The organism is Plantactinospora sp. ZYX-F-223, from assembly GCF_039649625.1.
In the GTDB taxonomy this organism is placed as follows: domain Bacteria; phylum Actinomycetota; class Actinomycetes; order Mycobacteriales; family Micromonosporaceae; genus Plantactinospora.
Genome location: NZ_JBDJAV010000003.1, coordinates 172,294 through 229,964 on the forward strand (window position 1 = coordinate 172,294; position 57,671 = coordinate 229,964).

42 protein-coding genes, 1 CRISPR repeat array and 2 riboswitches (1 of these 45 running past the window's edge) are annotated in these 57,671 nt (G+C 73.1%); of the genes, 27 read left to right on the forward strand and 15 right to left on the reverse strand.

Going from position 1 to position 57,671, the window contains the following annotated elements; translation table 11 throughout:
- The 3 genes from AAH979_RS04525 to AAH979_RS04535 form a co-directional block, all read left to right on the forward strand.
- Nucleotides 1-1,835, forward strand: the 3' portion of a protein-coding gene (locus AAH979_RS04525) for an ATP-binding cassette domain-containing protein (RefSeq protein WP_346256729.1). It extends 376 nt beyond the left edge of the window; the window shows 1,835 of its 2,211 coding nt (coding positions 377-2,211); its start codon lies beyond the left edge, outside the window; it ends in the stop codon at nt 1,833-1,835.
- Nucleotides 1,828-2,544: an ABC transporter ATP-binding protein gene (locus AAH979_RS04530; protein ID WP_346256730.1), complete on the forward strand. Its 717-nt coding sequence runs from the start codon at nt 1,828-1,830 to the stop codon at nt 2,542-2,544. Before AAH979_RS04525 ends, AAH979_RS04530 begins: the two co-directional genes overlap by 8 nt.
- A 234-nt stretch (nt 2,545-2,778) precedes the next feature.
- A CRISPR array of direct repeats spans nt 2,779-3,418; the repeat unit is 28 nt; unit sequence CTGCTCCCCGCGCACGCGGGGGTGATCC.
- Nucleotides 3,419-3,508: 90 nt separating this feature from the next.
- The gene (locus AAH979_RS04535) at nt 3,509-4,282 is read left to right on the forward strand and encodes a phosphotransferase (protein ID WP_346256731.1); all 774 of its coding nucleotides are present in this window, start codon (nt 3,509-3,511) and stop codon (nt 4,280-4,282) included.
- A 195-nt stretch (nt 4,283-4,477) separates the two neighbouring features.
- On the opposite strand, the gene cobF is transcribed toward AAH979_RS04535, so the two are convergent.
- The 3 genes from cobF to cbiE are packed head-to-tail and all read right to left on the reverse strand — an operon-like array spanning nt 4,478 to nt 7,226.
- The gene (gene cobF / locus AAH979_RS04540; RefSeq protein WP_346256732.1) at nt 4,478-5,239 is read right to left on the reverse strand and encodes a precorrin-6A synthase (deacetylating); all 762 of its coding nucleotides are present in this window, start codon (nt 5,237-5,239) and stop codon (nt 4,478-4,480) included.
- Between the two features lie 11 nt (nt 5,240-5,250).
- Entirely contained in the window at nt 5,251-6,003 is a 753-nt protein-coding gene (cobM, locus tag AAH979_RS04545) for a precorrin-4 C(11)-methyltransferase (RefSeq protein ID WP_346256733.1), read from the reverse strand.
- Complete coding sequence (gene cbiE / locus AAH979_RS04550) at nt 5,994-7,226, reverse strand: precorrin-6y C5,15-methyltransferase (decarboxylating) subunit CbiE (RefSeq protein WP_346256734.1); 1,233 nt, start codon at nt 7,224-7,226, stop codon at nt 5,994-5,996. Before cbiE ends, cobM begins: the two co-directional genes overlap by 10 nt.
- Nucleotides 7,227-7,732: 506 nt before the next feature.
- Here cbiE and AAH979_RS04555 point away from each other — a divergent pair.
- The 4 genes from AAH979_RS04555 to AAH979_RS04570 all read left to right on the forward strand — a co-directional run bounded on the left by AAH979_RS04555 (nt 7,733) and on the right by AAH979_RS04570 (nt 13,246).
- A complete protein-coding gene (locus AAH979_RS04555) occupies nt 7,733-9,991 on the forward strand; it encodes a magnesium chelatase subunit D family protein (protein WP_346256853.1) in 2,259 nt (752 codons plus the stop codon).
- A complete protein-coding gene (gene cobO, locus AAH979_RS04560; protein WP_346256735.1) occupies nt 9,991-10,605 on the forward strand; it encodes a cob(I)yrinic acid a,c-diamide adenosyltransferase in 615 nt (204 codons plus the stop codon). Before AAH979_RS04555 ends, cobO begins: the two co-directional genes overlap by 1 nt.
- Nucleotides 10,599-12,020, forward strand: a complete 1,422-nt coding sequence (locus AAH979_RS04565; RefSeq protein WP_346256736.1) for a cobyrinate a,c-diamide synthase — start codon at nt 10,599-10,601, stop codon at nt 12,018-12,020. The genes cobO and AAH979_RS04565 overlap by 7 nt, the downstream gene beginning before the upstream one ends.
- Nucleotides 12,021-12,145: 125 nt before the next feature.
- Complete coding sequence (locus AAH979_RS04570) at nt 12,146-13,246, forward strand: HEAT repeat domain-containing protein (protein ID WP_346256854.1); 1,101 nt, start codon at nt 12,146-12,148, stop codon at nt 13,244-13,246.
- Between the two features lie 78 nt (nt 13,247-13,324).
- On the opposite strand, the gene AAH979_RS04575 is transcribed toward AAH979_RS04570, so the two are convergent.
- Nucleotides 13,325-13,960, reverse strand: coding sequence for a response regulator transcription factor (locus tag AAH979_RS04575; protein ID WP_346256737.1), 636 nt, complete (start codon nt 13,958-13,960; stop codon nt 13,325-13,327).
- Nucleotides 13,912-15,159 (reverse strand): sensor domain-containing protein, encoded by a 1,248-nt coding sequence (locus AAH979_RS04580; protein ID WP_346256738.1) that lies wholly within the window; start codon nt 15,157-15,159, stop codon nt 13,912-13,914. The genes AAH979_RS04575 and AAH979_RS04580 overlap by 49 nt, the downstream gene beginning before the upstream one ends.
- A gap of 168 nt (nt 15,160-15,327) precedes the next feature.
- On the opposite strand from AAH979_RS04580, the gene AAH979_RS04585 reads away from it, so the two are divergent.
- Nucleotides 15,328-16,359: an acyl-CoA desaturase gene (locus AAH979_RS04585; RefSeq protein ID WP_346256739.1), complete on the forward strand. Its 1,032-nt coding sequence runs from the start codon at nt 15,328-15,330 to the stop codon at nt 16,357-16,359.
- Between the two features lie 188 nt (nt 16,360-16,547).
- Nucleotides 16,548-16,976 (forward strand): STAS domain-containing protein, encoded by a 429-nt coding sequence (locus tag AAH979_RS04590; protein ID WP_346256740.1) that lies wholly within the window; start codon nt 16,548-16,550, stop codon nt 16,974-16,976.
- Between the two features lie 70 nt (nt 16,977-17,046).
- On the opposite strand, the gene cobN is transcribed toward AAH979_RS04590, so the two are convergent.
- Nucleotides 17,047-20,715, reverse strand: a complete 3,669-nt coding sequence (gene cobN, locus AAH979_RS04595; protein WP_346256741.1) for a cobaltochelatase subunit CobN — start codon at nt 20,713-20,715, stop codon at nt 17,047-17,049.
- Nucleotides 20,716-20,771: 56 nt separating this feature from the next.
- Nucleotides 20,772-20,845, reverse strand: a riboswitch (cobalamin riboswitch).
- Nucleotides 20,846-20,913: 68 nt separating this feature from the next.
- Between cobN and AAH979_RS04600 the strand changes: the two genes are divergently transcribed.
- The 3 genes from AAH979_RS04600 to AAH979_RS04610 are packed head-to-tail and all read left to right on the forward strand — an operon-like array spanning nt 20,914 to nt 24,562.
- Nucleotides 20,914-22,206, forward strand: coding sequence for a precorrin-3B synthase (locus AAH979_RS04600; protein ID WP_346256742.1), 1,293 nt, complete (start codon nt 20,914-20,916; stop codon nt 22,204-22,206).
- Nucleotides 22,203-22,832: a precorrin-8X methylmutase gene (locus AAH979_RS04605; RefSeq protein ID WP_346256743.1), complete on the forward strand. Its 630-nt coding sequence runs from the start codon at nt 22,203-22,205 to the stop codon at nt 22,830-22,832. The genes AAH979_RS04600 and AAH979_RS04605 overlap by 4 nt, the downstream gene beginning before the upstream one ends.
- A complete protein-coding gene (locus tag AAH979_RS04610; RefSeq protein ID WP_346256744.1) occupies nt 22,829-24,562 on the forward strand; it encodes a precorrin-2 C(20)-methyltransferase in 1,734 nt (577 codons plus the stop codon). The genes AAH979_RS04605 and AAH979_RS04610 overlap by 4 nt, the downstream gene beginning before the upstream one ends.
- A gap of 54 nt (nt 24,563-24,616) precedes the next feature.
- On the opposite strand, the gene AAH979_RS04615 is transcribed toward AAH979_RS04610, so the two are convergent.
- Nucleotides 24,617-25,363, reverse strand: a complete 747-nt coding sequence (locus AAH979_RS04615; protein WP_346256745.1) for a cobalt-precorrin-6A reductase — start codon at nt 25,361-25,363, stop codon at nt 24,617-24,619.
- A gap of 266 nt (nt 25,364-25,629) precedes the next feature.
- Nucleotides 25,630-25,707, forward strand: a riboswitch (cobalamin riboswitch).
- A 56-nt stretch (nt 25,708-25,763) separates the two neighbouring features.
- Between AAH979_RS04615 and AAH979_RS04620 the strand changes: the two genes are divergently transcribed.
- Genes AAH979_RS04620 through AAH979_RS04630 form a run of 3 tightly spaced genes read left to right on the forward strand, consistent with a single transcriptional unit; the run spans nt 25,764 to nt 27,398 of the window.
- Nucleotides 25,764-25,967, forward strand: a complete 204-nt coding sequence (locus tag AAH979_RS04620) for a CbtB domain-containing protein (protein WP_346256746.1) — start codon at nt 25,764-25,766, stop codon at nt 25,965-25,967.
- A gap of 13 nt (nt 25,968-25,980) precedes the next feature.
- Complete coding sequence (locus AAH979_RS04625) at nt 25,981-26,778, forward strand: CbtA family protein (RefSeq protein ID WP_346256747.1); 798 nt, start codon at nt 25,981-25,983, stop codon at nt 26,776-26,778.
- Entirely contained in the window at nt 26,775-27,398 is a 624-nt protein-coding gene (locus AAH979_RS04630) for a histidine phosphatase family protein (protein WP_346256748.1), read from the forward strand. The genes AAH979_RS04625 and AAH979_RS04630 overlap by 4 nt, the downstream gene beginning before the upstream one ends.
- 39 nt (nt 27,399-27,437) lie before the next feature.
- On the opposite strand, the gene AAH979_RS04635 is transcribed toward AAH979_RS04630, so the two are convergent.
- The gene (locus AAH979_RS04635; protein WP_346256749.1) at nt 27,438-28,388 is read right to left on the reverse strand and encodes a sigma-70 family RNA polymerase sigma factor; all 951 of its coding nucleotides are present in this window, start codon (nt 28,386-28,388) and stop codon (nt 27,438-27,440) included.
- Between the two features lie 142 nt (nt 28,389-28,530).
- Here AAH979_RS04635 and AAH979_RS04640 point away from each other — a divergent pair, with 142 nt between their 5' ends.
- Together AAH979_RS04640 and AAH979_RS04645 are read left to right on the forward strand one after the other, a co-directional pair.
- Nucleotides 28,531-28,887: a DoxX family protein gene (locus AAH979_RS04640; RefSeq protein WP_346256750.1), complete on the forward strand. Its 357-nt coding sequence runs from the start codon at nt 28,531-28,533 to the stop codon at nt 28,885-28,887.
- Nucleotides 28,888-29,024: 137 nt separating this feature from the next.
- On the forward strand, nt 29,025-31,346 hold the full coding sequence (locus AAH979_RS04645; protein WP_346256751.1) for a rhamnogalacturonan lyase: 2,322 nt from the start codon (nt 29,025-29,027) through the stop codon (nt 31,344-31,346).
- A 254-nt stretch (nt 31,347-31,600) separates the two neighbouring features.
- Here AAH979_RS04645 and AAH979_RS04650 read toward each other — a convergent pair whose 3' ends face one another.
- Nucleotides 31,601-31,747, reverse strand: a complete 147-nt coding sequence (locus tag AAH979_RS04650) for a hypothetical protein (RefSeq protein WP_346256752.1) — start codon at nt 31,745-31,747, stop codon at nt 31,601-31,603.
- A gap of 52 nt (nt 31,748-31,799) precedes the next feature.
- Nucleotides 31,800-32,810 (reverse strand): DUF5954 family protein, encoded by a 1,011-nt coding sequence (locus AAH979_RS04655; protein WP_346256753.1) that lies wholly within the window; start codon nt 32,808-32,810, stop codon nt 31,800-31,802.
- Nucleotides 32,811-33,181: 371 nt separating this feature from the next.
- Between AAH979_RS04655 and AAH979_RS04660 the strand changes: the two genes are divergently transcribed.
- From AAH979_RS04660 to AAH979_RS04675, 4 genes are all read left to right on the forward strand, one after another.
- The gene (locus AAH979_RS04660; RefSeq protein WP_346256754.1) at nt 33,182-34,366 is read left to right on the forward strand and encodes a serine hydrolase domain-containing protein; all 1,185 of its coding nucleotides are present in this window, start codon (nt 33,182-33,184) and stop codon (nt 34,364-34,366) included.
- Between the two features lie 411 nt (nt 34,367-34,777).
- The gene (locus AAH979_RS04665; protein ID WP_346256755.1) at nt 34,778-38,542 is read left to right on the forward strand and encodes a CARDB domain-containing protein; all 3,765 of its coding nucleotides are present in this window, start codon (nt 34,778-34,780) and stop codon (nt 38,540-38,542) included.
- A gap of 173 nt (nt 38,543-38,715) precedes the next feature.
- A complete protein-coding gene (locus AAH979_RS04670; RefSeq protein WP_346256756.1) occupies nt 38,716-39,882 on the forward strand; it encodes an AAA family ATPase in 1,167 nt (388 codons plus the stop codon).
- Nucleotides 39,883-40,149: 267 nt separating this feature from the next.
- On the forward strand, nt 40,150-41,370 hold the full coding sequence (locus tag AAH979_RS04675) for an ROK family protein (RefSeq protein WP_346256757.1): 1,221 nt from the start codon (nt 40,150-40,152) through the stop codon (nt 41,368-41,370).
- 92 nt (nt 41,371-41,462) lie between these two features.
- Here the strand turns inward: AAH979_RS04675 and AAH979_RS04680 are convergent, their stop codons facing one another.
- Complete coding sequence (locus AAH979_RS04680; RefSeq protein ID WP_346256758.1) at nt 41,463-43,454, reverse strand: beta-galactosidase; 1,992 nt, start codon at nt 43,452-43,454, stop codon at nt 41,463-41,465.
- 170 nt (nt 43,455-43,624) lie between these two features.
- Here AAH979_RS04680 and AAH979_RS04685 point away from each other — a divergent pair, with 170 nt between their 5' ends.
- The 4 genes from AAH979_RS04685 (at nt 43,625) to AAH979_RS04700 (ending at nt 48,136) form a co-directional block, all read left to right on the forward strand.
- Nucleotides 43,625-44,902: an extracellular solute-binding protein gene (locus AAH979_RS04685; protein ID WP_346256759.1), complete on the forward strand. Its 1,278-nt coding sequence runs from the start codon at nt 43,625-43,627 to the stop codon at nt 44,900-44,902.
- A 7-nt stretch (nt 44,903-44,909) separates the two neighbouring features.
- A complete protein-coding gene (locus tag AAH979_RS04690) occupies nt 44,910-45,893 on the forward strand; it encodes a sugar ABC transporter permease (protein WP_346256760.1) in 984 nt (327 codons plus the stop codon).
- Entirely contained in the window at nt 45,890-46,753 is an 864-nt protein-coding gene (locus tag AAH979_RS04695; protein WP_346256761.1) for a carbohydrate ABC transporter permease, read from the forward strand. Before AAH979_RS04690 ends, AAH979_RS04695 begins: the two co-directional genes overlap by 4 nt.
- Before the next feature lie 183 nt (nt 46,754-46,936).
- Nucleotides 46,937-48,136 carry a PHB depolymerase family esterase gene (locus tag AAH979_RS04700; protein WP_346256762.1) on the forward strand — a complete coding sequence of 400 codons (1,200 nt, stop codon included), beginning with the start codon at nt 46,937-46,939 and terminating at the stop codon, nt 48,134-48,136.
- Nucleotides 48,137-48,221: 85 nt separating this feature from the next.
- Here the strand turns inward: AAH979_RS04700 and AAH979_RS04705 are convergent, their stop codons facing one another.
- A complete protein-coding gene (locus tag AAH979_RS04705; RefSeq protein WP_346256763.1) occupies nt 48,222-48,350 on the reverse strand; it encodes a hypothetical protein in 129 nt (42 codons plus the stop codon).
- Between the two features lie 62 nt (nt 48,351-48,412).
- On the reverse strand, nt 48,413-49,411 hold the full coding sequence (locus tag AAH979_RS04710; protein ID WP_346256764.1) for a sigma-70 family RNA polymerase sigma factor: 999 nt from the start codon (nt 49,409-49,411) through the stop codon (nt 48,413-48,415).
- Nucleotides 49,412-49,549: 138 nt separating this feature from the next.
- On the opposite strand from AAH979_RS04710, the gene AAH979_RS04715 reads away from it, so the two are divergent.
- Nucleotides 49,550-50,188 carry a maleylpyruvate isomerase family mycothiol-dependent enzyme gene (locus AAH979_RS04715; protein WP_346256765.1) on the forward strand — a complete coding sequence of 213 codons (639 nt, stop codon included), beginning with the start codon at nt 49,550-49,552 and terminating at the stop codon, nt 50,186-50,188.
- 397 nt (nt 50,189-50,585) lie between these two features.
- On the forward strand, nt 50,586-51,782 hold the full coding sequence (locus AAH979_RS04720; protein ID WP_346256766.1) for a cation diffusion facilitator family transporter: 1,197 nt from the start codon (nt 50,586-50,588) through the stop codon (nt 51,780-51,782).
- Nucleotides 51,783-51,947: 165 nt separating this feature from the next.
- Here AAH979_RS04720 and AAH979_RS04725 read toward each other — a convergent pair whose 3' ends face one another.
- Nucleotides 51,948-55,103, reverse strand: coding sequence for a tetratricopeptide repeat protein (locus tag AAH979_RS04725; protein WP_346256767.1), 3,156 nt, complete (start codon nt 55,101-55,103; stop codon nt 51,948-51,950).
- Between the two features lie 165 nt (nt 55,104-55,268).
- Entirely contained in the window at nt 55,269-57,440 is a 2,172-nt protein-coding gene (locus AAH979_RS04730) for a discoidin domain-containing protein (protein ID WP_346256768.1), read from the reverse strand.
- Nucleotides 57,441-57,671: the final 231 nt, after the last annotated feature.

A 57,671-nucleotide genomic window follows, 5' to 3' on the forward strand; every position in this document is an offset into this window, starting at 1 on the left:
CGTTCATCCTGGCCGCGTTTGCCCGGATCAACCGGTCGATCGACGGGGGACAGGGGGCGAGTGTCCCGGTCCCCGAGCTACCGGGGCTGGTCAGCTCGTTCCAGCAGTTCCAGTTCCTGCTGGCGCTGCTGATCGCGACCATCGCGGTGGCGGTCGCGTACGTCGTCCAGCACACCCGGTCCGGTTCCGCGCTCGCGGCGATCCGGGACGCCGAGGACGTCGCCGAGGTGACCGGGGTGGCGACGTTCCGCTACAAGATGCTGGCGATGCTGCTCAGCGGCGTACTCGGCGGGGTGGCGGGCAGCGTCTACGCGCTACAGATCGGCTTCGTCACCGTGGAGAGCGTCTTCGGGCTGACCATCCCGCTCTTCGTGATCGTGATGGGGGTGCTGGGCGGCCGGAGTCACTGGCTCGGTCCGGTGATCGGCGCGGTGCTGATCGTCACCCTCCAGGACCGGCTCTCCTCGTACGGCCTGGACGCGTACAACATGATCATTCTCGGTGGCATCCTCGCCCTGCTGGTCGCGCTCGCCCCCGACGGCCTGTACGCGCGGCTGCGGGCCCGCCCGCTGGTCGCGCTCGGCACCCTGGTCGGGGTGAGTGGCGCCCTCGCGGTGCTCCGGGTCTGGGGCGAACTGCTGGACTGGCTGGTCGTCGGGATGCTCGCCGCCAGCCTGGTCGCCATCGTGCTCGGCTCGCCCCGGGTCTCCGCCCGACTGGGACTGCGCCCACCCGGCCACCGGACCCGGACGGCAACCCCGTCCGCTGCGACCGATGCCGCTGCGGCCGACACTGCCGTGACCGGTGCGGCTGCGGCGGGCGCCGTTCCGGCCGATGCGACTGCGGCCGAGACTGCGTCGAGCGACGACGCCGCGTCGGATGGGGCTCGGATCGACGACGTCTCGCCGCACGGGACTCGGATCGACGACGCCGCGCCGGACGGGGCTCGGAGCGACGACGTCTCGCCGGATGCCGGCGCGACCTCGCCGGATGCCGGCGCGCCGGAGACCGCGCCGGGCCACGCCGCCGCGACCCGCCTTCCCACTGTCCTTCAGACCCGTACGGCCCCGATCCGGGTCACCGGCCCGCGAGGGGGCGGGCCCGGTGCGGTGCTGGTCGAATGCCGCGGGGTGGCCAGGTACTTCGGCGGGGTGCACGCGCTGGAGGAGGTGACCCTGGACATCCGGGAGGGCGAACTGGTCGGTCTCGTCGGCCCCAACGGCTCCGGCAAGACCACGCTGGTCAACCTGCTCTCCGGCACGATCCGGCCGACCCGGGGCACGATCCGGATCGGCGGGCAGGACATCACCCGACTGGCGCCGCACCGGATCGCCCACGTCGGGATGGCCCGGACTTACCAGATCCCCCGCCCGTTCGACTCGATGACCGTCCGGGACAACGTGGCGATGGCCATCATGTTCGGGCGTACGCCGATGTCGCTGCGCCGGGCCCGGCCGATCGCCGAGCGGCACCTCGGCACGGTCGCGCTCGGGCACCTGGCCGACGCGTACCCGAGCAGCCTCAACCTGCACCAGCGGCAACTGCTGGAGATGGCCCGGGCCGTCGCCGCCAACCCCCGGGTGCTGTTGCTGGACGAGGCGCTGGCCGGACTCAACCCGGCCGAGGTGGACAACGCGGTGCGGGTGGTCCGGCGCATCCACGACAGCGGCATCACGATCGTGATCGTCGAGCACCTGCTACGGGTACTCAACCAGCTCGCGACCCGGCTCGTGGTACTCGATCGCGGTAGCTGCCTGGCCGACGGCGATCCGCAGACCGTGCTGAACGATCCGGCCGTGGTCCGCGCCTACCTGGGGAGGCAAGCCCATGTCTGAGCCGTTGTTGCGGGTGCGGAACCTCGACGTGCGGTACGGCGACGCGCAGGCGCTCTGGGACGTCGCCGTCGAGGTGCGCGCGGGGGAGACGGTCTGTGTCGTCGGCCCGAACGGCGCCGGAAAGTCCACTCTGGTCAACGCGGTCGCCGGGATCCATCCGGCGCACCGGGGGGAGATCAGCGTCGGCGGTACCGACATCACCCGGCTGCGCGGCCACCGGGTCTGCACGCACGGGGTGGCGGTCGTCCCGGAGGGACGGCGGATCTTTCCCCGGATGTCCGTGCTGGACAACCTCATGCTCGGCGCGTACCGGCGAGGTGCCCGCCGGGAGTACCGGGTCACCCTGGCCGAGGTCTACGAGATCTTTCCCCGGCTCGCCGAACGCGCCGGCCAGCTCGCCGGCAGCCTGAGCGGGGGAGAGCAGCAGATGCTCGCGATCGGCCGGGCGCTGATGGCCCGGCCGCGCCTGCTGCTGCTCGACGAGCCGTCGCTGGGGCTCGCGCCGGTGCGAGTTGACGAGGTGTACGACGCCATCGTCCGGATCAACGCGGGCGGGGTGAGTGTGCTCGTGGTGGAGCAGGACGTGCAGCGGGCCCTCGACGTGGCCAGCCGGGCGTACCTGCTTGGCGAGGGGCGGGTGGTGCTGAGCGGCCCGGCCGACGAGTTGCGGGATAGTACCGAGGTACGGCGCAGCGTACTCGGCTTGTGAGCGGGACGGGCTACGGCGCGACAGGACCGGATCGAACAGGCCGGTGATCGCAGGTGCGGCAATGGCGAGACACACTCGACCAGCAAGCTCGCACGGTGCTCGCCATGTACGCTGCTCCCAGCCCTCGAACCAGCCGCGTACCACCTCTCGGCACACCACTGCGGAGGCATGATCTTGCGGATGAAAGTGAAGGAAATCGGCGTACTTGATCTTTAGGACCACAGGTCAAGAAGCCTGCTCCCCGCGCACGCGGGGGTGATCCTGGACGCATATGTTGAAGGTGGCCCCGAAGCGGCTGCTCCCCGCGCACGCGGGGGTGATCCGGCGTACTTCGGGCACAGTGCATGGACCTGTAACTGCTCCCCGCGCACGCGGGGGTGATCCCGCGGGTCAGGCCGCGGCCTGCTCCTGGTCCTGCCTGCTCCCCGCGCACGCGGGGGTGATCCGTGCCCGAGCTTCCTCGCGTGTGGCTCCCAGGAACTGCTCCCCGCGCACGCGGGGGTGATCCCGGCTCACCGAGAACGTCCCTGGCGAAGTCAATCTGCTCCCCGCGCACGCGGGGGTGATCCGCTGGTCCGCCGGTTGGACCGGAGAGTGGTCCGCTGCTCCCCGCGCACGCGGGGGTGATCCGTCGTCCGTCCGGGGTCGGTGGCAAATCGTCGTCTGCTCCCCGCGCACGCGGGGGTGATCCGCTCCGTCCGGTACGCGGCCGAGCCGATCGGCACTGCTCCCCGCGCACGCGGGGGTGATCCCGACGCCCCCAAGAGCGAACCCAGGTCCGAACCCTGCTCCCCGCGCACGCGGGGTTGGCTCCGAGACGCACCACTGGGTGGCCGGCAACGAGGGCTGCTCCCCGCGCGCAAGCGGGGGTGATCACCGGCCGAACTCGCCCAGACCGGGCTGCCCGGCTCGGAGTGCCGGAAACCCGGTATCGGGACCGGTCGGAGTCCGGTACACATGGAGGATGGCCGAGGTGGCGCTGCCCGGCGGTCACACCACGGGTGCCGTACTGATCGATGACGTCGTACACAAGCCGGCCTCGACCTGGACGTCGACGGTGCATGCGTTGTTGCGGTACCTGGAGGATGCCGGTTTCGACGGCGCTCCACGGGCGCTCGGCTTCGACGACCAGGGTCGCGAGATGCTCAGCTACCTGCGCGGTGACACCGTCGGCGACCGGACGCCCTGGCCCGACTGGGTGTTCGCGGAGTCGACCCTGGTCCAGGTCGGCCAATGGCTGCGACGGCTTCACGACGTGACGGTGGGTTTCGGTCCACCGGCGGACGAGAGGTGGTTCATCGGCGACGCGGTGCGGCCGGGGCTGGTGGTGGGGCATCAGGATGCGGCGCCGTACAACGCGGTGGTGGACGGCGGCCGGCTGGTCGGTTTCTGCGACTGGGGTGCGGCCGGTCCGTCGACGCGGGAGTTCGACCTGGCGCTGTCGGCGCTCTGGTGGGTGCCGTTCTGCCCGCCGAACGCGGTTGCGCCGTTGGGCTTCGATCCCTCCGAGGACCGGTCCCGCCGCCTCCACCTCCTGCTCGACGCCTACGGCTACGACGCGGACCGGCGGGAGTTCGGCGCCGTGGTCGTGCACCGCGCCCGGCGGCAGGCTGCCGCCATCCGCCGGATGGCCGACGGCGGGGATCCGGCCGCGACCCGGTTGCTGTTCGTCGCGGACTACTTCGAGTCGGCCGCCGCCGACGTCGAGGCGCTTCCGAACGAGTTCTGGGCGTACTGACCCGGAGCGGCATCCGCCGTGCCGAGCCTTATGCACCAACCGAGTCTCCCCAGCGATGGTGTTTGTCCGGCCTCTTCGTCGACTGGAGGTACACCCTTTCAATCACCCGCCGTCCTGCCCGGTCATCCTGCTTCGTCGGCGGGCGGCGGCTTCGCGACCACGTCGGGGACCGTCGACCCCAGGCGCAGGCCGTGGTCAGTGCGTCCGGCGGCGCAGCAGGTACGTGTCCATGATCCAGCCCTTGCGCTCCCGCGCGGCCCGGCGTACCTCGACGATCCGTGGCCCGGCCTCGGCGAGCGGGCCGGCGACCAGGATCTCGTCCGGGGTACCGAGGTAGGCACCCCAGTAGATCTCCACGTCCGGCTCGGTGACCCGGGTGAACGTGCAGTGCGCGTCGAGCATCACCACCAGGTCGTCCACTCCGGACGGCCAGCCCTGGGCCAGCAGCCGGCCGGTGGTGACCTGGAACGGCCGGCCGACCCGGTTCAGCCCGATCCGGTGCCGGGCGGCCAGCGTGGCGACGCTGCTCACCCCGGGGATCACCGTGTAGTCGAACTCGACCGTCCCGTCGGCCAGCATCTCCTCGATGACGCCGAGCGTGCTGTCGTAGAGCGCGGGATCCCCCCAGACCAGGAAGGCGGCGCAGCCGTCGACCGGTACCTCGTCGCGGACCAGCTCTCGCAGCAGTTCGGCCCGGCGGCGGCGCCACGCGTCCACCGCGTCCACGTAGGCCGGTGCGGTGCGGTCCCGGTCCGGGTCCCGCAGCTCCACCACCCGGTGGCCGGGCTTCGTCGGGTGCCGGCGCAGGATCTCCTGGCGCAGTCCGAGCAGGTCCTGCTTCGCGGCGCCCTTGTCCAGCACGAAGAAGACGTCGACCTCGGCGATCGCCCGGACCGCCTCCAGGGTCAACTGGTCGGGGTCACCCGCCCCGATGCCGATGACCAGGATCTTCCGCATGACCGCCGTCCCTAGCGCTTCGCCGACCGGTCCCGGCCGGCCGAGTAGAGGTAGCTGTCCGGGAAACCCTCGGCCGCCAGTACCCGGCCGACGACGATCACGGCGGTCCGGCGTACCCGGGCCTGTTCGACCTGGTCGGCGATGTCGGCCAGGGTGCCGCGCAGCACCAGCTCGTCGGGGCGGCTGGCCCGGGCGACGACCGCGACCGGGCAGTCCGCGCCGTAGTGCGGTACGAGCTGCTCGACCAGCTCCCGGGTCCGGCCGACGGCCAGGTGCAGTACCAGGGTTGCCCGGCTGGCGCCGAGTACCGCGAGGTCCTCGCTGTCCGGCATCGCCGTCGACCGGGCGCGGGCCCGGGTCAGGATGACCGTCTGCCCGACCGTCGGCACGGTCAGCTCCCGGCCCAGCGTCGCGGCGGCGGCCGCGAAGGCCGGTACGCCGGGCACGATCTCGTACGGCACGCCCGCCTCGTCGAGCCGGCGCAACTGCTCGGCCACCGCGCTGTAGATCGACGGGTCGCCGGAGCAGAGCCGGGCCACCTCCCGGCCGGCCCGGTGCGCGTCGACCATCCGGGCCACGATCTCGTCCAGGGTGAGGTCGGCGGTGTCCACCAGTTCCGTATCCGCTGCGCACGATTCGAGCAGCTCCGCCGGGACCAGGCTGCCGGCGTAGAGGCAGAGCTGGGCGCGGGCCAGCACCCGCTGCCCGCGTACCGTGATCAGGTCGGCGGCGCCCGGTCCGGCGCCGATGAAGGTCACCGGCACGGCTTGACCACCGCCCACTGCACCAGGGCCCGGGCCGGCTTCCACGCCGTGAAGCCGCCGAGCGGTGCGGCCCGCTCCACGCCGAGCCGGGTCAGGTCGCCGCCGAGTCGCTCGGCACGGATGGTCAACTCGCGTTCCCCCTCGATCGTCACCGCGTGCGCGACCAGCCGGCCGCCCGGGGCGAGCGCCGCCCAGCACGCGTCCAGGACACCCTCGGCGGCCAGCCCGCCGCCGACGAAGACGGCGTCCGGGGTCGGCAGCCCGGCCAGTACCGCCGGTGCCCGGCCGACCACCACCTCCAGCTCCGGCACCCCGAGCGCCGACGCGTTGCCGGCGATCCGCTCGGCCCGGTCCGCCCTCGCCTCGACCGCCACCGCTCGGCAGGTCGGCTCGGTTCGCAGCCATTCGATGCCGATGCTGCCCGAACCCGCGCCGACGTCCCAGAGCAACTCGTCGGGTGCCGGGGCGAGCCGGGCCAGCGCCAGCGCCCTCGCCTCCCGTTTGGTCAACGCCCCGTCGTGGGCGTACGCCTCGTCCGGCAGGCCCGGCAGCGTCGACCGGAGTACGGCGTCCGGTCCGGCCGTGGCGTGCACCGCGACGACGTTCAACGGGTCGACCGGCAGATGCGGCCAGTCCTGGGCGGTCCCGTCGCGGCGGCGCTCCTGCCCGGTGCCGAGCTGCTCCAGTACGGTCAGCGGGCTTGCCCCGTAGCCGGCGTCGGTGAGCAGGCCGGCCAGGGCCGACGGTGTCGACCCGTCCGCGCTGAGCAGCAGGATCCGCCGGCCGGGGGCGAGCACCCGGCGTACCCGGGCCAGGTCGCGGCCGACCGCGCTGACGGCGCTGACCCGTTCGACCGGCCAGCCGAGCCGGGCGCAGGCCAGGCTGATCGAGGACGGGTGCGGGAGTACCTCCACCCGGTCGGGGCCGACCAGTTCGACGATCCGCGCCCCGATCCCGAACCACATCGGATCGCCGCTGGCCAGGACGGCGACCCGGCAGTCGGCGTACGCGTCGAGCAGGCCGGGCAGCGCCGGCAGCAGCGGGCTCGGCCAGCTCACCCGCTGCGCCGGCAGTTCCGCAGGGAGCAGGTCGAGCTGCCGTCCGCCGCCGAGCACGACCTCGGCCGCCCGTAACGCCCGCCGGCCGGCCTCGCCGAGCCCGACCCAACCGTCCGCGCCGATGCCGACCACGGTCAGCCCAGGTCTGGCACTCGTCGCGGTCACGAGCCGGAACGTTAGCCGACCCGCCGGCGCCGGCGCCCCGCCGGGTGAGCCGCGTCATCGTCAGGACGTGCCGTGCGCTCTGCTGCCGCCGATGCCCCCCGGGTGAGCCGCGTCATCGCAGGTCGACCAGGTCGGTACCCGATTGCCACGATCCGGGTCGAGCCGGTCGGCGTGCCCTGTGCCCCGCTGCCGCCGATGCGCGTTCGGGCGGGCAACGTCGTCGCGGAGCTGCCTGCACCGCACCGCCGCCGATGCCCGGTCGGCCGGGTTGTGCCATCATCGGCGGCGACGGTGCGGCGAGGAACGCCGGTGGGTCGGTCCAGCAGGGCCGGCGACTCCGGGGCGGTCCCGCCACTGTGACCGGCCGACGGCCGGGAGCCAGACACTCGCCCCCGTCCTGGGCCGGCCCTCCGGGCGGCCCGGTACCGGACCGGTCGCGGGCGTGGACACCCGCGAGGCAGGAGGTTGGCCCCGTGCGGTCGTACCCGTTCTCCGCCGTCGTCGGAATGGACGACATGGCACTCGCGCTCACCCTCAGCGCCGTCTCGCCGGCCATCGGCGGAGTGCTGATCCGGGGCGAGAAGGGGACCGCGAAGTCCACCGTGGTCCGGGCGCTGACCGCACTGCTGCCACCGGTGACCGTCGTCACCGGCTGCCGGTTCTCCTGCGACCCGGCCACACCCGACCCGGACTGCCCGGACGGGCCGCACGATCCGGCGGCGCCGTCGGCGACCCGGCCGGCCCGGCTCGTCGAGCTGCCGGTCGGCGCGACCGAGGACCGGGTACTCGGCGCCCTGCACCTGGAACGGGCACTGCGCGACGGCGTAACCGCGTACGAGCCGGGGCTGCTCGCCTCGGCACACCGTGGGCTGCTCTACGTCGACGAGGTCAACCTGCTGCACGACCACCTGGTCGACGTGCTGCTGGACGCAGCGGCGATGGGCCGGGCCACCGTGGAACGGGAGGGCGTCTCGATCGCGCACGCCGCCCGGTTCGTCCTGGTCGGCACGATGAACCCGGAGGAGGGCGAACTCCGCCCGCAACTGCTGGACCGGTTCGGCCTGACCGTCGAGGTGGCGGCCAGCCGTGACCCGGCGGTACGCGCCGAGGTGACCCGGCGGCGGCTCGGCTACGAGGCCGACCCGGACGGGTTCGCCGGCCGGTACGCGGCGGCGGACGCCGAGCGCGCCGCCCGGATCGCGCAGGCCCGCCGACTGCTCCCCGAGGTACGGCTCGACGACGACACCCTGCACCGGATCGCCATCGTCTGCGCCTCGTTCGAGGTCGACGGCATGCGCGCCGACCTGGTGACCGCGCGTACCGCGATGGCGCACGCCGCCTGGTGCGGGCGTACCACGGTCAGCGGAGTGGACGTACGCGTCGCCGCCCGGCTGGCGCTGCCGCACCGGCGTCGGCGCGACCCGTTCGACCCGCCCGGCATCGAGCAGGAGCGGCTCGACCAGGCGCTCGCCGAGGCCGGTCTCGACCAGCCCGCCGAGCCGCCCCCGGACGGTGGCCCGCCGCCGCAGGGGCCCGGCCCGGACGAGCCCGACCCGGGTGGCCCGGGCGGTGCGCCGCCACCCGACGACACCGGCCCGGCACCCGGGACCCCGCCGGCCACCGGTCCCGCCGCCGAACCCGACGCCCCGCCGGACGGCGCGGCGAACGGGGCCGGAGACGGCACCGGACCGGAGCAGCCGGACCGGGTCGGGGTGCCGGCCGCGCCGCTCGGCTCGGCGGAACCGGACGGGTCGGGTACCAGCGCGGCCGGCGGGAGCCGGACGCTCGCCGCCGAGCGGCCGTACCGGGCCCGGCTGCTGGTCGTACCGGGGGTCGGGGCGGGGGTCGCCGGGCGCAGGTCACCGGCGGTCACCACCGTCGGGCAGACGATCCGGACCAGGCAGTCCGGGGGCGCCGCGGGCAACCGGCCGCACCTGGTCGCCACGCTCTGGGCGGCCGCACCGCACCAGCGGGCGCGCGGCCGGCGCGGCACCGGGCTGGAGTTGCGGCCGCAGGACGTCCGGGTGCCGGTCCGGCAGGGCCGGGAGGGCAACCTGATCCTGTTCTGCGTCGACGCCTCCGGCTCGATGGCGGCGCGGCAGCGGATGCGGGAGGTGAAGACCGCCGTACTGTCGCTGCTGCTCGACGCCTACCAGCGGCGCGACAAGGTCGGTCTGGTCACCTTCCGGGGCGGCGGCGCCGAACTCGCGCTGCCACCGACGTCCAGTGTGGACATCGCCGCCACCCGGCTCGCCGAGCTGCCGACCGGGGGCCGTACCCCGCTGGCCGAGGGACTGCTCCGGGCCGGTGCCGTGCTCCGGGTGGAACGGATCCGGGACCCACGCCGCCGCCCGCTGCTGGTGGTACTGACCGACGGCCGGGCCACCGCCGGCCCGGACGCGGTGCCCCGCTCCCGGTACGCCGCCCGGCTGCTCGCCGGCAACGGCGTCCGCTCGGTGGTGGTCGACTGCGAGGCGGGACGGATCCGGCTCGGCCTCGCCGCCGAACTGGCCGGGGCACTCGGTGCCGAACACCTGCCGCTGGAGCAGGTCGCCGCCGGCACCCTGACCGGCGCGGTGCGGCTCCGCACCGGCGTGCGTACCCGCAGCGGCGGCGGCGCGGAGGCCACCGCCGGCAGCGGCGGGATCGGCCGGAGTGGCTCCGGACCGCGCGCCGGATCGGCCCGGGAAAGTGCCGGAGTGGGCCGGGAAAGTGCCGGAGTGGGCCGGGGGAGGGCCGGAGTGGGCCGGGGGAGGGCCGACTGATGCCGCAGGGACAGCCGGAGACGGTACCCGCCGACGGGCTGACCACCCGGCAGCGCCGCAACCGGCCGCTGCTGATGGTGCACACCGGCGCGATGAAGGGCAAGTCGACGGCGGCGTTCGGGCTGGCCATGCGGGGCTGGCACCAGGGCTGGTCGATCGCGGTCTTCCAGTTCGTCAAGTCGGCCCGCTGGCGGGTCGGCGAGGAGTCCGCGCTGCTCGCGCTCGGCCGGCTGCACGAGCAGACCGGCGAGGGGGGCCCGGTGCAGTGGCACAAGATGGGCGCCGGCTGGAGCTGGAGCCGCCGGTCCGGCACCGAGGCCGACCACGCCGCCGACGCCCTGGAAGGCTGGCGCGAGATCCGGCGCCGGATCGCCGAGCAGCGGCACCGGCTCTACGTGCTCGACGAGTTCACGTACCCGATGAAGTGGGGCTGGGTGGACGTCGATGAGGTGGTCGACACCCTGCGGAACCGGCCCGGCCACCAGCACGTGGTCATCACTGGCCGGGACGCCGACGCCCGGCTGGTCGAGGCCGCCGACCTGGTGGTCGAGATGACCAAGGTGAAGCACCCGATGGACGCCGGCCAGAAGGGACAGCGGGGGATCGAGTGGTAACCCGGCTGCCCCGGGTGGTGATCGCGGCGCCCGCCTCCGGGCAGGGCAAGACCACGGTGGCGACCGGGCTGATGGCGGCACTGCGCGACCGGGGCCTGGCGGTCAGCGGCCACAAGGTCGGCCCCGACTACATCGACCCCGGGTACCACGCGGTGGCGACCGGCCGGCCGGGCCGCAACCTCGACCCGCACCTGCAGGGCGAGGAGCGGATCGTCCCGCTACTACGCCACGGCGCGACGGTGCCGGTGCCGGCCGACGTCGCGGTGATCGAAGGCGTGATGGGGCTGCACGACGGCGCCATCGGCCGGGAGGGGTTCGCCTCCACCGCGCATGTCGCCCGGTTGACCCGCAGTCCGGTGCTGCTGGTGGTCGACGTTTCCGGCGCCTCCCGCAGCATCGGCGCGCTGGTGCACGGCTTCGCCGGCTACGACCCGGAGCTGACCATCGCCGGGGTGATCCTGAACAAGGTCGGCTCACCGACCCACGAGGCGGAGGTGCGGCAGGCGGTCGCTCGGACCGGAGTACCGGTGCTCGGGGCGCTGCGCCGGGACGCGTCCCTGGACACCCCGAGCCGGCACCTCGGGCTCGTGCCGGCCGCCGAGCGTGCGGCCGAGGCCCGGCGTACCGTCGACGCGCTCGCCGGGCAGCTCGGCCGGGCGGTGGACCTGGACGCGGTGCTCGCCGTCGCCCGCCAGGCACCGGAACTGCCCACCGGGTGCTGGCGACCGGACGAGGAACTGCCCCGGCTGGCCCCGGTGACGGTCGCGGTCGCCGGTGGTGCGGCGTTCACCTTCCGGTACGCCGAGACCGACGAACTCCTCGCGGCTGCCGGCGTCCGGGTCGTACCCGTCGATCCGCTGCGCGACGAGGAGTTGCCGCCGGACTGCGCGGGGCTCTACCTCGGCGGCGGCTTCCCCGAGGTCTACGCGGCCGAACTCTCCGCCAACGCCCGACTGCGTGGCGCGGTCGCCCGGGCGGCCCGGGCCGGGATGCCGGTGGTGGCCGAGTGCGCCGGGCTGCTCTACCTGTGCCGGGACCTCGACGAGCACCCGATGACCGGAGTGCTGGCCGCCTCGGCCCGGATGACCGGCCGGCTCACCCTCGGCTACCGGGAGGCGGTCGCGACCGGCACCAGCCTGCTGACCGACCCGGGAACGGCGGTGACCGGGCACGAGTTCCACCGCACCCAGGTCGAGTACGGTGCCGGCCGGGTGCCGGCGTGGCGGTTCCGGCCCCGGCCGTCCCGCCCGCACGGGCTCGACGCGGCGGTCGAGGAGGGCGTGGTCGACCGCAACCTGCACGCCTCCTACCTGCACGTGCACTGGGCCGGGCATCCGGCGCTGGCCGCCCGGTTCGGCACGGCGGCGGCCCGGTACGCCGGAGCGCCGGCCCCGGTGTGGCCGGCGGCCCGGTAGGCCCAGAGCACGCCCCGACCCACCCCCGGCTGATCTGCTCAGCAGGATTGTTGATCAGCGCACCGCCCCGACTGATAACGCCTATCGTTCGTGCCCTTTCCGAATGCCAACGTGTGGTGCGACAGATGGCTGGCGATGAATTCCAGCGGGAATCTCCCTCGCCTATCGACCTATTCGGCGGACGGCTCGACGTGACGGCCGCCCTAACCGTGGTACGCGACCCATCGCCGACGCGGAGTATGGTCGTAGATGTGGCGAAGTCGGGTGGTTGGTGGTCGTCCATGAGGCGGCGCCCGATCCGAAACCTCGTCTGGGCGGTCTCCGGGTTCGGCCAGCGTCCTGAACACCCGGCCCAGCGGTCCGCGCGAGCACTCCTGGCGGACCAGGGTGACATGACGCCAACCCAGACCGCTCGTCATTTGCGCGAGGTGGCGCGGTGGATGGAGCAGGCGGCCGAGACGACGGCCACGAGAGCACGCGCGATCGAGGCCAAGTACGGCGAGGTGTTCCGGACCGCCTACACGATCTCCGGTGAGTACTACCAGCCGTACCTGGACTACCGGGCCGCGCCCGAGGAGGTCGCCACCGCCCTCCGGCTGCGCAGCCGGGCCCTTGCCCTGGCCCGTACCTACGACCGCCGGGCCAGGAGGCAGGCGCGGTTGGGTGCCCGGGCCGACCTGGCGGTGCTGCACGAGCGCGGCGACACCGCCGGCCTGCTGAAGGCGCTGGGCCACCGCAACCAGGACACCCGGCTGCGCGCCCTCTGGTTTCTGGCCGACCTGCGCCATGACGCTGCCGTGCAGCCGTTGATCGGCCTGCTCGACGATCCCGCGCTGACCGAGCAGGCGGCCAGGGCGCTCGGCCACATCGGCGACCCACGCGCCGTGGAACCGCTGATGTCCCTTGCCCAGCAGACGGGCGGTGCCGGCGATACCGCCGTCATCGCGCTCGGGAACATCGGTGATCCGCGAGCGACCGACGTCCTGCTCAACCGCCTGGCCAACCCCGCCGACCTCACCCTCAACACCGTAGCCAGAGCGCTTGGAAAGCTCGGCGACCCGCGGGCGGTGGAACCCATGCGCGCCGTCCTGAGCCGCCTCCGAGCCACCAGGCCGGAGAACGAGGTAGGCAAACGCCTCCAGGCACTCTTCTGCAAATCCATCGAGGACGCGATCGATGAGATCGTCCGCGCGAACGGCCCCCGAGTCGGTGACGATCCTTCCTGAGAAGATCCCTACCGGAGCCTGCCGCGACGCCCGCCGGGCCGGAGTCGTGCTGGGTGCCTGGTGTCCCTTCCCCTGAGTTCAGGCATTGAGGTATGCGAGGACGGCGAGGACTCGGCGGTTGTCGTCGTCGGAGGGCGGCATATCTAGTTTGGTGAGGATGTTGTTGATGTGCTTGCTCACGGCTTTCTCGGTGATGCGGAGCTTGGCCGCGATCGCGGCGTTGGAGCGGCCTTCGGCCATCACGCCGAGCACCTCGCGTTCTCGGGCGGTGAGTACCGCGAGTGGCTCCCGGCGGGCGAGCAGTTGCGAGATCACTTCAGGGTCCATGGCGGTGCCGCCGTCGGCGACCCGGCGGACGGCGGCGACGAACTCGCCGACGTCCGACACGCGATCCTTGAGCAGGTAGCCGACACCGCCGTGCGGAGTGCTGAGCAGTTCGCGGGCATAGAGGGGCTCGACGTGCTGGGAGAGCATGAGGACCGACAGGCCGGGGATCTGGGCGCGGGCCGCGATCGCGGCTTGCAGACCTTCGTCGGTGAATGTCGGGGGAAGGCGGACGTCGATGACCGCCACTTGCGGCTTGTGTGTGATCAGGGCGGGCAGCAGCGCTGGGCCGCTGTCGACCGCTGCGACGACGTCGAAGTCGAAGGCCTGCAGGAGGCGGGTCAGTCCGTCACGGAGGAGGGCATGGTCCTCGGCGATGACAATGCGCACGGCAGCTCCATGGTGATGACGGTGGGTCCCCCGGGCGGGCTCGACAGCGTGATCGTGCCATCGAACGCGGCGAGGCGGCGTTCGATGCCGCGCAGACCGGTGCCGGAGGCGGGGTCTGCACCTCCTGTGCCGTCGTCCGTGACGACCATCGTCAGTACTCCGTCGGTATGCCGTAACGACACCGATCCGGTGCGCGCGCGGCTGTGCCGGATCATGTTGGTCAGCGTCTCGGCGACGGCGAAGTACGCCGCGGACTCCACGGGTGTGTCGGGCCGGCCAGAAAGGGCGGCGTCGACCGTGATCGGGATCGGCAGGCTGAGCGCCAACGCCCGGACCGCGCCGTCGAGGCCGCGTTCGGCGAGTACCGGCGGGTGAATGCCGCGGACCAGGTGCCGCAGCTCGACGAGCGCTGTTCCGCTGGACTCACGCGCTTCGGCGAGCAGTTCGTGGGCCGCCACCGGGTTCCGGTCGATCAGTTCGTCGGCCAGACCGATCATCATGCCCAGCGAGACGAGGCGGGCCTGGACGCCGTCGTGCAGGTCGCGTTCGATGCGGCGCAGCTCCGCCGCCTGGGCATCCACGGTGTCAGCACGCGTCACCGTCAGCTGGGTGACGCGCAGCCGGAGTTCAGCAGCCCTGGTCGGCGCGAGGAAGAGCCGGGCGAAGTATGCGTCGACGCGACCCAGCCACGGCGCGGCCCACAGGCCGCCGGCGAGGATGACGGCGCCCTGCGGCAGACAGAGCAGTCCCTCACCGAACGTGTCGATGGACCAGATGGCGCCGTAGCCGTACCAGCCGGTGCCGAGCCAGACCCACAACGGTGTCAGGGCCAGACCCGCGAGCCCGTACAACGGCACGACCACACAGATCGTCCCGAGCGTGAACCCGACGATCGCGCCGGGCACGAGCCAGGCAAGATCGCGCCAGGTGGCCGGGTCGGTCACGATCCACCGGAAGCGCTGCCAGCCACCGGCCACGGCCCCATCGGGGGGCGGGTGGTACGGGCGTGTCACAAGGACACCGGTCCGTGAGGCACGTCTGCGTTCGAGATCAGCACGCATCCGGACCAGCGTCATCGTCCAGGGCACCAGCGCCAGACCGAGGAACGGCACCGGCGTCAGGGCCAACACGACAACGGACACGGCGAGCAGCGGTAGGTTGGTGAACGCCAGACCGATCCCGGCCATGCCGGACAGCACGGAGCGCGTACCGCTCCGGGCCCACCGGCCCAACCCTTCGCCAGTCCCGGCCGCGTTCACAGGTCATATTGTGCCCGCGGACTCATGGCTCAATCGTGGTGCTAGCACCTCCGCGATGGAGGACGTAGCGCTCCTGACGACGCGGCATCGAGCGGGTTTGATAGAAACATGACGATCACCATGACGCCGTCGCGGACGACGACCGGCAGCGACTTCGCCGTCCTGTCCCGGCGGATCAGCGGCGAAGGACTGATGCAGCGCCGACCCGCCTACTACGTTGTCCGACTGACTGTCGTCACGCTCATGTTCATCGGCGGTTGGACCGCGTTCTTCATCATCGGCTCATCCTGGTGGCAGTTGGTGACGGCCGCGTTCCTCGCCGTCACGTTCACCCAGGTCGCGCTCGTGGCGCATGATCTGGCGCACCGCCAGGTGTTCCGTACCAAACGTCCCGGGGAATTCGCCGGACGGCTGGCCGGGAACCTCGGGGTCGGGATGAGCTACGGCTGGTGGATGGAGAAGCACACCCGTCACCACAACAATCCCAACCATGACGACCTCGACCCGGACGTCGCGCCCGAGGTGCTCATCTGGGCCACGAAGTCGGCCCTCGGCCGGCGCGGGCTGAAGGGTTTCATCACCCGGCATCAGGCTGCGCTGTTCTTCCCGCTCCTCACCCTGCTCGCCGCCGACCTGAAGGTGTCCAGCATCAAGGCGTTGCGCAACGGCACCGTGAAGCGCCCCGGCCTGGAAACCACGCTGCTGATCCTGCACGCCGTCGGCTACCTCTCGGCACTGCTGATCGTTCTCTCGCCGCTGCAGGCCCTTGCCTTCCTGCTGGTACACCAAGCGCTGTTCGGCGTCTACCTCGGCATGACATTCGCACCGAACCACAAGGGCATGCCGCATCCGACCGGCGACGAGGACTACCTTCGTAAGCAGGTACTGACCTCCCGCAACGTCCGCGGCGGCTGGCTGACCGACACGGCGCTGGGCGGCCTGAACTACCAGATCGAGCACCACCTCTTCCCCGGCATGCCGACCCCCAACCTGCGCAAGGCCCAGCCGATCGTGCAGGCGTACTGTGCCGAGATCGGTGTCGCCTACGAACAGACCAGCCTCATCACCTCCTACCGGCAAGCCCTGCGACACCTGCACGAGGTGGGCGCACCGGCCCGCGCCGAACACGCGGCACGCTGAGCCAGGATTGCGTGTAGCCTTCGGGGTAGCCGCGCCGCACGGATGTGCGCAGCTTGTCGAGCCTGCAACGGTCCCGGTATTCGACAGGGTCGTTGCGTCCCGGCCAACGGTCCAGTCCTCGCCCGCCCTTCAAGCGATTCCTGTCTGAGTTGAGCTGGAGGAGCACGATGGCTCCCAACCTTTCGCCGGTGACCGCGCTCGCACAGCTACCCATCGACACACGTTATCCGCAGCCAGCGACAGCCCGGCTCGGTGTGGCCGGAGAGATCGACCTGGCAACCGCGCCGGTGCTCCGCGACAAGCTGCTCACCCTGTTGCGGGATCAGACTCCCGCAGTCCTCATCGTGGACCTCGCCGGGGTTACGTTCCTGGACTGCGCCGGCATCGGCGCGCTCGTCGGCGTGCGCAACGCCGCTGGCGAGGCCGGATGCGAGCTGCGAGTCACCGATCCGCAGCCCTTCGTCCGCCGCGTCCTGGCGGCGAGCGGGTTGCTCGGAGTCCTCACCGCCTCCACCGATCAGCCGCGGCGCCTTCGCCCAAGATCGAAATATCCGTTCGGGACGAGGTCCGCCGCTGCGATCGCGGCGGAGCCACCCGGCGTGGTGGTTGCCGCCTGACCGCAACCCGCTACCTGGGCATCCGGTTCCGTCCCGCCAGCCCAGCGCAAGCTGACGAACGGTCAAGGACTCACCCGGAGCCCTCCAGGTCGCCCTCGACCCGGAGGTAGGTTTCCCGCAGCGCCGCCATCGTCGCCGGGTCGGGTTTCGCCCACAGTCCCCGGTCGGCCGCCTCGGAGAGCCGTTCGATGATGTTCCGCAGCGCCCACGGATTGGACCGGCGCAGGAACTCCTGGTTCTCGGCGTCGAGGGCGTACGTCCGCGCCAGGTCCTCGTACATCCAGTCGGCGACGACCCCGGCCGTGGCGTCGTACCCGAAGAGGTAGTCGACGGTGGCGGCCAGCTCGAACGCGCCCTTGTAGCCGTGCCGGCGCATCGCCGCCAGCCAGCGCGGATTCACCACCCGGGCCCGGAACACCCGGGCGGTCTCCTCGGTCAGCGACCGGGTCCGCACCGCGTCCGGGGTGGTGCTGTCCCCGATGTACGCCCGGGGCGCCTGCCCGGTCAGCGCCCGCACCGTGGCGATCATCCCGCCGTGGTACTGGAAGTAGTCGTCGGAGTCGGCGATGTCGTGTTCCCGGGTGTCGGTGTTCTTCGCCGCCACCGCGATCCGCCGGTACGCGTCCTCCATCTCCTCCCGGGCCGGCCGCCCGTCCAGCCCGCGCCCGTAGGCGAAGCCGCCCCAGACGGTGTAGACCTCGGCCAGGTCGGTGTCGTCCCGCCAGTTCCCGCTGTCGATCAGCGGCAGCAGCCCGGCCCCGTACGCGCCCGGCTTGGAGCCGAAGATCCGGCTCGTCGCCCTGCGCTCGTCTCCGTGCCGGGCGGCGTCGGCCCGGACGTGGGCCCGCAGGAAGTTCTGCTCGTCCGGCTCGTCGAGCCCGGCCACCGCCCGGATCGCGTCGTCGAGCAGCAGCACCACGTGCGGGAACGCGTCCCGGAAGAAGCCGCTGATCCGCACCGTCACGTCGATGCGCGGCCGGCCCAGCTCGGCCAGCGGGACGATCTCGAAGCCGTTGACCCGGCGGGACGCCTCGTCCCAGGTCGGTGTCACGCCGATCAGCGCCAGCACCTCGGCCACGTCGTCCCCGGCGGTCCGCATCGCCGAGGTGCCCCAGGCGGAGAGCCCGACCGAGCGCGGCCACTCGCCGGTGTCCCGCCGGTACCGCTCGACCAGCGAGGTCGCCATCGCCTGCCCGGTCGCGTACGCCAACCGGCTCGGGATCGCCTTCGGGTCCACGGTGTAGAAGTTCCGGCCGGTCGGCAGCACGTTGACCAGTCCGCGCAGCGGCGACCCACTCGGCCCGGCCGGCACGTACCCGCCGTCGAGGGCGTGCAGCAGGTGGGTCAGCTCGTCGGTGGTCCGGGCCAGCCGGGGTACCACCTCGGTGACGGCGAACTCCAGCACCGGGCGTACCGCCGCGGCGCGCGGATCGTCGGCGCCGAGCACGTCGTGCAGCACGACGGGTACCGCCTCGACCGCCCAGTCCCGGGCCTCCATCGCCTCGACCAGGGCCCGGGCCACCGCCTCGACCCGGTCGACCTCTGCGGTGCCCTGCTGGTCGCCGCCCTCGGTCAGCCCGAGCGCGGCCCGGAGCCCGTCCACGGCGCCGGCCCGGCCGCCCCAGACCTGCCGGGCGCGCAGGATCGCCAGCACCAGATTGACCCGGGCCGCACCGGCCGGCGGCTCGCCGAGCACGTGCAGGCCGTCCCGGATCTGCGCGTCCTTCACCTCGCAGAGCCAGCCGTCCACGTGCAGCAGGAACTCGTCGAACTCGGCGTCGTGCGGGCGTTCCTCCAGACCCAGGTCGTGGTCGAGCCGGGCGGCCTGGATCAGCGTCCAGATCTGTCCCCGGATCGCCGGCAGCTTGGCCGGGTCCATCGCGGCGATGTTGGCGTACTCGTCGAGGAGCTGCTCCAGCCGGGCGATGTCGCCGTAGCTCTCCGCCCGGGCCATCGGCGGCACCAGGTGGTCGACGATCACCGCGTGCGCCCGCCGCTTCGCCTGCGCTCCCTCGCCGGGATCGTTGACCAGGAACGGATAGACCAGCGGCAGCGAGCCGAGTACCGCGTCCGGGCCGCAGGAGGCGGAGAGCCCGACGGTCTTGCCGGGCAGCCACTCCAGCGAGCCGTGCTTGCCCAGGTGCACCACGGCGTGCGTGCCGAACTCCTCGTCCAGCCACCGGTACGCGGCCAGGTAGTGGTGGGTCGGCGGCAGGTCGGGGTCGTGGTAGATGGCGACCGGATTCTCGCCGAAGCCACGCGGCGGCTGGATCATCAGCACCACGTTGCCGGCCCGCAGGCAGGCGAGCACGATCTCGCCGTCCGGGTCCCGGGAGGTGTCGACGTAGAGCTGCCCGGGTGGCGGCCCCCAGTGTGCGGCCATCGCCTCGCGCAGCTCCGTCGGCAGTGCGTCGAACCAGCGCCGGTAGCGGGCCAGCGGGATCCGTGCCGGGTTGGCGGCGAGCTGTTCCTCGGTCAGGAACTCCTGGTCCTGGCCACCGGCCGCGATCAGCGCGTGAATCAGCCGGTCGCCGTCCGGCAGCCCGGCGTCGGGGGAGCCGGCGGTCACCGGGCCCACCCCCGGCAGCGCGTCCGGGCCGTCGACCGGGCCGACGTCGTAGCCGAGGTCCCGTATCGTCCGGAGCAGGCGTACCGCGCTGGCCGGGGTGTCCAGCCCGACCGCGTTGCCGACCCGGGCGTGCTTGGTCGGATAGGCCGACAGCACCAGGGCGATCCGGCGCTGCTCGGCCGGGGTGTGCCGGAGCCGGGCCAGCCGGACGGCGGTGCCGGCGACCCGGGCGGCCCGCTCCGGGTCCGCCACGTAGCGGGGCAGCCCGTCGGTGTCGGTCTCCTTGAACGAGAACGGCACGGTGATCAACCGACCGTCGAACTCCGGCACCGCGACCTGGGTCGCCGCGTCCAGCGGGGAGAGGCCGTCGGCACTGTCCGACCAGGACGCCCGGGTCGAGGTGAGGCAGAGCGCCTGGAGGATCGGCACGTCGAGCGCGGCCAGCGCGCCGACGTCCCAGGACTCCTCGGTGCCGCCGGCGGCGGCGTCCGCCGGGCGGGTGCCGCCGGCCGCCAGCACCGTGACCAGCAGCGCGTCGGCCGCACCGAGCGTCGCCAGCAGCTCCGGTTCCGGGGTACGCAGGCTGGCGCAGAAGACCGGCAGCGGCTGGCCGCCCGCCTCCTCGACCGCCTCGGCCAGCGCGTCGACGAAGCCGGTGTTCCCGCTGAGCTGGTGCGCCCGGTAGTAGAGGATGCCGACCACCGGCCCGGTCGCCGGGCGGGGCGGGCGGGGCCGGACGCCCCAGTTCGGCTGCGCGACCGGCGGGGCGAAGCCGTGCCCGGTCAGCAGTACCGTGTCGGAGAGGAAGGCGTGCAGTTCGCGCAGGTTCTCCGGCCCGCCCTGGGCCAGGTAGGCGTGCGCCTGCGCGGCGGTGCCGGCCGGCACCGTGGACCGGGCCATCAGGTCGGCGTCCGGGGTCTGCTCACCGCCGAGCGCCACCACCGGCCGGGTGCCGGCGCACAACGTGGCCAGCCCGTCGGCCCACATCCGGGCGCCGCCGAGGATCCGCACCACCACCAGGTCGACGCCGTCGACCAGGTCGGTCAGCTCGGCCAGGTCGATCCGGGCCGGGTTCGCCAGCCGGTACGCCGCGCCGCTGGCCCGGGCGGAGAGCAGGTCTGTGTCCGAAGTGGACAAGAGCAGGATGGTGGCAGCGTCCGCCGCAGGCATGGGTGGCTCCTCCCCGGGTCCGCGCCCGTGGTCGTGGTCCGTGTGACGGTGGTCCGGAGTGTCTGGCTCCCGACCCGTACGCAGGTCGGTGACAGTGGCGGGACCGCCCCGGACTCGCACCGGGTTCCTCCGGGACCACCGCGTGATGCATTTCTCGCCGCCGGCGGGCGCCGAGGACCACGACTCTACGATGAGCCCGTGTCCGCCCTCGCCACCCCGTCCCCCCGGCCGCCGGAGGACCGCTGTCCCGGTGCGCTGCGGGCCCACCAGGCCGCCGACGGGCTGCTGGTGCGGGTGCGGCTGCCCGGCGGTCAACTGCGCCCCACCCAACTGCGCGTCCTCGCCGATCTCGCCCGGATCGAGTCCGACGGCGCGCTGGAGCTGACCTCCCGGGGCAACCTCCAACTCCGCCACCTCGCCGACGACGTCGCGGTACGCCGGGTCGCCGACCGCATCGCCGACGCCGGCCTGCTGCCCACCGCCACCCACGAGCGGGTACGCAACCTGCTGGCCTCCCCGCTGAGCGGGCGGGACCGGGCCGGGCGGCTCGACGTACGCCCGCTGGTGCGGGACCTCGACGCGGCGCTGCGCGGCGCCGCCGATCTGGCGTCGCTCAGCGGCCGGTTCCTGTTCGCCCTCGACGACGGCCGGCACGACGTCGCCGCCCTCGGTGCCGACCTGTGCTGGACCGGTGACTCGCAGACCCTCTGGCTGGCCGGCACCGACACCGGGCTGCGGACCGGCCCGGACGACGTCGTCGAGCTGCTGATCGCGGCCGCCCGCGCCTTCCTGCGGGTCCGGGGTGAGCGCCCGGACCTGTGGCGGCTGGCGGACCTGCCGGACGGGCCAGCCCGGGTGACCGCCGCGCTCGGCCGCCCCACCGCCGCGCTCGGCCGCCCCACCGCCGTGGTCGCGGCCCCGACCGGGATGTCCGGTGCCGCTCCGGCGCCGTTCTCCGCTGCGGTCGCGGTCCCGACCGGGAGGTGCGGCGGCACCCCGGCACCGCCGGTGGGCGTCCACCCGGACGGTGTGTTGGTGGCCGGGGTCCGGCTCGGCCGGTTGACCGCCGACCAGGCCCACCTGCTGGCCGACCTCGCCGGCACGGACGAGATCATCGTCACCCCGTGGCGCAGCCTGGTGCTCGACACCGGCGGACCCGATATCGTCGGCCGGCTGGCCACGGCCGGGCTGCTGGTCGACCCGGCCTCGCCCTGGCTCGGCGTGACCGCCTGCACCGGTCGACCCGGCTGCGCCAGCGCCCTCGCCGACGTGCGGGGGGACGTCACCGAGGCGCTGGCCGACGCCGGCCCGACGGGCCGGGCGGCGCTTCCGGTGCACGTGGTCGGCTGCGAGCGCCGCTGCGGCCGATCGGCCGGACCGGCCGTACTGGTGGTCGCCACCGGCAGCGGATACCGGATCGAGGCCGGCGGCACCAGCCGACCGGGCACCCCGGCGGCCGCCCTGGTCGCACGGGCAGAAAGGCAGAAGTGAGCTACGAGTACATCCGCGACGGTGCGGAGATCTACCGGCGGTCGTTCGCGACCATCCGGGCCGAGGCCGATCTCTCCGGGCTGCCGCCGGAGATCGCGCCGGTGGTGGTCCGGATGATCCACGCCAGCGGCAGCGTCGACCTGACCGACGACGTCGAGGTCGCACCCGACCTGGTCCGCGCCGGTCGGACCGCGCTGCGGGCCGGCGCGCCGGTCCTCTGCGACGCGGTGATGGTGGCCGCCGGCATCACCCGGGCCCGGCTGCCCCGCGACAACGAGGTGCTCTGCACGCTGCGCGACCCCGAGGTGCCCGAGCTCGCGCGCCGGCTCGGCACCACCCGCAGCGCCGCCGCCCTCGAACTGTGGCGGGACCGGCTCGACGGCGCCGTGGTGGCGATCGGCAACGCCCCCACCGCGCTGTTCCGGCTGCTGGAGATGATCGACGAGGGGGCCGCCCGACCGGCGGCGATCGTCGGCGTACCGGTGGGGTTCATCGGGGCGGCCGAGTCGAAGCAGGCGCTGGCCGGGCACGACGCCGGCATTCCGTACCTGGTGGTGCACGGTCGGCGCGGCGGCAGCGCCATCACCGCCGCCGCCGTCAACGCGATCGCGAGCGAGGTCGAATGAGCGCGACCGAGCCCGGCGGCGCGTCGGTGGGGCCGGCGCGGGTCGGCGCTGGCGGCGGTGAGCGGACGGCCGGCGCGGCCGGCGGCGGTGGGTCGGCTGCGGCCGGCGGTGGTGGGTCGGTGGCGATCGGCGGCGGTGGGTCGGCTGCGACCGGCGGCCGGCGGCCGGGCACGCTGCGTGGCGTCGGCGTCGGTCCGGGCGATCCCGAACTGGTGACGGTGAAGGCGGCCCGGCTGATCGGCGCCGCCGACGTGATCGCCTACTACTCGGCCCGGCACGGCCGGAGCATCGCCCGGTCCATCGCCGAGCCCTACTTCCGGGACGGCCAACTGACCGAGCCGCTGGTCTATCCGGTCACCACCGAGACCACCGACCATCCGGGCGGCTACGAGGCGGCGATCACCGAGTTCTACGACGCCAGCGCCGAGCGGCTGGCAGCGCACCTGTCGGCCGGTCGGGACGTGGTGGTGATCTGCGCGGGCGACCCGATGTTCTACGGCTCCTACATGTACCTGCACGAGCGGCTGGCGCACCGGTTTCCCGCCGAGGTGGTGCCCGGAGTCACCTCGATCAGCGCCGCCACCGCCGTACTGGGCAGGCCGCTGGTCGAGCGGGACGAGGTGCTCACCGTACTGCCCGGCACGCTGCCAGCCGACGAGTTGACCCGCCGGCTGGCCGACACCGACGCCGCCGCCGTACTCAAACTGGGGCGGACGTTTCCGCAGGTACGGTCGGCGTTCGCCGATGCCGGACGGCTGGCCGACGCCTGGTACGTCGAGCGGGCCACCACCGCCACCGGCCGGGAACTGCCGCTGGCCGAGGTCGACCCGGACGGGGTGCCGTACTTCTCCCTCGCCGTGCTGACCAGCCCCACCGGCGACGCGGTCGCGGCCGGCGTCGGCGCGACACCCGGCGTGGCGGCGTCGACCGCCCCGACGCCGGTGACCGAGGGCGGGGCGGTGGCCGAGGGCGGGGCGGTGGCCGGCAGGGTGACCGTGGTCGGCCTCGGCCCCGCCGGCAGCGGCTGGCTCACCCCCGAGACCAGCCAGGCGCTGCGCGAGGCGGAACACCTGGTCGGCTACGGCCCGTACGTCGACCGGGTGCCGCACCGTCCCGGACAGCACCGGCACACCTCCGGCAACCAGGTCGAGATCGAGCGGGCCCGGCACGCCCTGGAACTCGCCCTGGCCGGCGCCCGGGTGGCGGTGGTCTCCTCCGGCGACCCGGGGGTCTTCGCGATGGCCACGGCGGTGCTGGAGGTCGCCACCACCGACGAGCGGTTCGGCGCCGTGCCGGTACGGGTGCTGCCCGGGCTGACCGCGGCGCAGGCCGCGGCGAGCCGGATCGGTGCCCCGCTCGGCCACGACTTCGCGGTGCTCTCGCTCTCGGACCGGTTGAAGCCCTGGGCCGTGATCGAGCAGCGGTTGGCCGGCGCGGCCGCCGCCGACCTGGTGCTGGCGCTCTACAACCCGGCCTCGGCCAGCCGCCGGTGGCAGGTCGAGGCGGCCCAGAAGGTGCTGCTCCGGCACCGGAGCGCGGACACTCCGGTGGTGATCGCCCGGGACGTGGGCCGCCCGGGAGAGCGGATCACCGTGGTCCCGCTGGCCGAACTCGATCCGTCCGATGTGGACATGCGCTGCCTGCTGATCGTCGGCTCGTCCACCACTCGGGCGAACCGGCGGGCGGACGGTTCGACCGTGGTCTGGACGCCCCGGACCTATCCCGGCTGACGGTCCCGGCCACCGCCGTACCCGCGCCGCCACGGGTAGGGCGGCGGCCCAGCCTCACGGCAGCGCGGTCTCCAGCCAGGCCAGCGCCCCGGCCACCTCGGTGGCCGTCGCCGGCAGGGTGATCGGCGCCGGTCGCTCCACCAGCACCACCGGCAGCCCCAGCTCGCGGGCGGCGACCAGCTTCGCCATCGTGTACCTCCCACCGCTGTCCTTGCTGACCAGCACGTCGATCCGGTGCGCCGTCAGCAGTTCCCGCTCGGTCGCCACCTGGTACGGCCCACGGTCGCGCAGCACCGTCACGTTCTCCGGCAACGGGATCGTCGGCTCGTCGACCACCCGGACCAGCAGCCAGGTGCCGGTCAGGTGCAGGAACGCGCCCAGTCCCTGCCGGCCGGTGGTGACGAAGGCCCGGCGGCCCAACCGGGGCACCAGCTCGGCGGCGGCGGCGAGATCGGGCACCCGGTGCCACCGGTCCCCGGGACCCGCCGTCCAGCCGGGACGCTCCAACCGCAGGTACGGTACTCCGGTCGCCTCGGCCGCCCGGACCGCCGACGACCTGATCCGCGCCGCGTACGGGTGTGTGGCGTCGACGAGCACGTCGACCCGGTGCTCGGCCAGCCAACGGGTGAGTCCGGCCGGTCCGCCGAACCCGCCGATCCGCACCTCGCCGACCGGCAGCCGGGGATCGGCGACCCGGCCGGCCAGCGAGGAGACCACCACGGTGTCGGGACGCCCGACCAGTGCGGCGGCCAGTTCCCGCGCCTCGGCGGTGCCGCCGAGCAGCAGCACCCGGGTCGTCACGGCGCGACCGTAACGGCCGGCTCCGGCCGGGACAACCCGGCGGTCGTCGGGTGGTGACCTCCGACACCCGAGTGGCCGGCACCGACCCGCCACCCGCCGGTCGCCGGAGCACGCTCCGTGCCGGTCGCCGGAGCGGGTTCCCCGGCCGGTGGACCCGGCGGTGCGGCGTACCGGGCCGGTCCCGGCCCCCGCCGCCCGACCGGTGTCCCGGTTGACCGGCAGGTACCGCCCGGCTACGGTCGACTGGCCATCTGCGGCGGTACGAGGGAAGCCGGTGAAAGTCCGGCGCGGTCGCGCCACTGTGAGCGGTCCCGACCCCGGTCGGGGCCCGCGAGCCAGGACGCTCGGTCGTCGCAGCCTGTCGATGGGGACGCGTCATCCCCGAGGAGGTCTCACGCGCATGTCCAGCCCTGTCCCGGCCCGTCCGCTCAGTCACCCGGTCGTCTCCGCCCGGCTACTGTGGACGGCCCTCGCCGTCGTGGCCCTGCTCGCCCTGCTGACCTACCTGGTCGCGTTCGACCAGGGGGCCGTCTCGCGCAGCGGCACGTACCTGCACGAGCTGATGCACGACGGCCGGCACCTGCTCGGCGTACCCTGCCACTGATCGACGTCCCGCCGTGCCGACGTTCCTGTCCGTACTGCTGCGTGGCCTGCTCGCAGGCCTGGTCGCCGGTCTGATCGCCGGGACCTTCGCCTACCTGGTCGGCGAGCCGCGGATCGACGCCGCGATCGCGATCGAGGAACAGGCGACCCACTCCGCACCCGAGGTCGGGGCCGACCACCACACCGAGGAACTGGTCGGTCGCGACGGTCAGCGCGCCGGGCTGTTCCTGGCCACCGGGCTGTTCGGCGCCGCGATGGGCGGCCTGCTCGCCACCGGGTACGTCCTGCTACGCCGTCGACTCCGCACCTCCGACGACGGCCGGGCGGCGCTGCTGCTGGCCGGCGCGGCGCTGCTCGGCGCGGTCGTCGTACCGTTCGGCAAGTATCCGGCGAACCCGCCGGCGGTCGGCAACCCGGACACCATCGACCAGCGGACCGGCAGCTACCTGCTGCTGGTGCTGCTCGGCCTGGTGGCCGTCTGGGCCGGGGCCCTGGCACACCGCTCGATATCCCCGCATGGCTCGGAGGCACTGCGGGCCGCAGCGGGGTTCGGCGCGTTTCTGCTGGTCACGATGGTCGCCTACACCGTGCTGCCGTCGTTCGCGGAGGTGCCGGACGACTTCCCGGCGACCCTGCTGTGGGAGTTCCGGCTCGCCTCCCTGGGCACCCAGGTGGTGCTCTGGACCGGGATCGGCCTGTTCTTCGCCGTGCTGCTCGGCTGGCGGGGCCGGGACCGGCAGCCGTCCGTCGACAGTGGATCCGAGCGGTCCGCCGAGACGCCGGACGGTGCCGAGGCCCCGGCCGGACGGTGAGCCCGACCAGCCTGCACCTGGTCGCGCACGCCCACACCGCCGCGCTGCGGCGGGCGGTGTTCGGCGGTGGCGACGACAGCCTGGATCCCGCCGGCCTGGCGGCGGCCCGCGCGCTGGCCCGCACCGGGCCGGGTCGGCGCGGGCCGTTCGGCCGGATCGACGCCTGCTTCAGTACTCCCGCCGAGGCGGGCCGGCAGACCGCGTACGCGCTCGGCCTGCGGCCCACCGCCGTGCCCGCGCTGGCCGACTGCGACTACGGCCGGTGGACCGGGGTGCCGCTGGCCGAGGTCGGCGCCCGGGAGCCCGACGGGCTGCGGGACTGGCTCGGTATGCCGGACGTCGCCCCGCACGGCGGCGAGTCCGTCGAGGCGCTGCTCGACCGGGTCGACCGATGGCTGACCGGGCAGCGCGACCGGGGTGGGCGGATCGTCGCCGTCACCCATCCGGTGGTGGTCCGGGCCGCGCTGGTCCGGGCGCTGCGACTGCCGGCCGCCACCTTCTGGCGGCTGGATGTGGCGCCGCTGGCGGTGGTCCGGCTGACCGGGCGCGGACCGGGCTGGCAGCTCCGGATTGGCGCCCCGCCCCACGCCGCCGAGGCTGACGGCGCCGACCCGGAATAGCCGGCGGGCGGACCTGGTCCCCCAGGTATATTTCACGCGTCAACGAGATGGGGAGACGGTCGTGCAGGTGTGTTCCCGCGACCGGTCGGCACCACCGGCTACCGCGATGGCCAGCCCGTCGAGCCGGTCCCGGTCGCCGATCACCTCGATGGTGCGGATCCGCCCCGCCTCGACGGTGAGGCGCAGCGCCGCCATCAGCCGACCGCGCGGGGCGATCACTATCCCCGGGTTGCCGTCGACCCAGGCGGTGCCGCCCATCCGGGCCCGGGCGGCGAAGTGCCGGGTCTCCTCGGCCACTGCCTGAGCCCCGCGCAGGTCGGTCGGCATTCCGGCGGGCAGCAGCACCGGATCGGCCCGGCGTACGACGTCGGGTGCCAGCAGGTCGAGCAGGGTCTCCAGGTCACCGCCCCGGGACGCGGCGAGGAAGGCCGCCACGAGCGGAAGATGCCGGGCGGCGAGCCGCCGCTGCTGCGGGGCGGGGCCGTGCACCCGGTCCCGGGCCCGACTGGCGAGCTTCTTCGCCGCCACCGGTGAGCGGTCCAGCACCCGACCCACCTCCTCGAACGGTACCGAGAAGAGGTCGTGCAGCACGAAGGCGACCCGCTGCGCCGGTGAGAGCCGGTCCAGCACGACCAGCAGCGCCAGCCCGACCGACTCGGCGAGCAGCACCTCCTCCTCCGCCGTCCGGGCCGGGGAGGCCACCGGAGTCGTGTCCGGCAACTCCGGCTCGGGGAGGGCGACCTCGGCCCGGCGGCGCCGGGCGCGCAGCATGTCCAGGCACTCCCGGGCGGTGACGGTGGTCAGCCAGCCGGTCGGGTTGCGCACCTCACGCAGGTCGGCCTGGCTGGCCTTCAGCCATGCCTGCTGCACGGCGTCCTCCGCGTCGGACAGCGAACCGAGCAGGCGGTAGGCGACCGCCCGCAGGTGTTGCCGGTCGCGGGCGAACCGGTCGGCGAGGGATTGGCCGGCGAGAAATTGGTCGGCGCTCACGGGTCACCTTCTCCAGGCATCAGACGTCATGGGGGTGACCAGCCCGAGACGACCGTACCCGTCGAGCCGAGGAGAGCGACCCTGTGAGAGTACCGACGATGCCCCGTGTCATCCGCCCGGGCCGGCCGGCCGGAGGTGCGCGGTGCTGACCGCGTACGTCGTGGTGGCCGTCCTGACCATTGTGGCCTGCGCCTGGAGCGCCGCCGCCGACCTGGCCCGGACCGAGTTCGTGCTCGCCAACTCCGCCGCGGTGGGCGTGCCACCGTCCTGGCTGCCGCCGCTCGCCGCACTCAAGGCCGCCGGAGCGGCCGGCCTGCTGCTCGGCCTGCTCGGGGTGCCGGTGGTCGGGCTCGCCGCCGCGATCGGCCTGGTGCTCTTCTTCGTCGGAGCGGTGACCGTGCACCTGCGGGCCCGGGTCTTCCGCACGCTGGGCTACGCCGGCGGCTTCCTGGCGCTCGCCGTCGCCTGCCTGGTGCTGGAGGTCGCCGTCGCGCGGTGACCGTACCGCCGCCCGGGACGGGGCGACCGCCTTGACAAGCCTGCCGGGGATCCAGAATTCTCAGTGGATTGTATCGTTTCAGCCCGGTCGCAGATCGTCCCACCCGGTGGATCGGGTCGTACCCACATTGGAGACCCATGAGATTTCGAACCAGGCGAGGCCGGCCGGTCGCCGTACTGTCGCGGGCGCTCGTCGCGGGCCTCTCGGTGACCGCGTTGCTGGTCGGCGCTCCGACGGCGGTCGCCGCCCAGCCGGGCGGCGCCGGAGAGCACGGACCCCGCCTCGAACGCCTCGACCGCGGGCTCGTCGCGGTCGCCACCGCCGACGGGGTGTTCCTGAGCTGGCGGCTGCTCGGCGCCGAGGCGACCGGACGGGGGCGCACCGGCCTGACCGGGGCCGACTTCGCCGTCTACCGGGACGGGCGACGGATCGGCACCGTCACCGACAGCACCAACTATCTCGACCGGGCCGGCACCGCCACCGCCGCCTACCAGGTCGCGGCGGTGGTCCGGGGCCGGACCGGCGCCCGGGGCGCCCCGGTGACGGCGTGGGCCGACGGCCACCGCGACCTGCCGTTGCGCAAGCCGGCCGACGGGGTGACCCCGACCGGTGAGGCGTACACCTACTCGGCGTCCGACCTGAGCGTCGGCGACGTCGACGGCGACGGGCAGTACGAGTACGTCGTCAAGTGGGACCCGTCGAACTCCAAGGACGTCTCCCAGGTCGGTTACACCGGGGAGGTCTACCTCGACACCTACGAACTCGACGGCACCCTGCTGCACCGGGTCTCGCTCGGCGTCAACATCCGGGCCGGGGCGCACTACACGCAGTTCCTGGTCTACGACTTCGACGGCGACAACCGCGCGGAGATGATGCTCAAGACCGCCCCCGGCACCAAGGTCACCCGGTACGACCGGAGCGGCCGGGTCGTCTCCGAGCGGTACGTCACGATGCCCCGCGAGGACGTTCGGGCCGGCTACGCGCACACCGACGACTACCGGCTGAGCCCGGAGACGTACCGGCAGAAGCTCGTCGACCTCTTCCTCGGCTGGCACCGGCACCCGGAGGTGGTGGCCGGGCGCTGGCCGGCGACCCTGGAACAGGCCTTCGGCATCGCCCCGACGTACACCTATCCACTGTCCCGGGCCGACGCCGAGGCGCTGGTCGACCACTTCGTCGACGTCTACGCCCCGGCCCGGAGTACCCGCAACGCGCTGCGGGCGTTCCAGGGCTTCATCGTGGACGGGCCGGAATACCTGACCGTCTTCGACGGCGCCACCGGCCGCGAGTTGCAGACCGTGCACTACAAGCCCGGCCGGCACGACGACGGGCTGATGTGGGGCGACTACGCGATGAGCCGGATCGAGCCGGGCAACCGGGTCGACCGGTTCCTCGCCGGGGTCGCCTATCTGGACGGCCGGCACCCGTCGGCGATCTTCGCCCGGGGCTACTACACCCGGGCCACGCTGGTCGCCTACCGCTGGGACGGCCGGCGGCTGCGCGAGGACTGGTACGTCGACAGCGGTTGGGTGCCGATGACGAACCCGTTCAACGACAGCCCACACGGCCGGGAGGGCACCGACCCGGAGTACGGCACCCTGACCACCCAGGGTGCGCACTCGCTCAGCGTCGCCGACGTGGACGCGGACGGCAAGCAGGAGGTCGTCTACGGCGGTGCCACCATCGACCACGACGGCAGCCTGCTCTACAGCTCCTACGGCGTCCTGCCGCCCGGCAGCGCCAACCCGGGTGCGCGGGCGAAGGTCGGGCACGGCGACGCCATGCACGTCACCGACATCGACCCGGCCCGCCCCGGGCTGGAGATCTTCATGGTGCACGAGGGCGCGACCGGTGCGCCGTACGGCTACGCGCTGCGGGACGCCCGCACCGGCGAGGTGATCTACGGCGGCTACACCGGGGTGGACACCGGGCGTGGCATGGTCGGCGACGTCGTCCCCGCCGAGCCGGGCCTGGAGACCTGGGCGACGGTCGTCGGCGGCCAGCCGGACGGGCCGGGGCTGCGTACCGCCGACGGGGACCTGCTCGGCACCGTGATCCCCGGCACCAACCAGAGCATCCGGTGGGCGGCCGACATGACCACCCAGATCGTCAACGGCGCGGGTGAGGTGACCCCGAGCATCGACGACTGGCAGCGGGGCCGGCTGCTCACCGCCGAAGGCACCCGGACCAACAACGGGACGAAGGGCAACCCGGGACTGGTCGCCGACGTCCTCGGCGACTGGCGCGAGGAGTTGCTGACCCGCACCGTGGACAGTTCGGCGATCCGGATCTACCTGAGTACCGAGCTGACCGACCGCAAGCTCTACACGCTGATGCACGATCCGCAGTACCGGGTCGAGGTGGCCCGGCAGCAGACGACCTACAACCAGCCGTCGTACCCGAGCTTCTATCTCGGCTCGGACATCAACTGGTCCCGGGTGCCGCTGCCGGGACGCTGAGCGGCGGCGGTCCACCCGGCCGGCCCGGGACGGAACCCGGCGCTCCACCCGGAGCGCCGGGTCCCGCCGTTCCCGGCAAACCCCGGACCAGCGCCGGGGCCGGGGAACCAGGTGCCGGGGGCGCGGCTCGTCCCCGGTGGAGGTGGTCAACGATGCGACCCGCCGCATGCTCGCCGCCGTCGCCACGACCCTGGTCGGGCTGGCCGGCACCCTGCTGCTCGCCCCGACACCCGCCCGGGCCGGCAACTGGGCGGTCACCGTACGCTGCCGTGCGCCGCACCCAGCGCGTACCCGACCAGCACGACCCAGCTTGCCGCGTCCCCGGCCGCCGACACGGTGGCCCCGATCCACACCCTCCGGAACGCGGCGTTGCCCAGCGGGGAGCCGCTCTTGTCGATCACCCGTCCATGCCTCAGCGGAGCCGCCGGCCGGCGCTGGCGGATTTCGGCCGACTCAGTCCGGGTCGGGTAGCAGCCCCTGCTCACGCAGTTGCTGGCAGTGCAGCTCCGGCGGCGGCTCCGGATCCCAGTCCGAGGGGCGGGGGCCCTCCGGGCCGTCCGGGCCGACCCGGACGAACCGCTCCACCCGGGTCACCCGGCAGCGCACCCCCCGGATCTCGAACTCGTCCGTACGGGGAGCCTCGAACTCCTCCAGCGCCCGGGTGTACGCGGCCCGGATCTCCTCCAGCGACGCGTCCTCGTGCGGCACGATGTCACTGAACCGGAAGGCCGCCGAGTCGCGGGCGGCCTGCGGCGTCGGGTACGTGGTGAACGACCGGGGTTGCCAGCTCCCGTGCACGTACTCGCCGATGGTGAAGCCGACCGGCAGCAGCACCACGTTCGGATGGGTGGCCAGCGCCCGGCGGGAGTCGCCCCGGACGTCGTCGGGGACGATGCCGGCCTTGTAGTACGCGGGGACCATCTCGATCCGCAACAGGCCGTCGGCGAGACCGGTGCTCGCGGCCGGGTCGATGACGAAGCCCTCCTCCTGGCACCGCACGCCGCGCGTCTTGCCCGGCGGGTACGGGTCCGGGTCGGTGGGCCGGGGTGGTTCGGGTCCGTCCGGTCCCATCCGGATGAACGGCTGGGCGCGGATGATCCGGTATCGGCGGTCGTGCACGGTGAGGTCGTCGACCACCTCCCAGTCGAGCAGCCGGATCGCCTCCTGGTACTCCCGCCGTTCGGCCGCGTGCCCGGGGTCCTGCGGTGTCTCGCTCAGCAACCGCCGGAAGTACGAGCCGAGGGCGTCCCGGCTGCCCTGTGGCTGGTCGCCGCTGAGGCTGAGGATCCGCCACCGGCCCGCCACCTCCTCGGCGTAGCCGAAGACCGGTGCGCCCCACATCAACTTCGGATAGGCGAGCGACCGGCGCCGGGCGTCGTCCTCGGAGACCGCCGACACCGGATCGTTCCGTTGCGCTATCCGGATCAGCAGATGATCCGGCACCTGCCTACCGTGATGAGTCATGCACGCAGTGTGCCCCGGTCATATGCGATGCGCAGCCCTCCGCACCCGGGCAATGTTGGTACAGATACCAGCGCCGACGCGTGGGAAGCGCGGCCGCCGACAGGGCGGGCGGAGGGCCTGTACGGACGGGTTTTCCGGCACCGCGCCCGGCACCGCCCGGCTGCGCCAGGACGGCGGGACGCCGGTGGCGATCTGGCCGCCTGTCTGAAACTACTGCCGACGGCGGCCGAAATTGTCCTAGGACGCTCTACGCGGAGTGTGCCCGGTCACCCGGCCGAGGCCGGGGACATCCCTTCGGGGGGAACACGGATGTAGCGCATCGACCGACTTCGTAGGCTCATCCCAGCGGGTCGAACGGGGAGGAGACCGACATGTCCAGAAAGCTCAGTCGAGGTGCCCGGCGCTTGGTGGTCAGCACGCTGGTGGCCGCGATGCTCGGCGTCGCCGCGGCGCCGGCGGCGCCCGCCTCGGCGTCCGTCCACAGTGAACAGTGGTTGCGGACCGGTGTGACCGACCTGCACGCCCTCGGCATCACCGGGGTGCAGGGCCTGGCCCGGGACGGCGTACGCGACAGCTATGCCCGGGCCGGCAGCGCAGACCTGGCCACGGGTGCGCCGGTACCCCGGGACGGGTACTTCCGGATGGGGAGCAACACCAAGACCTTCGCCGCGGTGCTCGTGTTGCAACTTGTCGGCGAGGGGCGGCTCCGGCTCGACGACACCGTCGACCGCTGGCTGCCCGGTGTGGTGGCCGGCAACGGCAACGACGGCCGGCGGATCACCGTCCGGCAGCTCCTGCAGCACACCAGCGGCCTCTACAACTACACCCGCGACCTGCCCGGTCTCTCCTCCGCCGAGGGGTACGCCCGGCACCGGTTCGACCACTACGAGCCCGAGGAGCTGGTGGCGCTCGCCATGGCGCACCCGCCGATGTTCGCTCCCGGTACGAGCTGGGACTACTCGAACACCAACTACATCCTGGCCGGGATGCTGATCGAGCGGGTGACCGGGCGGAGCTGGGCGGCCGAACTGCGGGACCGGATCCTGCGGCCGCTGCGGCTGACCGAGACCTCCACGCCGGGGGACCGGGCGCACCTGCCCGGGCCGCACGCCAGGGGCTACCAGCAGTGGGAGCCGGGCGGGCCGCTGGACGACACCACCCTGTTCAACACCACCATGGCCTACACGGCCGGCGACCTGGTCAGTACCCCCTCCGACCTGGTCCGGTTCTGGCAGGCACTGCAACAGGGCCGGCTGCTCGCCCCGGCCCAACTGGCCGAGATGCGGCGTACCGTGCTCGCCGAGACCTTCCAGGACTTCCTGCCGGGCGCCCGCTACGGGCTCGGCATCATGTGGGCTCCGAACGCCTGCGGCGGCTACTGGAGCCACGGCGGCGACGTGCCCGGGATGAGCACCGTCAACGGTGTCACCACCGACGGCCGGCGGGCGATCGTGCTCTCCCTGACCACCCAGTTGGCCGGGGACGAGGCCGCGCTGGCCGTGCTGCGCCGCGCGGACGGAATCGTGGCGGACGCGCTCTGCGGCAGCGCGGGGTAGCCGCGCCGCGACCGCGCCGGTAGCCGGCGTGACCACCCGCCCCGTGACCACCGGTCACGGGGCGGGTTGCCGCGTGTCCGGCCAGGGCCGGTCTGCCGAGGCGGCATCGATCGGGGTGGAAGCGTTGACGTGCCGATAGCACGCCGGTAACCTTTGGCCAACCTGCTGCAAAAACAGAACAGATTGATGCTCTGTTCACCACTGCCAAGCGGAACTTCCGTACAGGCTGCTCCGCCCCGCTGGTGGTGCTCCTCGGTCCCGAGAGGCCGGCACCACTTCCACCGCGCTGACCCCGGCAACCGATCCGGCCGCCCCCCATTCCGCGCACGGCCGGTCTGCCGCCTACCCCCGCCGCCGCGACCGTGGCCCCCGCCACCGGCGCGGAACCGTCCCTCAGCGAAAAGGACAGTGATGAGACGCTCCGATCTGGTCCCGGCGACGGCGACGACGGTCGCCGCCGCCGTGATCGCCACCCTGGGGTTGTGGGTGCCCGCCGCGCACGCGGCCGGCGCAGCACAGCCCGACCGCCAACAGACCGTCGCGGTCGACCCGGTCAGCCGGCCGGACCTGGCCGCCGCCCTGGCCGAGGTCAATCTCGCCCAGGGCCGCCCCACCCAGGCCAGCGGCCACGCCGACGTCTACGACTCGTCCCGGGCCGTTGACGGTAACCAGGGCAGCTACTGGGAGAGCGTCAACAATGCCTTTCCGGAGTGGATCCAGGTCGACCTCGGCTCGGCGGTCCCGGTCAACCGGGTCGTCCTGAAGCTGCCGACCGCCGGCTGGGGCACCCGTACCCAGACGCTGAGCGTGCAGGGCAGCATCAACGGGTCGTCCTTCGGCGACCTGGCCGCGTCCCGGACGTACACCTTCAACCCGGCGGTCGACGGTAACTCGGTGACGATCACCTTCGGGCAGAGCAGCACCCGCTACGTCCGGATCACCATCACCGCGAACAGCGGCTGGCCGGCCGGCCAGGTCTCCGAGCTGGAGGTCTACGGCCCGGACGGCGGCGGTGGCACCGACACCACCCCGCCGAGCGTGCCCGGCACCCTCTCCTACACCCAGTCCGGCACGACGATCGCGCTGAACTGGGGCGCCTCGACCGACAACACCGGCGGCAGCGGCCTGGCCGGCTACAACGTCTACCGCAACGGCGCGCAGGTGGCGTCGCTCGGCGCCGTGACCAGCTTCAGCGACACCCAGCCGACCGACACCACCGTGTCGTACTTCGTCCGGGCCCGGGACGTGGCGGGGAACCTCTCCGGGAACAGCAACACCGTCACCCGGACCGGTACCCAGCCGCCCGGCTGCACCAACGTCGCTCGGGGCAAGCCGGTCACCGCCAGCGGTTCCACCTTCAGCTTCGTACCGGCGAACGCCGTCGACGGGTCGCTCGGCACGTACTGGGAGGGGGCACCGAGCTATCCGCAGACCCTGACGGTGGCGCTCGGCGCCAACCACGCGATCACGGCGGTGCAGGTCAAGCTGAACCCGGATCCGGCCTGGGGCACCCGTACCCAGAACTTCCAGGTCCTCGGCCGAGACCAGGCCGCGACCACCTACACCAGCCTGGTGCCGGCGGCGAGCTACCAGTTCGTGCAGGGCAGCAACGTGGTGGTGATCCCGGTCAGCGCGACCACGGCGGACGTGCAGCTCCGGTTCAACTCCAACACCGGCGCCCCGTCCGGCCAGGTCGCCGAGCTGGAGGTCTGCGGCACGCCCGCGCCCAACCCGGACCTGGTGGTCACCTCGGCCACCTGGACGCCGGCCGCGCCGACCGAGACCACCCCGGTCACCCTCTCGGCCACGGTCCGCAACAACGGCTCGGCGGCGGCCGCCGCGACCACGGTCAACGTCAGCCTCGGCGGCACGGTCGCCGGCAGCGCCCCGGTGCCCGCACTGGCCGCCGGTGCCTCGGCCACCGTCACGGTGAGCGCCGGTACCCGGCCGATGGGCAGCTACCCGGTCGTCGCGGTGGTCGACCCGACCAACACGATCGTCGAGCAGAACGACGCCAACAACAGCTTCACCGCACCGTCGCCGCTGGTCGTCGGCCAAGCCCCCGGCCCGGACCTCCAGGTGACCGGCATCGCCTCGAACCCGCCGAACCCGGCGGTCGGGGCCGCGGTGACCTTCACGGTGTCGGTGCACAACCGGGGTACCGCCGCGACCGGCGCGACCACGGTCACCCGGGTCACTGTCGGCGGCACCACGCTGAACACCAACACCCCGTCGATCGCGGCGGGTGCGACCAGCACCGTGGCGATCAGCGGTAGCTGGACCGCCACCAGCGGCGGGGCCACCATCACCGCCACCGCGGACGCGACCGGTGTGGTCGCGGAGACGAACGAGGGCAACAACGTACGCACCCAGTCGATCGTCGTCGGGCGCGGTGCCGCCGTGCCGTACGTGTCGTACGAGGCGGAGGCCGGCCGTTACCAGGGCACCCTGCTGGAGGCCGACCCGCTGCGCACCTTCGGGCACACCAACTTCGCCACCGAGTCCTCGGGGCGCAGGTCGGTCCGGCTGAACAGCACCGGCCAGTTCGTCGAGTTCACCTCGACCAACGCGGCGAACTCGATCGTGGTGCGCAACTCCATCCCGGACGCACCGGGCGGCGGCGGCATCGAGGCCACCATCAGCCTGTACGTCAACGACACCTTCCTGCGCAAGCTGACCCTCTCCTCCCGGCACAGCTGGCTGTACGGCAACACCGACGACCCGGAGGGGCTGTCGAACAGCCCGGGCGGCGACGCCCGGCGGCTCTTCGACGAGGCGAACGCGCTGCTGGCCCAGTCGTACCCGGCCGGTACCCGGTTCCGGCTCCAGCGGGACAGCGGTGACACGGCGGCGTTCTACATCATCGACCTAGTCGACCTGGAGCAGGTCGCCCCCGCCGCCAGCCAGCCGGCGGGCTGCACCTCGATCACCCAGTACGGCGCGGTGCCGAACGACGGGCTCGACGACACCGCCGCGATCCAGCGGGCGGTCACCGACGACCAGAACGGTGTGATCGGCTGTGTCTGGATCCCGCCGGGGCAGTGGCGCCAGGAGCAGAAGATCCTCACCGACGACCCGCTGGACCGGGGCCAGTGGAACCAGGTAGGGATCAGCAACGTCACGATCCGGGGCGCCGGGATGTGGCACTCGCAGCTCTACACGCTGACCGAGCCGCACCTGGTAGTGGGCGGGATCAACCACCCGCACGAGGGCAACTTCGGCTTCGACATCGACGCCAACACCCAGATCTCCGACATCGCCATCTTCGGCTCGGGCCGGATCCGGGGTGGGCCGGGCGGCGCCGAGGGTGGCGTCGGGCTCAACGGCCGGTTCGGCGAGGGCACCCGGATCAGCAACGTCTGGATCGAGCACGCCAACGTCGGGGTCTGGGTCGGCCGGGACTACGACAACATCCCGGCGCTCTGGGGACCCGGCGACGGGCTGGAGTTCACCGGGATGCGGATCCGCAACACGTACGCCGACGGGATCAACTTCACCAACGGCACCCGGAACTCGCGGGTCTTCAACTCGTCGTTCCGGAACACCGGTGACGACGCCCTGGCGGTCTGGGCCAGCCGCTACGTCCGGGACACCTCGGTCGACATCGGCCACGACAACGCCTTCGTCAACAACACGATCCAGCTCCCGTGGCGGGCCAACGGCATCGCGGTCTACGGCGGCTACGGCAACCGGATCGAGAACAACCTGATCTACGACACGATGAACTACCCGGGGATCATGCTGGCCACCGACCACGACCCGCTGCCGTTCTCCGGGCAGACGCTGATCGCCAACAACGGCCTCTACCGCACCGGTGGCGCCTTCTGGGGCGAGCAGCAGAAGTTCGGCGCGATCACGCTGTTCCCGGCGACCCGGGACATCACCGGGGTCACCATCCGGGACGCCGAGATCGTCGACTCGACGTACGACGGTATCCAGTTCAAGACCGGTGGCGGCAACATGCCGGGCGTCGTGATCAGTAACGTCCGGATCGACCGGTCCAACAACGGCGCCGGCATCCTGGCGATGAACGGGGCACGCGGCAGCGCGACGCTGTCGAACGTGACCATCACCAACTCGGCCACCGGCAACATCGTGGTCGAGCCGGGGTCGAGCTTCACCATCACCGGTGGGCAGTCGGCCGTCCGGCAACCGCGCAAACCGGCCGTCGACTGACCGTTCTTTTGAGGCATCAGGACCGGGCCTGACCGGCCACGGGCGTGCTCCCGGGTACCAGCACCGGGTGCCGGCCGTGGCCGGTCGGCGTCGCGGGGCGTCGCGTTCCACCGGACCGGCGGCGGGTCCGCGTCCGCGCTCCGGGCCGGTCGGCCGCGCCGTAACCTGGGCGGGTGATCAGCACCCTGGCCGTGCAGAACTACCGGTCGCTGCGCAGCCTGGTCGTGCAGCTCGGTCGGCTCACGGTGGTGACCGGGGCGAACGGCACCGGCAAGTCGAGCCTGTACCGGGCGTTGCGGCTGCTGGCCGACTCGGCCCGCAACGGGGCGGTCGCGGCGCTGGCCCGGGAGGGCGGGCTGCCGTCGACGCTGTGGGCGGGGCCGGAGACGATCGGCCGGGCGGTCCGGGCCGGCGAGCATCCGGTGCAGGGCACGGTCCGGCGCGGCCCGATCAGCCTGCGCCTCGGCTTTGCCGGGGCCGATTTCGGGTACGCCGTCGACTTCGGGCTTCCCCCGCCGTCGAAGAACTCGCTCTTCACGTTGGACCCGGAGATCAAGCGGGAGGCGGTCTGGGCCGGGCCGTTGCTGCGCCCGTCGGCGTTGCTGGCCGAGCGCTCCGGTACCGCGCTGCGGATCCGCGACGGCCGCTCGTGGCGGGCGGTACCGGACGCGGTGCACCCGTTCGACAGCATGCTCAGCGAGTACACCGATCCGCAGCACGCCCCGGAGCTGCTCACCGTACGCGAACGGATCCGGTCCTGGCGTTTCTACGACCATCTGCGTACCGACGCGGCCGCACCGGCCCGGCAGCCGCAGGTCGGTACCCGGACCCCGGTGCTCGGTCCGGACGGCGCGGACCTGGCCGCCGCATTGCAGACGATCCGGGAGACCGGTGACCCCGACGCGCTGGCATCCGCCGTCGACGCCGCGTTTCCCGGCAGCGAGCTGGCGATCGGCATCGAGGCCGGCCGGTTCGAGGTGCGGCTGCGCCAGCCGGGCCTGCTGCGGCCGCTGGGCGCCGCCGAACTCTCCGACGGCACGCTGCGGTATCTGCTCTGGGTCGCCGCGCTGCTCAGTCCACGCCCGCCGGCGCTGCTGGTGCTCAACGAGCCGGAGACGAGCCTGCATCCCGAACTGTTGCGACCGCTGGCCGGGCTGATCGTGGCCGGCTCGGCGCGTACCCAGGTGGTGGTGGTCAGCCACGCCCGGGCGCTGACCGGCGCGCTGGAGCGCGACGCGGCGGAGCTGACCACGGTCGAGCTGGTGAAGGAGTTCGGCGAGACCCGGGTGGCCGGACAGGGCCGCCTGGACGAGCCGGCCTGGCAGTGGCCGAAGCGATAGCGCGTTGGCCTCTGACCCTCGCGGGCCTTCCCGGCCGCCGCGTCGCCCCGGGTGCCCAGCGGCGCCGCCGTCTGGAGCGGCACCGCCGTCCGGTGCGCGCCCGGTCCGACCTCGCCGGCTGGTGCGGTCGCTGGTCCGACCTTGCCGCCGGCTGGTGCGGCCACTATGTCGTGCGCTTATCATAAGAGTTAGTCGATGTGTTCGACGAGCGTCACCCGTAGGCCGGGGTCCGCCGGGTGCCGGCCACGAAGGGTCTAGAGTTTCGCCGTGAAGCGCACCTCCAGGGACATCCGGATCGCCAACCGCTTCGAGGTGCTGCGACGGATCATCGGTGCGCCGATGGTGTCGCGGCAGCAGATCGCCCACGACACGGGGCTCAGCCTCGCCACCGCGGCGAACCTGATCGGTGAGCTGCTGGAGCTGGGGCTGCTGGTCGAGGTGGGTTACCAGGACTCCGGTGGCGGCCGGCCCCGGGGCGTGGTCTCGGTCAACCCGGCCGGCGGCGCGCTGGTCGGCATCGACGTGGCCGAGACGTACGTGCACGTCGACCTCTTCGACGCCGGGTTGGGAGTGCTGGCCAGCGTCGAGGAGGAACTGCACCCGACGGAGAACCGGCCCGAGCAGGTGGTGGCGCACATCGCCTCGGCGGTCGGCGCGGCGTTCGCCTCGGCCGGCGTCGACCCGGAGCGGGTGCTCGGGGTCGGGGTCAGCGTGCCCGGTCAGGTCGACCGCGAGGGCGGGGTCTCGGTGTACGCCCCGAACTGGGACTGGCACGACGTACCGCTGCGCAACCTGCTGGCCGGTTCGCTGGATCTGCCGCTCTATCTGGACAACCCGCTGCGTGCCTGCGTGGTCGCCGAGCTGTGGTTCGGGGCCGGCCGGGGGCGCGACGACGTGGTGGTGGTCAACCTCGGCACCGGGGTCGGCGCCGGGCTGGCCTTCGGCGGCGCGCTCTACCGGGGCGCGACCAACAGCGCGGGGGAGTGGGGGCACACCACGCTGGTGGTCGACGGGCGGCTCTGCCACTGCGGCAGTCGCGGCTGCGTCGAGACGTACGTCGGCGCCCCCGGCATCATGCAGACGCTGCGCGACCTGGCGCCGAACAGTCCACTGCTGCACCCCGAGGACCAGACCGCGACCATCGAGGCGCTCGCCGCCGGGGTGGCCGCCGGAGACCCGGTGGCCGCCAAGGTGGTCACCGAGACCGCCCGCTATCTCGGCGTCGCGGTCGCCGACCTGGTCAACCTGGTCAACCCGGAGGTGATCGTGCTCAGCAGCTGGGTCGCCGCCCGGCTCGGCGAGGCGCTGCTCTCCGAGGTCCGGGCGGTGGTGGCCCAGCACGCGCTGAGCCGGCCGCTCGCCGCGACCGAGATCACGCTGTGCCGGATCCCCGGCAACCCGGTCAGCCTCGGCGCGGCGACCTTCGCCCTGAAACGGTTCCTCGCCGGCATCGGCACCACCGCCGGGGGCCTCATCCGGCAACGCTGACGTCTTCCGCCCGCCGTACCGGTGGGTCGGGGTCCCGTCGTGGGTCGACGACGACAAGTGCCTGGAGACCCACCAGCAGGGTGGGATGCCGCTCAGCCCGTACGGAGCACGGCGAAGCCGCGTGGTGGGATCCGGACGCCATCCGGCAGCGGGTCGGCGCCGCGCAGCACGCGGCCGTCGACGGTCACCTCGACCGGGTCGTCGGTGTCGTTGGCCAGGAAGGTGTAGCCGCGGCCGTCGGGATGCCGGCGCCGGACCGCCTCGATCCCGGGCGGCGGAGCGGCCAGCACCGGCACCACGCCGGCCCCGGCGGCCAGCCCGGTCAGCAACCGCCCGAGGTCGGCGTCGGCCAGGTGGGTGCCGAGGTAGTAGGCGCTGCCCCGGCCGTGCCGCCGGCGGGTCAGCGCCGGCCCGCCGGCCAGCGGTCCACCGGCGTACCTCAGCAGCACCTCCGCCGCCTCCGCCGTGGCGAGTTCCGTCCACAGTCGACCGAAGGTGCCGTCGTCGAGCGGCACCCGCTGCCCGGCGTCGAGCGGGAAGAACTCCTCGACCCGCACGCCGAGCAGTTCGCCCCAGGCGCCGTACCCGCCGAGCCGGATCCGGTCGTCGGAGTCGACCGCACCGGCGTACGGCCCGATCAGCACGGTGCCGCCGTCGGCGACGTACCGGGTCAGGTTGCCGGCGTCGGCGTCGCTGACCAGGTGCAGCGCCGGGACCAGCACCAGCCGGTACCGGCGCAGGTCGCCGCCGGGCCGGGCGAAGTCGCAGGTGACGGTGGCGGTACGCAGCACCCGGTGCCACTGTTCGAGCAGCGCCACCGGTTCGGCGTCCACGCTCGGCTGGCTCGGGTGCTGCTGCGCCCAGATGCTCGGCCAGTCGAGCAGTACGGCGACGTCGGCCACCACCTCGCTGCCGACGATCTCGGCCAGCTCGTCGAGTTCGGCGCCGAGCGCGACCACCTCGCGCCACACCTTGGTGTCGGTACCGGCGTGCGGCACCATTCCGGAGTGCCACTTCTCGGCGCCGGACCGGGAGGCCCGCCACTGGAAGTAGAGCACCGAGTCGGCGCCCCGGGCGACGTGCGCGAGCGAGTCCCGGCGCAGCCGTCCGGGCGGCTTGGCGAGGTTGCGCGGTTGCCAGTTCACGGCGCTGGTGGCGTGCTCCATCAGCGCCCACGGCCGGCCGCCGGCCAGCGACCGGGCCAGGTCGGCGATGAACGCCAGGTCGGCGTACGGGTCGGCGCGGTCGGCGCTCAGGTAGTGGTCCATGGCGACCAGGTCGACCTCGCCGGCCCAGGCCCAGAAGTCCACACTCCACCGGTCGACCAGGAAGTTCGTCGTCACCGGCACGCCAGGACTGAGCCGGCGCAGTACGGCGCGTTCGGCCCGGTAGCAGCCGAGCAGTTCGGCGGAGGAGAAGCGGTGGAAGTCGAGCTGCTGGGTGGGGTTGGTGAAGCTGGGGGTCTGCCGGGGCGGCAGGATCTGCGCCCAGTCGGTGTAGCGCTGCGACCAGAACGCGGTGCCCCAGGCGGTGTTGAGCGCGTCCAGGGTGGCGTAGCGGTCGCGCAGCCAGGTCCGGAACGCCTCGGCCGAGGTGTCGCACCAGCAGCGGGCGACGTGGCAGCCGTACTCGTTGTTGACGTGCCACATCGCCAGCGCGGGGTGGCCGGCGTAGCGGGCGGCGAGCCGTTCGACCAGGGCCACCGCCGCCGCCCGGTACGCCGGTGAGCTGGGACAGAACGCCTGCCGGCTGCCGTACCAGAGCCGGTTGCCGTCCGGGCCGACCGGCAGCGACTCCGGGTGGGCGTGGCTGAACCACGGCGGCGGAGCGGCGGTGGCGGTGGCCAGGTCGGCGGCGATGCCGTGCCGGGCGAGCAGGTCGAGCAGCCGGTCGAGCCAGTCGAAGTCGTAGTGGCCCGGTGCGGTCTCCAACATCGCCCAGCCGAAGACCCCGACGGTGACCAGGCCGACCCGGGCCTGTTTCATCAGCCGGACGTCCTCGGCCCATGTCTGTTCCGGCCACTGCTCGGCGTTGTAGTCGCCGCCGAAGGCGAGGCCGGGCAGGGCCGGGAGATCGAAGGCCATGACCAGATCGTCCGACCTGGACGAGCCGGGCGTCAACCGACCACAGAGCCTTATTCTTTGTCCTTGACGAAGTAGTTTCAGAACCCTAGGCTACGGCTCACCCCAGCGACGCCATCCACCGACTCCGATGCACGCGGCCGCTGTCGGCGCGCGAGAAGGAAGGCTGCACCATGAGCGGTCCCCATCCCGGCCTGTCCCGACGGCGCTTTCTCGGCGGCTCGCTGCTGGTCGTCGGCGGCGCCGTGCTGCCCGCCTGCCAGTCCGACCCGATCGGCGGCAGCGCGGGATCGGCCAAGGTCACCCTCAACCACTGGTACCACGAGTACGGCGAGCAGGGCACCCGGGAGGCCGCACTGCGCTACGCCGCCGACTACACCAAGCAGAACCCGGACGTCGCGGTCAAGGTGACCTGGGTGCCGGGCGACTACAAGACGAAGTGGCAGTCGTCGGTGCTCACCCCGGAGGGCCCCGACGTGTACGAGATCAACGAGGTCACCCCGGACATGGTGGCGCAGCAACAGGTCACCGCCCTCGACGACATCCTCGGGTCGGCCAAGGCGGAACTCAACCCGCACGCGCTCAGCCCGCTGACCCACGGCGGCAAGGCGTACGGCGTACCGATGATCATCGACGTGATGCTGCTCTACTACCGCAAGAGCCTGCTCGCCGCCGCCGGAGTCGCGGCACCGGCCACCCTGACCGAACTGGTCGGCGCGGCCAAGGCGCTCACCAAGGGCAAGACCAAGGGCATCTTCGTCGGCAACGACGGGCTCGCCGGCATGCGCGGGGTGCTGCCGTTCTCGGTCGGGCAGAGCGTGCTGACCGACCGGAGGGTCAGCTACGCCACCCCGGAGATCGCCGACGCCTTCGCCGTGGCCCGCCGGATGTTCACCGAGAAGTCGATGCTGCTCGGCTACGCCACCGAGTGGTACGACCCGGGCGCCCTCATCACCGGCGCCACCGCGATCGCCTGGGGCGGACTCTGGGCGCTGCCCCGGATCAGCAAGGAACTCGGCGACGACTTCGACCTCGTGCCGTGGCCGGCGCACGGCCCGACCGGCAAGCCGGTGGTGATCCTCGGCGGCTGGTCCCAGGTGGTCAACGGTAAGAGCAAGCACGTCGCCGAGGCGAAGAAGTACGTGCAGTGGCTCTGGTTGCGCAACAACGAGGTGCAGCAGGACTGGGCGCTCAGCTACGGCTTCCACGTCCCGCCCCGGGCCGGACTGGCCGCCCAGGCAGAGCCGTTGCGGACCGGGCCGGCGAAGAAGGTCGTGGACCTGCTCAACCAGTACGGCACCCGGACCACCGCACTGTGGGCGCCGACGGTCAGCAAGCCGTACGACGACGCCGCCTCCGACATCATCCGCAAGAACGCCGATCCGCTGGCGACGTTGACCGCCGCGGCGGGCCGTTCCCAGGAGGCGCTCGACAAGCTGCCCACGGTCTGAGGCCGAGGTGTCCGTGCGTACCGGTCCGCCGGAGACCGCCCCCGGCCCGGCGCTCCGGCCGGCACCCGCGCCGCCTGGGCGCCGCCGGGTGGACTGGTCGGCCTGGCGGGCCTTCGCCCTGCTGACCGCGCCGCTGCTGGTCGGGCTGCTGCTCTTCAAGTACGTCGCGATGGGCTGGGGACTGCTGCTCAGCTTCAGCAACGCCCGGGGCACCATCGCGCTCGGCGACTGGGCGGGGCTGGCGAACTACCGGACCCTCTTCGGCGATCCGCGGTTCCGGACCTCGCTGTCGATGATCGTGGTCTTCACGCTGGTGATCGTGCCGCTCACCTTCGCGATCGCGCTCGGGCTGGCCGTACTGGTCAACCGGCTGCGCCGGGGCCGGGCGCTGTTCCGGACCACCTTCTTCCTGCCGGCCGCCGTCTCCTACGTGGTCGCCTCGCTGATCTGGAAGATGAGCCTGTTCAGCGGCGTACCGTCCAGCGCGGCCAACTCGCTGGCCGCGCTCTTCGGCCAGGAGCCGACCGCGTGGATCGCCACCGTGGACCCGCCGTTGTACTGGGTCGTGCTGATCACCGTCCGGCTCTGGTTGCAGATCGGCCTCTACATGATCCTGTTCCTGGCCGGGATGCAGGAGATCCCCGGCGAGCTGTACGAGGCCGCCCAGGTCGACGGAGCGGAGGGCCAGTGGCGGCTGTTCCGGCACATCACCTTCCCGCTGCTGCGCAACACCTCGGTCGCGGTGACCCTGCTGCTGGTGATCGCGGCGTTCCAGGCGTTCGACGAGTTCTACAACCTGCTCAGTACCGGCCTGGCCGGCGCGCCCGGTCCGGACGGCCGCCCGCCGCTGGTCTACCTCTACGACGTCTCGCTGGTCCAGCAGGACTACGGCCTCGGTTCGGCGGGTGCGTTCGTGGTCACCCTGCTGATCGTGCTGGTGACCCTGGCGCAGGGCCGGCTGGTCGGATTCGGCCGGAGGGACGGCGCATGAGCGACGACCGCCTTCCGCGCCGCCGCACCGCCCGGCCGACCGGTCGGGCCCGGATCGGCAGCTACCTGGCGGCCGTCGTCTTCGCGGTGCCGTTCCTGCTCCCGTTCTATCTGCTGCTGCGCAACTCGCTGATGACCCAGGCCGAACTCGGGGCCCTGGAGTGGCGCTGGTGGCCGGAGCGGATCAGTTTCACCGGCTTCACCGACGCGTTCGACAACAGCACCGCCCCGCTGGGCCGGGCACTGCTCAACTCGGCGCTGGTCGCGACCGTCTCGGCCCCGGTCGCCACGCTGCTCGCCTCGATGGCCGGATATGCGGTCGCCCGGATCCGGGTCGCCGCGGCACGGCCGGTCTTCCTGCTGATCGTCGCGACCATGATGGTGCCCGGCGCGGCCACCTTCGTGCCGACCTTCGTGGTGGTCGGTTCGCTGGGCGGGGTGAACACCCTGTGGGGGCTGATCGTGCCGGGACTGTTCAACGCCCTCGCGGTGCTGCTGTTCCGCGGCTTCTACCTGCGTTTCCCGCAGGAGATCGAGGATGCGGGCCGGATCGACGGCCTCGGCCACCTCGGGGTCTACCTGCGGCTCGCGCTGCCCAACTCGGCGGGCCTGCTCGCCGCGCTCGGCGTGCTCTCCTTCATCGAGCACTGGAATTCGTTCCTCTGGCCGCTGGTGATCGGGCAGGATCCGGCGCTCTGGACCGTCCAGGTGGCGATGTCGACCAACCTCACCGCACAGGCGATCAACCTGCCGGCGCTGTTCGCCAGCGCGGTCGTCTCGGTCGTCCCGCTGGCCCTGGTCTTCCTGGCCGCCCAGCGCTGGATCGTGCGCGGCATCATGGCGACCGGGATCAAGGGCTGACCCACGCCCTGCCGCAGGCGCGCCCGGTCCAGGGTCGTCGGTCGCCTCCGCTGCCATGGGGATCGCCATCACTTCGATGTCCGGAAATGTGTGACGCCACGCCATGTCGGCGGTTCGTCCCAGGGTCGTAACGTCGCGGCAACTTCAGCGTGATCCAGCCCACACCACCGCCGGAGGCCCACCATGCGCCACAGACCCGTCCTGGCCCGCCTCGTGCGGGCCGCCCTCGTGCCCGTACTGGCCGCGGTGGGCGTACTCGCCGTCGCCGGGCCCGCCGGAGCCGCCACCTTCGGCCAGGTGACCGGCTTCGGCTCCAACCCCGGCAACCTCACCATGTACGCCTACCGGCCGGACAACCTGCCCGGCAACGCCCCGGCCGTGGTGCTGCTGCACGGCTGCGCCCAGAACGCGAACGGCTACTTCAGTAACTCCGGCTGGCGCAAGTACGCCGACCAGTGGGGATTCGCGCTGATCGTGCCGGAGCAGAAGTCGGCGAACAACTCCACCTCCTGCTTCAACTGGTTCGAGCCGGGTGACACCGCCCGGGGCCAGGGCGAGGCGCTCTCCATCAAGCAGATGGTCGACCACGCCCGGAGCACCTTCGGCATCGCCGCCAACCGGGTGTACGTCAGCGGGCTCTCCGCCGGCGGGGCGATGGCCGCGGCGATGCTCGCCAGCTATCCGGACACCTTCGCGGCCGGCTCGATCGTCGCCGGCATCCCCTACCGCTGCGCCACCAGCATGGTCAACGCGTTCAGTTGCATGAACCCGGGTGTCGACCGGAGCCCGGCGCAGTGGGGCGACCTGGTCCGCAACGCGTATCCGGGCTACTCCGGCGCCCGGCCGAAGGTCGCGATCTGGCACGGCACCGCCGACTACACCGTCGGCACCGCCAACAGCGCCGAGTCCCGCGACCAGTGGACCAACGTGCTCGGCGTGTCGCAGACCCCGACCAGCACCTCCAGCCTGCCCGGCGGCACCACCCTGGAGACCTACGGCGCCGACCAGGTACGCCTCTACCGGGTCGCCGGCATGGGGCACGGCACCCCGGTCGACCCGGGGTCCGGGGCCGAGCAGTGCGGCACCGCCGCCGCGTACTTCCTGGACACCATCTGCTCGGCGTACCGGGACGCGCTCTTCTTCGGCCTCGGCACCGGCACCGACCCCGGCGACCCGGGAGACCCCGGCGATCCCGGTGACCCGGGCGAGGATCCGGTCTGCGTCACCGCCAGCAACTACGCCCACGTCCAGGCGGGCCGCGCCTACCAGTCCGGCGGGTACGCCTACGCGCTCGGCTCGGGCGCCCGGATGGGCCTCTACAACGTCTTCGCCACCACCACCCTCCAGCAGACCGGCCCCGCCCACTGGGTGATCGGCTGCTGAACGGGCATGGCCGGTGCCGTCCCCGGGGCCGGCCACCCGGTGGCTCCGGCCGTCCCGACGCGTCCGGAGCCACCGGGCCGGTGACTCAGCCGGCCCGGTCGCCCTTGCCCAGCTCCTGGATCAGGTTGACCAGGTTGCCGTCCGGGTCGTGCAGGTGGACCACCTGTTGGCGGGGCAGGTCGGGGGTGGCGATGATCGGCTGCACGGTTGTCACGGCAGGCTCCCCGGGTGCCGTCGTACCACTGTCGTCAAGGGGTACGGGCCGGGGGCCGGAACTCATCGGTCTGCCGGCCGCAGCTCGTCCGGCCGCCCGAAGAGGGTGACCAGCCGATCGGCGTCGAGGAACGTGGTGACACCGGCCACCAGGCCGTCGACCACGTCGAGCAGGACCAGCCCGAACGGCAGATAGCCGCCATCGGGGGCCGGCCGGAGCTGCCAGAACGCCGGGGACCCGTTCGCCGCGACCGGGACGAGGCGGGCACCCGCGCACGACGCGTCCGGATCCAGCAGCGCCAGCCGGATCTGGTCCCGGCCCCGCAACCAGAACCGGAACGGCGGCATCGACATCGTGGCATCCTCGTGCAGCAGTGCCACCAGCGCCTCGACGTCGTGGCGCTCGAACGCGTCGCAGTACCGGGCGAGCAGGTCGCGCTGGGTCCGGTCGGCCGATCGGAACGGTTCGCCGGGAGCCTGGTCGACCGTCCGCAGCGTCGTCCGGGCCCGCTGCAACGCGCTGGTCACCGACGCCACCGTCGTCTCCAGCAACTCGGCGACCTCCTCGGCCCGCCAGCACAGCACATCGCGCAGGATCAGCACTGCCCGCTGCCGGGCTGGCAGGTGCTGCAACGCGGCGACGAACGCCAGCCGGATCGTCTCCCGGCGTACCGCCAGCTCCCCCGGATCGCCGTGCATCGGCAGTGCCGCGCCGTCCGGGACCGGCTGGACGAAGGTCCGCTCCGGTGCCGGCGCGCCGATGCCCGGCCCGTCGGCGGCCGCGCCGAGGTCCATGGCCAGCGCCCGACGCTGCACGCTGCGGAGCATGTCCAGGCAGATGTTCGTCGCGATGCGGTAGAGCCAGGTCCGCAGCGAGCCGCGCCGCTCGTCGTACCGGTCGAACGACCGCCAGGCCCGGACCAGCGTCTCCTGGACGGCGTCCTCGGCCTCGAACCCGGAACCGAGCATCCGGTAGCAGTAACCGGTCAGCTCGGTCCGGAACGGCTCCAACCGGGACGTCTCCGCGTCCAGGCCGGATGTGCCCACGGTCGTTTCCACCACCCGTCCGACCCTACCCAGCCCGACCGGCAGCGCCGTGACCACGGATCCGGCCGGGCACCGATGAGTTTCCGGCGCCCACCCCGTATCTCCGGGTAGGGCCGCCCCGGGGCCGGTGGCGGCCGGACAGGAGAACAGTCGATGAACGAAGATCATTTGTGGGCCGAGCTGCGGGCGGAACGCCGGGAACAGGTGGAACTGCTCGCCGCACTCCGCCCGGAGCAGTGGGACGCAGCCACGCTCTGCGAGGGCTGGCGGGTACGCGAGGTCGTCGCACACACCACGCTGCCGTTCCGGAGCTCGTTCGGGCGTACCGTCGTGGAACTGCTCAAGGCCCGGGGAAGCATCGACCGGATGGCCGACCGGTGCGCCCGGCGCGACGCCGCCGACCTTTCCGCCGAGCGCCTCCTCGGGACGTTGCGGGACAACATCGGGCACCGCTGGACACCACCGGGTGGCGGCGTGCACGGCGCACTCTCGCACGAGGTGATCCACGGACTGGACATCACCGTCGGGCTCGGACTGGATCGCCGGGTGCCACCGGACCGGGTCGGCCTCGTGCTGTCCCGGATGAAACCGAGGAGCGTCGCGTACTTCGGGGTGGACCTCTCCGGGATCGCGCTGCACGCCACCGATCTCGACTGGAGCTACGGCACCGGTAGCCCGCTCCGGGGCCTCGCCCAGGACCTGCTGCTGGTGATCTGCGGGCGTCGGCTGCCCCTCGGCCGGCTCCACGGTGAGGCGGCCGCCCGGTTCTCCGGGCGTCCCGCGCCCGGCTGACCCGCCCCGCCGGCACCGCCGCCCGGGCAGCGCCGCACGACGGCCGGGCCCGCCGTGCCTGGCGGAGGGATCAAGCCTGACCGCCCGGAGCCAGGCACGGCAGGCCCGGCCCACACCCGGATCGCCGCGATGCCGCCGCCATCGCGCTCACCGCCGCGGTCGTCGTCGACGTGGTCGTCGCCGTCGCAGGTCGTCGCTGCCATCGACCAGGGGGCCACCAGCAGCGAATTGGTCGGGCACCGAGCGTCCAGGGGCGCCAGGCGGTCGCTGTTGCGACGGGTTGGCACCTGCTTCGTTGTCGCGTGCGTACATGAGCACGTAACCTCGGCGGAGGCGGTCGCGTCCAGGGCCGCTACCACGGCCGGCCAGCCGGTCCGACAGGGAGGGGCAGCGGCGCATGAGCGACAGCCACGACCACGGTCCCCGACACGAGCACCCGCACCCCCCGCACCGCCACCAGCAGCGCCTCGGGCAGCACCCGCATCGCCACGACCACGGTCACGGCCCGTCCGGGCACCACCCGCGCGAGCCCGATCCCGCGGGCCGGTGGCACAGACTGCGGCACCGTCTCGGGCACCTGCTCACCCCGCACTCGCACGACACCGCCGACAAGGTCGACACCGCGCTGGAGACCTCCCGGGCCGGCCTGCGGGCACTGTGGATCTCGCTGGCCGTCCTCGGTGCCACCGCCGGCTTGCAGGCGCTCGTCGTGGCACTGTCCGGTTCGGTGGCGCTGCTCGGCGACACCCTGCACAACGTCGCCGACGCGCTGACCGCGGTGCCCCTCGGCATCGCTTTCCTGCTCGGCCGGCGGGCCGCGACCCGGGCATACACCTACGGCTACGGCCGGGCCGAGGACCTCGCCGGAATCGCCATCGTCGTGACCATCGCCGCCTCGGCCGCCTTCGCCGGCTACGAGGCCGTCCGCAGACTGCTGGACCCGCAGGACGTCCGGCACCTGCCGTACGTCGCCGCCGCCGCGCTCGTCGGCTTCCTCGGCAACGAACTGGTCGCCCGGTACCGGATCGCCGTCGGACGGCGGATCGGTTCCGCCGCCCTGGTCGCGGACGGACTGCACGCCCGCGCGGACGGGTTCACCTCGCTGGCGGTGCTGGTCGGCGCCGGTGGGGCCGCGCTGGGCTGGCGGTGGGCGGACCCGGCGGTCGGACTGCTGATCACCGCCGCGATTCTGCTGGTACTGAAGGACGCCGCGCGGGAGGTCTACCGGCGGCTGATGGACGCCGTCGATCCGGATCTGGTCGACCGGGCCGAGGCGACCCTGCGGGCCGTGCCCGGTGTCCGGGAGGTGACCGGGGTACGGCTGCGCTGGATCGGCCACCGGATGCACGCCGAGGCCACCCTCGTGGTCGACGCCGAGCTGACCCTGCTCCAGGCTCACGAGGTCGCCGCCGACGCCGAACACCAGCTCAGCCACGCCGTACCACGACTGCGCAGTGCCACCGTGCACACCGACCCGGCCAGCCACCCCGGCGACCATCATCACGCCGAGCTGTCGCACCGGCGGCGGAGTCGGGGCGCGGACCGGCCCGAACCGCTGACCCCCGAGGTCACCGCCTCGGCGGACCGGTCGTGACGGCGGTCCGAGCCCGCTGATCCGGCCGGCGGGCAAGCCGCGGAGCGCGGACAGCCGGTCGAGGGCGGCGGCGGAACGTGGCCCGCGGGCAAGACACCGGACGCGGCCGCCGGGCGGGTCCGCCGGCCGGGACGGCGGGAGTCAGGACGGCCGGGGACGGCGGAGTCAGGCTGGCCGGCCGAGGGGGGCCAACTGGTCCCGGGACTCGGCCGCCTCGGGCACCCCGAGCATCCGGTAGAGGGCGTAGGCCGAGTTCCAGTGTGTCTCGGCGCGCCCGCCGTCACCGGCCGCCTGGTACGCCCGGCCCAGCCCGGCGTGCGCCCGGGCCTGCTCGTACGCGTCCCCGATCTCGGTGGCCAGGCTGAGCGCGGTGCTGTGCTGCGTCCGGGCCGGGCCGAACCGCCCCAGCAGGTGCAGCGCCTCGCCGAGACTGTTGGTGGACGAGGCTTCGCCGGCCCGCTCACCGACCCGGCGCAGCAACCTGAGCGCCTGCTCCACGAGATCCAGCGCGGACTCGTGGTCGCCCTGCCGCAGGCGTACCCGGCCGAGGCCGTCCAGCGCGAGCGCCTTGCCGGCCTGGTCGCCGACCGCCTCGAACAGGGCCAGTGCCCGCCGGTGCCGGCCGGCGGCGGCGAGCAGCCGTCCGCCGCGCAGGTGCAGGTCACCGAGGCTGGTCAGCGCGTACGCCTCGCCGGTCGCGTCCGCGATCCGTCGGCAGAGCACGGCGGCGGTACGCAGGTGCACCCCCGCCTCGCGGTAGTTGCCCTGCCGCAGCAGTACGTGCCCGAGGTTGCCGCCGGCCCGGGCCTCGCCGGCCGGGTCACCGGCCCGCCGGCAGAGCAGCAGCGCGGCGCGCAGCGCCTCGGCGGCCTCGTCGTACCGGCCCTGGCGCTGCTGGACGTGGCCGAGGTTGCCCAGCGCCCGTGCCTCACCGGCGCTGTCGCCGTTCTCCCGGCTCAGCGCCACCGCCTCGCGCAGCCGGGCGATCGACGGGGCGTACCGGCCCTGCTGGGCGTACATCACGGCGAGTCCGGTCAGCAGGTGCGCCTCGGTGACCCGGTCGCCGGCCTCCCGGGCCGCGGCCAGGGCATGCGTGTGCATCCGTTCTGCCTCGGCGAAGTATCCGCCGCTCTCCAGATAGCGCAGCAGGGTCAGGGTCAGCCGTACCGCATGTGCCGACCGGCCGCGTTCGGCGGCCCGGACCGCCGTGGCCACCAGGGTCGGCCGTTCGGCGTCCAGCCACTCCCGGGCGGCCTGCGGGTCCGGCATTGGCGGCGGCGGGACCGGTGGCCGGTGGACCGGCGCCCGGCGGTGCCGCTCCGCCGGATAGAGCGTGTCGATCGCCGTCGTCGCGGCGGCCAGTTCGTAGTCGAAGAGGCGGTCCAGGGCAGCGTCGGCGGTCGAGGCCGGCTCGTCGGCTGCGCAGCGTTCGGCCGCGTAGGCCCGGAGCAGGTCGTGGAAGGTGTACCGGTGGTTGCCGGCCGGCTGCACGAGGTTCGCCCGGGCGAGCGTGTCGAGCAGGTGCCGGGCCGGCTCCGGCCCGGTGTCGAAGAGCGCCGCGGCGGCGTACCGGTCGATGTCCGGTCCGGGATGCGGACCCAGCATCCGGAAGGCGCGTGCGGCGGCGGGCGGTAGTTGCTGGTACGACCAGGACAGCACGGCCCGTACCCCGGTGCGCGGGTCGCCGCCGGCGTCGAGCAGCCGAAGCCGGTGCTGCTGGTCGGCGAGTTCGGCGACGAGTACCGCCAGTGGTGCGGTGGGTCGGGTGAGCACGAGTTCGGCGGCGACCCGCAGGGCCAGCGGCAGGTGGGCGCAGCGCTCGGCGAGCGCGGCGGCGGCCGCGGGTTCCCGGGCGACCCGTTCGCCGAGGGTGCGCCAGAGCAGTTCGACCGAGTCGGCGCTGGAGAGCAGGCCGAGTTCGATCCGCTCGGCGCCGTCCCGGGCGACCAGCCCGGCGAGGCTGTCCCGGCTGGTGACCAGTGCCGCGCAGGAGGAACTGCCCGGCAGCAGCGGGCGGACCTGCTCCACCGACGCCGCGTTGTCCAGCACGATCAGCATCCGCCGGCCGTCCAGTTCGCTGCGGTACCGTGCCGCGCACTCGTCGAGTCCGAACGGCACCTCGGTGCCGGGTACGCCGAGCGCGCGGAGAAACCCGGCCAGCGCCTCCTGCGGCGGCATCGGCCGGTCGACGTCGTAGCCGCGCAGGTTGACGTAGAGCTGCCCGTCGGGGAACCGGTGCCGGGCGTGGTGCCCCCAGCGCAGTGCGAGGGCGGTCTTGCCGACTCCGGCGGTGCCGGCGAGCACGACGACGGGGACGGTGGACGGCGCCGGCCCGCCGTGCTGCCCGGACCGCACCAGCAGCCTGTCCAGGGTGGAGAGCTCGGCCGAGCGGCCGCTGAATCCGGGTACGTCGGCGGGCAGTTGCGCGGGGGCGGCCGGCGGGTCGTCCGGCCCGGTGCGGCCGCCGGTCGCGATGGCCGGTGTCGCCGTCGGGGGCTCGGCGGCCCGCAGCGCGTCCCGGTAGGCGGTGGCGAGTTCGGGGCCGGGTTCGACCCCCAACTCCTCGACGAGCCGCTCCCGGGTCTGGCGGTAGAGCGCGACCGCCCGGTCCCGGCGCCCCAGCGCGTGGTAGGCCCGGATCAGCAGTCCCTGGGTGGTCTCGTCCAGCGGGCTGCTCGCGGCCACCTCCTCCAGCGCCGGCAGCACGTCGGCGGCCCTGCCGATGGCGATCATGACCTCGCCGTACCGGCGTACCGCCGCCCGGCGCTCTTCGGCCAGCGCGACGACCTTCGGATGCCCGGCGAGCGAGGGGACGTCGACCAGTGGCGCGGCGCGCCACAGCGCGAGTGCCCGCTGCCAGAGCCGGACCGAACCGGTCAGGTCGGCCCGGCGGTGCGCCTCGGCCGCCGCCCCGGCGAGGTCACGGAACACGCAGACGTCGAGGTTGCGGGCCGGTACGCCGACGGCGTACCCGTCGCCGACCCGGGGCAGGACGGCGCTCGCGGTGTGCGTCCGCCGGTCGGGTTCGAGCAGTCGACGGAGGTTCTTGACGTGTGTCTGGATCACGTTGGTGGCGGTGGGTGGCGGCTGACTGTCGTCCCAGAGCGCGTCGATGATCTCGGCCCGGGGGATCGGCCGGCCGGCGGCCAGGGCCAGCAGGCCGAGTACGGCCCGTTGGCCGGGCGAGGAGAAGGCGATCTGGTACTCACCGCGCCAGGCGCGTACCGAGCCGAGGACCTCCAGCCGTACCGTGTCGGCGCCCCCGTCGCCGGAGTCCCCGAAAGCGCCGACACCGTATGCGCTCTCGCGAGCTACGACCATCCCGCCCCCATGCCTAACAGCGTGGCGTGCGGGTGAAACCGTGGCAAGGGGCTCGATACCGGTAGCGGTCATCCGACATTCCGGCAGCCGCGGGCGTCCGTGCGTCCGGCGCCCTGGGAGAAGGGGCTGCGGAGTGGCCGGTCCGCCGTACCGGCCATCCGATGTTCAGCGGTAGACGCGTACGTAGTCGACGAGCATCCGGGACGGGAACGGCGTACTCGGGTCGACCGGTCCGGGGAAGTCACCGCCGACGGCGAGGTTGAGGATCAGATAGAAGGGGTGGTCGAAGACCCACGGGCCACGGGTCGACTCCACCGTCTCCTTGCTGGCGTAGAAGACCGTCTGGCCGTCCACCTTGAACGTGATGCCCCGGCTGTCCCACTCCGCGGCCCAGACGTGGAAGCCACCGGCGAAGTCGACCCCGCCCGGCGCCGGGTACTTCTGCCCGTAGCCGCCACCGCCGTTGTACTGCGGTGCGTGCAGCGTCGAGTAGCCCTCCAGGGTGTTCCGGCCGAGCACCTCCATGATGTCGATCTCCCCGTTGTACGGCCACGGCCGTCCGGTGAGGAAGTCGGCGCCCATCATCCAGAACGCCGGCCAGAGGCCGTTGCCCTTCGGCACCTGGATCCGGGCCTCGATCCGGCCGTACTGGACGTGGAACTTGTTGCCGGTGTTCATCCGGTGCGAGGTGTAGTCGCGCCCGCCGGCGGTCTCCCGGCGGGCCTCGATCACCAGAGCGCCGGTGCCGTTCATCGAGGCGTTGTCGTTGTTCGTGTAGTACTGGATCTCGTTGTTCTGCCCGGTGCCGGGGTCGATCGTCCACTTGGCCGGGTCAGGCTTGCTGCCGGCGGCACCGTTGAACTCGTCGCTCCAGACCAGGTTGTTGGCCGGGAACGTCGGGTCGGGCGGCATCGCCGGCGGTGCCGTCGGGTTGCCACCGGTGCCGTAGACCTTGAATTCGTAGAGCGAGTAGCCGTACGGGCCGACCCGGGCGGTGCCGTACATCCGGACGTACCGGCCGGTGCCGGTGACGTTAAGCGTCTCCTTGAAGCCCCGGCCACTGCTGGTGGAGTAGATCGGGGTCCAGGTGCTGGCGTTAGCCGACACCTGGATCTGGTAGGAGGTGGCGTAGGCCGGGTCCCACTGCAACACCACCTGGGTGATGGTGGCGGTGGCGCCCAGGTCGACGTAGATCCAGCCCGGGTCGACCCATCCGGTGGTGGTGCTGGTGGCCCACCGGCTGGCCGGGTCGTTGTCGAAGGCCCGCGCGGGCACGCATTCGAAGCAGGTGCCGTCGTTCTGGTTGCTGGAGGCCACCGCCGGCTTCTGGTACGACAGCAGCACGCTGCCGCCCGGTGGCGGGGTGGTGGTCGGCGGGGGAGTGGTGGTCGGCGGGGTCGTCGGCCCGCTGCCGGTGCGCACCGCGAACTCCCACAGCGAGTAGCCCCACGCGGTCGCCCGGGCGGTGCCGTACATCCGGACGTACCGGCCGGTGCCGGTGACGGTCAGGTCCTGCGTCCCGCCCGTGCCGGTGGTGCTGGTGTGCACGGTGGTCCAGGTCGAACCGTCGGTCGAGGTCTGGATCTGGAACGCGGTGGCGTACGCCGTTTCCCAGACCAGGGTGACCCCGCAGATCGACTGGGTGCTGCCGAGGTCGACCCGGAGCCACTGCGGGTCGGCGGCGGCGCTGGCCCACCGGGTACCGGTGTTGCCGTCGACCGCGGCGGAGGCCGGATAGGCGGCGGACTCGACCGAGGAGGCGGTGGCCGGCCGGCCCTGCGCGGTGTTGCCGGTACCGCAGGCGCTGGTGCCGGTCTCGCCGTACACCTGGAACTCCCAGAGCGACACCCCGTACGCGGTGCCCCGCTGGGTCGCGTTCAGCCGGACGTACCGCCCGCTGCCGGTGACGCTGATCTCCTGGTTGCCGCCGGTGCCGGTGCTGGTGCTGTGCACGGTCGTCCAGGTCGAGCCGTTGGTCGAGGTCTCGATCGTGAAGGCGCGGGCGTAGGCGCCCTCCCAGCTCAGCAGGACCCGGCTGACCGGGGTGACGGTGCCGAGGTCGACCTGCAACCACTGCGGGTCGGCGAATCCGCTGGACCAGCGGGTTCCGGTGTTGCCGTCGACCGCGGCGGAGGCCGGATAGGCGGCGGACTCGACCGAGGAGGCGGTGGCCGGCCGGCCCTGCGAGAGTAGGGTCTCGGCCGCCCCGGCGGACGTACCGGAGATGGCGAGGTAGCCGGCGAGCAGGGCCGGGATCGCGACGACCGACCCGGCGAGCGGACGCCAGCGGCGTGGCCGGGGTGGTCGGCGGCGGGGTGGGGACAGAGCGCTGTCCATCAGTGCTCCCTGAGGTGAGGCCCGCGTCGGTTTCGGGCCGGTTGCGGGCTGATGACAATCGGATGGGAGAGCGCTCTCTCGGATACTCTGAATGAATCAGGGATCGCTGTCAATGTGGGGCGGTCCAGCGGGCCAGCTCCGGCTGGATGCCGCCCTGAGTCGCGTGAGCCGCCGTACGTCCGGCCACTCTCCGGCGAGCTGCACAGCGTGACGTTCTCCCGACCAGCGCCC

Bases quoted from the DNA above. Each gene is read 5' to 3' on its own strand.
- AAH979_RS04530 (WP_346256730.1), top strand. From the start codon at position 1,828: ATGTCTGAGCCGTTGTTGCGGGTGCGGAACCTCGACGTGCGGTACGGC.
- AAH979_RS04535 (WP_346256731.1), top strand. From the start codon at position 3,509: ATGGCCGAGGTGGCGCTGCCCGGCGGTCACACCACGGGTGCCGTACTG.
- cobF (WP_346256732.1), bottom strand. From the start codon at position 5,239: ATGCGGAAGATCCTGGTCATCGGCATCGGGGCGGGTGACCCCGACCAG.
- AAH979_RS04555 (WP_346256853.1), top strand. From the start codon at position 7,733: ATGGACGACATGGCACTCGCGCTCACCCTCAGCGCCGTCTCGCCGGCC.
- cobO (WP_346256735.1), top strand. From the start codon at position 9,991: ATGCCGCAGGGACAGCCGGAGACGGTACCCGCCGACGGGCTGACCACC.
- AAH979_RS04570 (WP_346256854.1), top strand. From the start codon at position 12,146: ATGGCTGGCGATGAATTCCAGCGGGAATCTCCCTCGCCTATCGACCTA.
- AAH979_RS04585 (WP_346256739.1), top strand. From the start codon at position 15,328: ATGACGATCACCATGACGCCGTCGCGGACGACGACCGGCAGCGACTTC.
- cobN (WP_346256741.1), bottom strand. From the start codon at position 20,715: ATGCCTGCGGCGGACGCTGCCACCATCCTGCTCTTGTCCACTTCGGAC.
- AAH979_RS04610 (WP_346256744.1), top strand. From the start codon at position 22,829: ATGAGCGCGACCGAGCCCGGCGGCGCGTCGGTGGGGCCGGCGCGGGTC.
- AAH979_RS04620 (WP_346256746.1), top strand. From the start codon at position 25,764: ATGTCCAGCCCTGTCCCGGCCCGTCCGCTCAGTCACCCGGTCGTCTCC.
- AAH979_RS04645 (WP_346256751.1), top strand. From the start codon at position 29,025: ATGAGATTTCGAACCAGGCGAGGCCGGCCGGTCGCCGTACTGTCGCGG.
- AAH979_RS04655 (WP_346256753.1), bottom strand. From the start codon at position 32,810: ATGACTCATCACGGTAGGCAGGTGCCGGATCATCTGCTGATCCGGATA.
- AAH979_RS04660 (WP_346256754.1), top strand. From the start codon at position 33,182: ATGTCCAGAAAGCTCAGTCGAGGTGCCCGGCGCTTGGTGGTCAGCACG.
- AAH979_RS04665 (WP_346256755.1), top strand. From the start codon at position 34,778: ATGAGACGCTCCGATCTGGTCCCGGCGACGGCGACGACGGTCGCCGCC.
- AAH979_RS04680 (WP_346256758.1), bottom strand. From the start codon at position 43,454: ATGGCCTTCGATCTCCCGGCCCTGCCCGGCCTCGCCTTCGGCGGCGAC.
- AAH979_RS04685 (WP_346256759.1), top strand. From the start codon at position 43,625: ATGAGCGGTCCCCATCCCGGCCTGTCCCGACGGCGCTTTCTCGGCGGC.
- AAH979_RS04695 (WP_346256761.1), top strand. From the start codon at position 45,890: ATGAGCGACGACCGCCTTCCGCGCCGCCGCACCGCCCGGCCGACCGGT.
- AAH979_RS04700 (WP_346256762.1), top strand. From the start codon at position 46,937: ATGCGCCACAGACCCGTCCTGGCCCGCCTCGTGCGGGCCGCCCTCGTG.
- AAH979_RS04715 (WP_346256765.1), top strand. From the start codon at position 49,550: ATGAACGAAGATCATTTGTGGGCCGAGCTGCGGGCGGAACGCCGGGAA.
- AAH979_RS04720 (WP_346256766.1), top strand. From the start codon at position 50,586: ATGAGCGACAGCCACGACCACGGTCCCCGACACGAGCACCCGCACCCC.
- AAH979_RS04725 (WP_346256767.1), bottom strand. From the start codon at position 55,103: ATGGTCGTAGCTCGCGAGAGCGCATACGGTGTCGGCGCTTTCGGGGAC.
- AAH979_RS04730 (WP_346256768.1), bottom strand. From the start codon at position 57,440: ATGGACAGCGCTCTGTCCCCACCCCGCCGCCGACCACCCCGGCCACGC.